This window comes from Paenibacillus sp. MCAF9 (genome assembly GCF_052114265.1).
In the GTDB taxonomy this organism is placed as follows: Bacteria; Bacillota; Bacilli; order Paenibacillales; family Paenibacillaceae; genus Pristimantibacillus.
In genome coordinates this window covers 1-54,909 of the sequence record NZ_JBFREL010000037.1, presented here as the reverse complement: position 1 = coordinate 54,909, position 54,909 = coordinate 1, and the positions used below count along the sequence as shown (strand labels likewise).

At 45.2% G+C, this 54,909-nt stretch carries 41 protein-coding genes and 1 pseudogene; 36 read left to right on the top strand and 6 right to left on the bottom strand.

Annotation, left to right across the window (positions count from 1 at the left end):
- The first annotated feature begins 1,010 nt into the window (after nucleotides 1–1,010).
- From AB4Z45_RS29665 to AB4Z45_RS29625, 9 genes are all read left to right on the top strand, one after another.
- The gene (locus AB4Z45_RS29665) at nucleotides 1,011–2,246 is read left to right on the top strand and encodes an MFS transporter (protein ID WP_441912914.1); all 1,236 of its coding nucleotides are present in this window, start codon (nucleotides 1,011–1,013) and stop codon (nucleotides 2,244–2,246) included.
- 154 nt (nucleotides 2,247–2,400) lie between these two features.
- The gene (locus AB4Z45_RS29660) at nucleotides 2,401–3,462 is read left to right on the top strand and encodes a LacI family DNA-binding transcriptional regulator (RefSeq protein WP_441912915.1); all 1,062 of its coding nucleotides are present in this window, start codon (nucleotides 2,401–2,403) and stop codon (nucleotides 3,460–3,462) included.
- 284 nt (nucleotides 3,463–3,746) lie between these two features.
- Nucleotides 3,747–6,554, top strand: a complete 2,808-nt coding sequence (locus AB4Z45_RS29655) for a beta-galactosidase (RefSeq protein ID WP_441912913.1) — start codon at nucleotides 3,747–3,749, stop codon at nucleotides 6,552–6,554.
- Nucleotides 6,555–6,626: 72 nt separating this feature from the next.
- The gene (locus AB4Z45_RS29650; protein ID WP_076270425.1) at nucleotides 6,627–7,547 is read left to right on the top strand and encodes an ABC transporter permease; all 921 of its coding nucleotides are present in this window, start codon (nucleotides 6,627–6,629) and stop codon (nucleotides 7,545–7,547) included.
- A 12-nt stretch (nucleotides 7,548–7,559) separates the two neighbouring features.
- Nucleotides 7,560–8,471, top strand: a complete 912-nt coding sequence (locus AB4Z45_RS29645) for a carbohydrate ABC transporter permease (protein ID WP_441912912.1) — start codon at nucleotides 7,560–7,562, stop codon at nucleotides 8,469–8,471.
- 75 nt (nucleotides 8,472–8,546) lie between these two features.
- Nucleotides 8,547–10,163: an ABC transporter substrate-binding protein gene (locus AB4Z45_RS29640; protein WP_441912911.1), complete on the top strand. Its 1,617-nt coding sequence runs from the start codon at nucleotides 8,547–8,549 to the stop codon at nucleotides 10,161–10,163.
- A 229-nt stretch (nucleotides 10,164–10,392) separates the two neighbouring features.
- Nucleotides 10,393–11,154, top strand: coding sequence for a sugar phosphate isomerase/epimerase family protein (locus tag AB4Z45_RS29635; RefSeq protein WP_441912910.1), 762 nt, complete (start codon nucleotides 10,393–10,395; stop codon nucleotides 11,152–11,154).
- A 36-nt stretch (nucleotides 11,155–11,190) separates the two neighbouring features.
- Nucleotides 11,191–11,829, top strand: coding sequence for a ThuA domain-containing protein (locus AB4Z45_RS29630; RefSeq protein ID WP_441912909.1), 639 nt, complete (start codon nucleotides 11,191–11,193; stop codon nucleotides 11,827–11,829).
- Nucleotides 11,830–11,881: 52 nt separating this feature from the next.
- The gene (locus AB4Z45_RS29625; protein WP_441912908.1) at nucleotides 11,882–12,871 is read left to right on the top strand and encodes a Gfo/Idh/MocA family protein; all 990 of its coding nucleotides are present in this window, start codon (nucleotides 11,882–11,884) and stop codon (nucleotides 12,869–12,871) included.
- An 87-nt stretch (nucleotides 12,872–12,958) separates the two neighbouring features.
- Here AB4Z45_RS29625 and AB4Z45_RS29620 read toward each other — a convergent pair whose 3' ends face one another.
- Nucleotides 12,959–13,585: an SGNH/GDSL hydrolase family protein gene (locus AB4Z45_RS29620; protein WP_441884424.1), complete on the bottom strand. Its 627-nt coding sequence runs from the start codon at nucleotides 13,583–13,585 to the stop codon at nucleotides 12,959–12,961.
- A gap of 411 nt (nucleotides 13,586–13,996) precedes the next feature.
- Between AB4Z45_RS29620 and AB4Z45_RS29615 the strand changes: the two genes are divergently transcribed.
- From AB4Z45_RS29615 to AB4Z45_RS29605, 3 genes and pseudogenes are all read left to right on the top strand, one after another.
- Entirely contained in the window at nucleotides 13,997–14,191 is a 195-nt protein-coding gene (locus AB4Z45_RS29615; RefSeq protein ID WP_441912907.1) for a hypothetical protein, read from the top strand.
- A gap of 176 nt (nucleotides 14,192–14,367) precedes the next feature.
- A pseudogene (locus tag AB4Z45_RS29610) lies at nucleotides 14,368–14,452 on the top strand (DUF3934 family protein); the annotation flags it as partial.
- 354 nt (nucleotides 14,453–14,806) lie between these two features.
- Nucleotides 14,807–17,173 carry an EAL domain-containing protein gene (locus tag AB4Z45_RS29605; RefSeq protein WP_441912906.1) on the top strand — a complete coding sequence of 789 codons (2,367 nt, stop codon included), beginning with the start codon at nucleotides 14,807–14,809 and terminating at the stop codon, nucleotides 17,171–17,173.
- A 769-nt stretch (nucleotides 17,174–17,942) separates the two neighbouring features.
- Here the strand turns inward: AB4Z45_RS29605 and AB4Z45_RS29600 are convergent.
- Nucleotides 17,943–18,587: a GntR family transcriptional regulator gene (locus tag AB4Z45_RS29600; RefSeq protein WP_076270364.1), complete on the bottom strand. Its 645-nt coding sequence runs from the start codon at nucleotides 18,585–18,587 to the stop codon at nucleotides 17,943–17,945.
- A gap of 352 nt (nucleotides 18,588–18,939) precedes the next feature.
- Between AB4Z45_RS29600 and AB4Z45_RS29595 the strand changes: the two genes are divergently transcribed.
- The 11 genes from AB4Z45_RS29595 to AB4Z45_RS29545 all read left to right on the top strand — a co-directional run bounded on the left by AB4Z45_RS29595 (nucleotide 18,940) and on the right by AB4Z45_RS29545 (nucleotide 33,055).
- A complete protein-coding gene (locus AB4Z45_RS29595) occupies nucleotides 18,940–19,764 on the top strand; it encodes a transporter substrate-binding domain-containing protein (protein ID WP_441912905.1) in 825 nt (274 codons plus the stop codon).
- A 22-nt stretch (nucleotides 19,765–19,786) separates the two neighbouring features.
- Nucleotides 19,787–20,440 carry an amino acid ABC transporter permease gene (locus AB4Z45_RS29590; RefSeq protein WP_441912904.1) on the top strand — a complete coding sequence of 218 codons (654 nt, stop codon included), beginning with the start codon at nucleotides 19,787–19,789 and terminating at the stop codon, nucleotides 20,438–20,440.
- Nucleotides 20,437–21,159, top strand: coding sequence for an amino acid ABC transporter ATP-binding protein (locus tag AB4Z45_RS29585; RefSeq protein ID WP_441884411.1), 723 nt, complete (start codon nucleotides 20,437–20,439; stop codon nucleotides 21,157–21,159). Before AB4Z45_RS29590 ends, AB4Z45_RS29585 begins: the two co-directional genes overlap by 4 nt.
- 110 nt (nucleotides 21,160–21,269) lie before the next feature.
- On the top strand, nucleotides 21,270–22,475 hold the full coding sequence (locus AB4Z45_RS29580; protein WP_441912903.1) for an ornithine--oxo-acid transaminase: 1,206 nt from the start codon (nucleotides 21,270–21,272) through the stop codon (nucleotides 22,473–22,475).
- A gap of 47 nt (nucleotides 22,476–22,522) precedes the next feature.
- A complete protein-coding gene (gene rocF / locus AB4Z45_RS29575) occupies nucleotides 22,523–23,476 on the top strand; it encodes an arginase (RefSeq protein WP_441912902.1) in 954 nt (317 codons plus the stop codon).
- 31 nt (nucleotides 23,477–23,507) lie between these two features.
- On the top strand, nucleotides 23,508–24,422 hold the full coding sequence (locus AB4Z45_RS29570) for a proline dehydrogenase family protein (protein ID WP_441912901.1): 915 nt from the start codon (nucleotides 23,508–23,510) through the stop codon (nucleotides 24,420–24,422).
- Between the two features lie 6 nt (nucleotides 24,423–24,428).
- Entirely contained in the window at nucleotides 24,429–26,000 is a 1,572-nt protein-coding gene (gene pruA / locus AB4Z45_RS29565) for an L-glutamate gamma-semialdehyde dehydrogenase (RefSeq protein WP_441912900.1), read from the top strand.
- Between the two features lie 317 nt (nucleotides 26,001–26,317).
- Nucleotides 26,318–30,694: a M20/M25/M40 family metallo-hydrolase gene (locus AB4Z45_RS29560; protein WP_441912899.1), complete on the top strand. Its 4,377-nt coding sequence runs from the start codon at nucleotides 26,318–26,320 to the stop codon at nucleotides 30,692–30,694.
- A gap of 103 nt (nucleotides 30,695–30,797) precedes the next feature.
- The gene (locus AB4Z45_RS29555) at nucleotides 30,798–32,504 is read left to right on the top strand and encodes a methyl-accepting chemotaxis protein (protein WP_441912898.1); all 1,707 of its coding nucleotides are present in this window, start codon (nucleotides 30,798–30,800) and stop codon (nucleotides 32,502–32,504) included.
- A gap of 143 nt (nucleotides 32,505–32,647) precedes the next feature.
- Entirely contained in the window at nucleotides 32,648–32,794 is a 147-nt protein-coding gene (locus tag AB4Z45_RS29550; RefSeq protein WP_179089894.1) for a hypothetical protein, read from the top strand.
- 72 nt (nucleotides 32,795–32,866) lie between these two features.
- Nucleotides 32,867–33,055 (top strand): hypothetical protein, encoded by a 189-nt coding sequence (locus AB4Z45_RS29545; protein WP_076270373.1) that lies wholly within the window; start codon nucleotides 32,867–32,869, stop codon nucleotides 33,053–33,055.
- Nucleotides 33,056–33,146: 91 nt separating this feature from the next.
- Here AB4Z45_RS29545 and AB4Z45_RS29540 read toward each other — a convergent pair whose 3' ends face one another.
- Nucleotides 33,147–34,139 carry a lipoate--protein ligase gene (locus AB4Z45_RS29540; RefSeq protein ID WP_441912897.1) on the bottom strand — a complete coding sequence of 331 codons (993 nt, stop codon included), beginning with the start codon at nucleotides 34,137–34,139 and terminating at the stop codon, nucleotides 33,147–33,149.
- Nucleotides 34,140–34,300: 161 nt separating this feature from the next.
- On the opposite strand from AB4Z45_RS29540, the gene AB4Z45_RS29535 reads away from it, so the two are divergent.
- Nucleotides 34,301–34,858 (top strand): NUDIX domain-containing protein, encoded by a 558-nt coding sequence (locus AB4Z45_RS29535; RefSeq protein WP_441912896.1) that lies wholly within the window; start codon nucleotides 34,301–34,303, stop codon nucleotides 34,856–34,858.
- An 83-nt stretch (nucleotides 34,859–34,941) separates the two neighbouring features.
- On the opposite strand, the gene AB4Z45_RS29530 is transcribed toward AB4Z45_RS29535, so the two are convergent.
- The gene (locus tag AB4Z45_RS29530; RefSeq protein ID WP_441912895.1) at nucleotides 34,942–36,273 is read right to left on the bottom strand and encodes an arsenic transporter; all 1,332 of its coding nucleotides are present in this window, start codon (nucleotides 36,271–36,273) and stop codon (nucleotides 34,942–34,944) included.
- A 307-nt stretch (nucleotides 36,274–36,580) separates the two neighbouring features.
- A complete protein-coding gene (locus tag AB4Z45_RS29525; protein ID WP_441912894.1) occupies nucleotides 36,581–37,495 on the bottom strand; it encodes a helix-turn-helix domain-containing protein in 915 nt (304 codons plus the stop codon).
- 132 nt (nucleotides 37,496–37,627) lie between these two features.
- Between AB4Z45_RS29525 and AB4Z45_RS29520 the strand changes: the two genes are divergently transcribed.
- The 10 genes from AB4Z45_RS29520 (at nucleotide 37,628) to AB4Z45_RS29475 (ending at nucleotide 49,481) form a co-directional block, all read left to right on the top strand.
- The gene (locus tag AB4Z45_RS29520) at nucleotides 37,628–38,689 is read left to right on the top strand and encodes a Gfo/Idh/MocA family protein (protein WP_441912893.1); all 1,062 of its coding nucleotides are present in this window, start codon (nucleotides 37,628–37,630) and stop codon (nucleotides 38,687–38,689) included.
- Entirely contained in the window at nucleotides 38,682–39,413 is a 732-nt protein-coding gene (locus AB4Z45_RS29515; protein WP_441912892.1) for a ThuA domain-containing protein, read from the top strand. The genes AB4Z45_RS29520 and AB4Z45_RS29515 overlap by 8 nt, the downstream gene beginning before the upstream one ends.
- Before the next feature lie 183 nt (nucleotides 39,414–39,596).
- Nucleotides 39,597–40,919, top strand: coding sequence for an extracellular solute-binding protein (locus AB4Z45_RS29510; RefSeq protein WP_441912891.1), 1,323 nt, complete (start codon nucleotides 39,597–39,599; stop codon nucleotides 40,917–40,919).
- A 79-nt stretch (nucleotides 40,920–40,998) separates the two neighbouring features.
- A complete protein-coding gene (locus AB4Z45_RS29505) occupies nucleotides 40,999–41,958 on the top strand; it encodes a carbohydrate ABC transporter permease (RefSeq protein WP_441912890.1) in 960 nt (319 codons plus the stop codon).
- 12 nt (nucleotides 41,959–41,970) lie between these two features.
- The gene (locus AB4Z45_RS29500) at nucleotides 41,971–42,804 is read left to right on the top strand and encodes a carbohydrate ABC transporter permease (RefSeq protein WP_441912889.1); all 834 of its coding nucleotides are present in this window, start codon (nucleotides 41,971–41,973) and stop codon (nucleotides 42,802–42,804) included.
- 22 nt (nucleotides 42,805–42,826) lie between these two features.
- Nucleotides 42,827–44,620 (top strand): glycoside hydrolase family 66 protein, encoded by a 1,794-nt coding sequence (locus tag AB4Z45_RS29495; protein ID WP_441912888.1) that lies wholly within the window; start codon nucleotides 42,827–42,829, stop codon nucleotides 44,618–44,620.
- 217 nt (nucleotides 44,621–44,837) lie between these two features.
- On the top strand, nucleotides 44,838–46,601 hold the full coding sequence (locus AB4Z45_RS29490) for a cache domain-containing sensor histidine kinase (protein ID WP_441912887.1): 1,764 nt from the start codon (nucleotides 44,838–44,840) through the stop codon (nucleotides 46,599–46,601).
- Nucleotides 46,602–46,656: 55 nt separating this feature from the next.
- On the top strand, nucleotides 46,657–48,204 hold the full coding sequence (locus tag AB4Z45_RS29485; protein ID WP_441912886.1) for a response regulator transcription factor: 1,548 nt from the start codon (nucleotides 46,657–46,659) through the stop codon (nucleotides 48,202–48,204).
- Between the two features lie 18 nt (nucleotides 48,205–48,222).
- Nucleotides 48,223–49,203, top strand: coding sequence for an extracellular solute-binding protein (locus AB4Z45_RS29480; protein ID WP_441912885.1), 981 nt, complete (start codon nucleotides 48,223–48,225; stop codon nucleotides 49,201–49,203).
- Complete coding sequence (locus tag AB4Z45_RS29475) at nucleotides 49,200–49,481, top strand: hypothetical protein (RefSeq protein WP_441912884.1); 282 nt, start codon at nucleotides 49,200–49,202, stop codon at nucleotides 49,479–49,481. The genes AB4Z45_RS29480 and AB4Z45_RS29475 overlap by 4 nt, the downstream gene beginning before the upstream one ends.
- A 143-nt stretch (nucleotides 49,482–49,624) precedes the next feature.
- Here the strand turns inward: AB4Z45_RS29475 and AB4Z45_RS29470 are convergent, their stop codons facing one another.
- Nucleotides 49,625–52,960: a DEAD/DEAH box helicase gene (locus AB4Z45_RS29470; RefSeq protein WP_441912883.1), complete on the bottom strand. Its 3,336-nt coding sequence runs from the start codon at nucleotides 52,958–52,960 to the stop codon at nucleotides 49,625–49,627.
- Nucleotides 52,961–53,217: 257 nt separating this feature from the next.
- Between AB4Z45_RS29470 and AB4Z45_RS29465 the strand changes: the two genes are divergently transcribed.
- Together AB4Z45_RS29465 and AB4Z45_RS29460 are read left to right on the top strand one after the other, a co-directional pair.
- Nucleotides 53,218–54,192 carry an aldo/keto reductase gene (locus AB4Z45_RS29465; protein WP_441912882.1) on the top strand — a complete coding sequence of 325 codons (975 nt, stop codon included), beginning with the start codon at nucleotides 53,218–53,220 and terminating at the stop codon, nucleotides 54,190–54,192.
- A gap of 182 nt (nucleotides 54,193–54,374) precedes the next feature.
- Nucleotides 54,375–54,725, top strand: a complete 351-nt coding sequence (locus tag AB4Z45_RS29460) for a hypothetical protein (protein WP_441912881.1) — start codon at nucleotides 54,375–54,377, stop codon at nucleotides 54,723–54,725.
- The last annotated feature ends 184 nt before the right edge of the window (nucleotides 54,726–54,909 follow it).

The following is a 54,909-nucleotide window of genomic DNA, read 5'->3' as shown; positions in this document are numbered from 1 at the left end:
TGCTTACAGAGTTGCGGCAGCGTTTGTTCGAGGTGGAAATGGAGCTGTAAGCACGCATAGGTTCTTACAGCGAGAGAAAAGGCTAGGTTTGTTGTCTGTAAGAACAAATATGCGCTTATAGAGTTGCGGCAGCGTTTGTTCGAGGTTGAAATGGAGCAGTAAGCACACATAGATTCTTAAAGCTGAAGATAAGGCTAGGTTTGTTATGTGTAAGAACAAATATGCGCTTACAGAGTTGCGGCAGCGTTTGTTCGAGGTGGAAATGGAGCTGTAAGCACGCATAGGTTCTTACAGCGAGAGAAAAGGCTAGGTTTGTTGTCTGTAAGAACAAATATGTGCTTACAGAGTTACGGCAGCATTTGTTCGAGGTGGAAATGTGGCTGTAAGCAAGCATTGGTTCTTACAGCGAGAGAAAAGGCTAGGTTTGTTGTCAGTAAGAACAAATATGCGCTTACAGAGTTACGACAGCGTTTGTTCGACGTGGAAATGGAGCTGTAAGCACGCATAGGTTCTTACAGCGAGAGAAAAGGCTAGGTTTGTTGTCTGTAAGAACAAATATGCGCTTACAGAGTTGCGGCAGCGTTTGTTCGACGTGGAAATGGAGCAATAAGCACGCATAGGTTCTTACAGCGAGAGAAAAGGCTAGGTTTGTTGTCTGTAAGAACAAATATGTGCTTACAGGGTTACGGCAGCGTTTGTTCGAGGTGGAAATGGAGCAGTAAGCACGCATAGGTTCTAACTTTTGGGACAGCCCCTTCTGTTATTTGGGGATAAAATGGCGGCAGCTGATTATAGAGAGGCTGCACTCTAGGAATTAAGATGCCATTTTCCAGACTGTCCCTCTAAGCGCAAATAACCTCGTTAACCATCATTTGACGTGGTTTGTCTCGGGTTTTCTTGTTTTTGCACCTTATAGTGGTTTTTGAACAAATGGTAAAGGAGGCGTATAGTGGTTAATAGTGTAAATGACACGGAAATTGCAAAGCAAGGCAGACTGGAGGTTGCCGAGTATGGAACCATGGAAGCGTACCATGTGGATTTTATGGTTCGGCGTTCTTTTTTGCAGCTCAAGCTATACGATGTCCGTACCGTTCCTGCCGCTATTTCTGTTCGATTTGGGGGTGCCGGAAAGCTCCGTCAACCTATGGGCTGGAATTGTGCATTCCTCAGCTTTCCTCGTCGGAGCAGTGATGGCTCCCTTATGGGGGATGCTTGCAGACAAGTATGGGAAGCGGAAAATGGTCATACGAGCAGGACTCAGCTTAGCTATTATTTATGCGCTGATCGCTTTTGTGCATACGCCATGGCAGCTCGTTGGCGTGAGAATGCTGCATGGCTTTGTGGGTGGATTTGTTCCAGCATCCATGTCGATCGTAGCATCAGTTGCACCGAAGGAGAAGCTTGGCTGGAGCCTTGGCATGATGCAAGCGGGTACGATGACTGGCGGTATTCTCGGACCATTATTCGGCGGGCTGCTGGCTGAAGCATTTGGACTTCGCAGATCCTTTGTTGTCGCTGCGTTTATTATTTTAGCTGCGACAGTGGCGGTTATTGTATGGGTGAGGGAAGGCAAAGCGGACACATCTGAAGGGGCAGCGGCCGGAAAGAAAAAAGAAAAGCCAATCACTTATCGGATGGCTTTTCGCAATCGTGCACTCATGAGTATGCTGCTGCTGCTCGTTATCGTTCAGCTATCGATTAATATGATACAGCCGCTCATTACCCTTCATATTGCCAAGCTGCAAGGGGGGCTGCAAGGAGCGGAGCTGTCAGCTGGTTTTGTGCTCTCGCTTATCGGAATAGCAGGCATTTTGGCATCGCCAGTTTGGGGAAGGCTTGGTGAGAAGAAGGGCTTCTACCGGATTCTCGTCGTATGCCTGCTCTGCGCGGGATCAATCATTAGCATGCAGTTTTTTGTCCAACAATTATGGCTTTTCGCTATCGTGCAATTCATATTCGGTTTGTTTATGGCTGGCATATCGCCTATCGTCAATACGCTGGTTGTCCAAAGCACAGATGAGCAGTTTAGAGGCAGATCATTTGGGTTAACGACAAGTGCGAATCAGTTCGGTGCGATGCTTGGTCCGCTCATCGGAGGTTTGTTAGGCCTAGCCTTAGGCATCCACTGGATCTTTGTCGCCACGGGGATGATTATGGCAGCAGCTGGCGTGAGTGTATGGATAAAGCGGAGGCATGAGATGGTGAAAACGAAGACAGCCTATCGAGCTTCACTCGGAGAAAAGTGAATAAATAGGCAGCACAAGCCAAGCGGAGTCTAGGGGAAAGCGCTCTAGTTCCTCTTGGCTTTCGTTGTAAATAATAGGAAATGTTCGTTTCTATTTAAACAAAAGTCTGTTATTCTACTGAAGAATAGAACTTTGGACTGAGGAGTGAGCTGCTATCAAGCCGGTTACTGTATATGATATTGCTAGGGAAGCGAACGTCTCAGTAGCCACTGTGTCGCGCGTCATTAATAATACGGCTCCGGTAAAAAAGTCAACCAGAGAGCGAGTTATGGAGTTAATTGCGAAACATCAGTTTCAGCCGAATGCCATTGCAAGAAGCCTGTTTAAGAAGGAAACGGGAATGATAGGCGTTATTTTGCCAGATATTACGAACCCTTTTTTTCCAGAGGTTTTGTCAGGCTTGGATCAAGAAGCGCGCAGCAAAGGCTACACTTTTTTTCTATGCGATACGGTATCAACGAACGGAGATTCAGCAGAGCAATATGTGCGAGAGTCCCAATATTTGAGTATTCTGATGGAGAAGCAAGTAGACGGGATTGTGATGATAGGCGGACGAATTAACCTTGCTAAGCCAAGCAAAGCTCTTGTAAGTGAAGTGGTTGAAGCTAGTAAACGCGTGCCGCTGCTGCTCATTAACGGCAATCTCCCCGGTGAAGGGATGACTCGTGTATATGCCGATGAGCTGGAGGGCGCAGAGCTTGCGACACAGCATTTGATTGACTTAGGACATACGGATATTGCATTTGTTGGCGGATACAAAAACATGTCCAATACGATTCAGCGTACTCGCGGTTTTGTGAAAACGATGGAAAAAAACGGAGTCCAGACTCGCAAGGAATGGATACGCGATGGCGGCTTTTCCGTTGAAGCGGGTAAGAAGCTAATGCATCAACTGCTGGAGCTGCCCGAGCGACCAACCGCTATATTTTGCGCGAACGATTTAGTAGCTATCGGCGTTATGAAGGTTGCTCACAAAGCAGGGCTTCGCGTGCCGCAGGACCTATCGCTGATTGGGTTTGACGATATTCCTTATGCCTCGAACAGCATTCCAGAATTAACGACGATTTCTCTAAAATGTTATGAGGTAGGCCGGAACGCAGCGGAGCTGCTCCACCTAATGATTACGAAAAACAAAGTGAATAAGAGCACCAAATTAAGGCCGGAGCTCGTTGTAAGAGAGTCTACAGCTCCACCTTCAAAGCAAAATAATGCTTAAAATTGCGTTTTCAAATAATTATTGACAACGCTTACAATGTTGAATACAATCAAAATGTGAAAAGATAACAAGGTGTCACCTACAATAATGTAACCCGTTACATTTACAGCGAGATCGCTTCTTTCCAGAAGCCAACACATAAATACACATCAGCGAACCGTACAGAATTGCGTTCTGTTTATCCCGGTCATGACGTGTATTTATTTTTATCTAAAAATGTAACGGGTTACATGAAACGGGTTACACATTTCGGTTTTTTAGTCTAATTCGTTGGAGGTTTTGACATGGTTATGGACATTGGAGCGAAAGCAGCCGTGCGATTTGATGCGGATGCCGTGAAGATTCAGGAAACCCCTCATATTTTGCTATGTGCCTCGCTGTTTTACTTCCGTATTCCAAGCGCGCTTTGGAAGGAGAGGATGGAGCAGCTGAAGGCATTTGGTTATAACAGCATCGATGTGTATTTTCCATGGAACTATCATGAAACAGCAGAAGGAGAATGGGATTTCAGCGGAGAGCATGACATCGCCGCATTCCTGACAACGGCTGCCGAAGTAGGACTATACGTCGTCGCAAGACCTGGCCCCTACATTTGCTCGGAGTGGGATGGCGGAGCACTTCCGGCTTATCTGCTTACGAAGGGACTGAAGCTTCGCGATAACGATGCTGAATTCCTCGGCTATGTTTCCAAATGGTTTGATCACATCCTGCCTTTGCTAAAGCAGAACCAAGCAGGTGAGGGCGGAACGGTAATCGGTGTTCAACTGGATAATGAGCTCGATTTCTATGATTGTCATGACCCCAAAGGATATATTAGTGCACTGCGCGATATGGTGCTTAATCACGGAATAACCGTGCCGCTGTTCGCTTGTGCTGGTCAGGGCGGCTTGCTGCAAGCATCGGGACTCGCAGAGGATGTGGTGCCAACCTGTAATTTCTATCCAGATAATCGGGAGGCTGATTTTGAAGACAAGGTGCTTCACTACAGTGGAACCTTGGCTAAACTAGGTTATCCGCTGCTCGTAACGGAGACGAACCGTGCACATTACCTCCTACGTAGATTGCTCTCCTGCGGCGCCAAGCTGCTCGGTCCGTATTTGCAGGTATCGGGAACGGATTTTGGCTTCACGAATGCGACGAACAATTGGGGCAAGCCGCTAGCGTTTATGACGTCGGACTATGATTTTGGCGGCATGATTTCTCCTGAAGGGCATATCCGCGAGGAAGCATATGAAGGCAGGCTGCTTGGACGGATGATTGCAGCTTACGGTACTCCGCTTGCTGAGGCAGAAAGCCAAGGCTTAAGCACGGATTGGAAGCTGATTGGACAAAGCGATAGAGTTGTTGGCCCCTATGCCCTGCAGTTAAAGGGCGGCGGAAAACTCCTATTTGTTACGAATTTAGATGATCAGGATAAAGAACTAGCCATCGTGATGGAGAATGATACGAATACAAAAGCTGCGAGCAGCTTTAAGCTCAAATCGGGCAGGTCGCTGGCGCTGCCTTCTCAAGTTCCTCTACAGCATTGGGGAGTAGAAGGATCACTAGAGAGCTCGACAGCGGAGCTATATATGGCAGAAACAAATGATACAGGTGCAAGTCTCGCTTTTCATACAGAAGGTTATGGTGAAATTGTATTGCTGCTAGATGCAGCGCCGGTGGATATGCAAGCTCTGAATGCAACTGTGGAAACGATAGAGGGAGGCAAGGTCAGGATCGCCTTTGAAGGTAAAGAAGATAGCGTCTGTTCCATTATTACTTCGGATGGGCATACGTTGAAGCTATTTATTACCGACAGAATGAAAGCGCTTTATTCAGAAGGGTTAAACGATGCTGATGACACCATTAATCATGGCAAGCCGCTCCATTATTCGGATCGCACTGAAATGGCAGCTGCTGAGTGGCGCCTAAATTATTTTGATGCGGCATCACCTATGAATAAAAAGGATAAGAGAGGCCCATCCGCTTCAAGAAAAGCAGATTACTTAGAACAGCATGAAATTTACCGAGGGTATGCTTGGTATGAAGCGACGGTTCGACTGCCTGAAGACAAAGCGGTAAAAGGTATTCTTATTCGCTCAGGCAGTGATGTTGTGTCGCTGTATGCGGGAGGAGAATACGCTGGAACGGCAGTGGCTGGGGGAGGCAGTACTTATCTTCATTTAAGCAATGGCCTACAAGATGGAAAGCTGCTTGCCAGAGTGGAGATATGGGGACATTCAAACTTTGACGATGCTAGGCTTCCCGGGCTTCGATTGCATGCGATGAAGGGGATTAAAGGATTGTCAGCCATTACAGAGGTTAGAGACCTTAGCCGTAACTGGAGTGTCTACCGGGCTGCGGATCGGATTTTGCGCAAGGAGCTGATCGAGTCGCCCGATTGCAGCATGTGGCCGATCGTTAACTTTGGCGGCTGGATGTCTCCTGATCATCCGGCTTTCGAATATTACCGAAAAACATTCCGTGCATCGGAAGCGGCAGACTCGTGGACGCTGCATTTCCAAGGCATTCAATCACTTGCTCGGCTCTTTGTAAACGGAAAGGAAATAGGCGAGGTGCATCCGTTTGATCCATACTTTAATATCTCTGAGCATGTGACGGCAGGGCAATCCGTAGAGCTTACTGTATTCGTTGAGAGAGTGCTTGGTTTACCATCCGGGCAGGTTTACTTGTATGAAGGCCAAGAGGCCGACAACTTTGCAGTTTATGCGGCAGAGGAGGAAGAGCTTCTGGAGCATGCGGAAAGCTTGCGGTCTCAAAGCGGAACAACTGAATTCCCCATCTCATTGGAGCCGGGTGAAACCGCATGGCTGTATGCGACTACCGTGAATTCAGAAGCATGCAAAGGGTGGAGAGCGAAGGTTTCCGGCACTAGCCTTAAAATGACAGTGTTTCTGGAAGGAAGAATCGTTGGACGACTATGGCTGCCAAGCCAAACGAGCAGGCCTGTCATGTCAGGCGGAAGCCCGGATTCCTTTTACTTGCCGGGAGCATGGTATGAGGGTGTAGAAGGAAGCTTAACGATACTGCTGGAAGCGGTTGATCAAGAGAAGCAAGGGTGTTTGGAAGCAATTCAATTCATATCCGTCTAGCAATGACGACAAGGGGGAAGAAGGATGGAAACGACCATAGTCGAGCGGGCTCCCCAAAGGAAGCAGAAGCGAATGAGCAGCGGCAAGCTTAGACGATTTTGGAACAACAAAACGTTATTAATCATGTGTTTGCCGGCCATCGCTTTCTTTCTTATATTTGCTTACTTGCCGATGCCCGGCTTGTATCTAGCTTTTATTAACTACAACTATTCCGATGGCATCTTCAAAAGCCCGTTTGTTGCATTTGACAACTTTCGCTTTCTCGTCATGAATGGTGATTTATGGCGGCTCTCATTTAATACGGTAGCTTACAATTTGGTATTCATTGTGCTCGGAAATGTCATGCAAATTTTTGTAGCTATTCTACTGAATGAGATTCGGCGCAAATGGTTCAAGAAGATCACGCAAACGCTTATGTTTTTACCTCACTTTATATCTGCCGTTCTAATCGGGCTTATCGCGTACAACATCTTGAGCTATGACTACGGCTTATTGAACAGCTTGCTGGAATCGTTAGGCATGGAGCCCGTCAAAACCTATTCTGATCCGAAAATATGGCCGTTTATCATCGTACTCACCTACCTATGGCAGTCCACTGGATACGGTTCGATCATTTATTTTGCAGCCATCATGGGGCTGGACAATGAAATTATCGAAGCATCCGAAATTGACGGCGCCAACGCCTTCCAACGCATTATTTACATCGTGCTTCCTTGGCTAAAGCCAACCTTCATCATCTTGATGCTGTTCTCGCTCGGCGGCATTCTTAAAGGCAACTTCGGTTTGTTTTTCAACTTAGTAGGCGCAAACAACACAGCCCTATATCCAACAACGGATATTATCGAGACTTACGTATTCCGTGCCCTGATGACAAACTTCAACTTCTCACTTGGCAGCGCAGTAAGCTTATATCAATCCTTGTTCGGTTTTGTAGTCGTCTTAACAGCCAACTGGCTTGTGAAGAAGGCCTCGCCTGAAAACTCGTTATTTTAGGAGGTGTCACATATGGAAAATAGGGATGAATCACGCAGCATTCGGACAGACATAAGTGGCATCATCGTCAAAGGTTTTGGTTATCTTTTCATTACATGTTTTTCGATATGCTGTTTATTGCCCTTCTTGCTCGTGCTTGGCACCTCATTGACAGCAGAAGGCACAATCAAGAAATACGGCTTCAACCTGTGGCCGCGCGACTTCAGCACCTTTGCTTACAAAATCGTATTTGAAAACCCCGATCTCATTATTGGCTCCTACCTTGTCACGATGGGAATCACCATTGTTGGAACGATCTTTGGTCTCTTCCTCGTGGCGATGACGGGTTATGCGCTGCAGCGCCCAGACTTCGGCTATCGAAATGGCATTTCGTTTTTCATTTATTTCACGACGCTGTTCTCCGGCGGCCTTGTGCCCTTTTACTTGCTGATGACGCAATATTTGACGCTGAAGGACAATTATCTTGCCATCCTTCTTCCGGGACTGCTTAGTCCATTTCTCATCATCATGATGAAAAGCTTCGTTCGCTCGATCCCGCATGCCATTACCGAATCAGCGAAGATCGATGGAGCAGGCGACTTTACCATTTTTCTAAAGCTGATTTTGCCGATGACTACGCCGGCGTTAGCAACCATCGGGCTGTTTATCGCTCTTGGCTACTGGAATGAGTGGTACAACTCGATGCTGTTCCTTTCGGCGGATATGAAGTACAGGCCGCTACAGCTGTTTTTGTACAATGTCGTAACCAGCGCTGACTTTATCCGCAATTCGTCCGCTGCATCCAATGTGCAGCTTCGTGATATGCCGCTGGAATCGATGAAGATGGCTACCGCGGTGGTTGCGACCGGCCCTGTCATCTTGTTCTACCCATTCGTGCAACGGTATTTCATTAAGGGAATTACAGTAGGTGCTGTAAAAGGCTGATGTGCCGCAGGCCTGCAAGGGTCTCTTCACATAAAGGGCGAAGCCCGAATCATGAAAACAAAGGGGAGAAGTGAGATGTCGAACGTCAAGAAGATTTCCGCTCTGCTAATCGCTGTAATGATGATCATCAGCCTTGCGGCCTGTTCCGGCAGCAACGGAGATAAAAAGGGAAGCGGCAATAAAGGGAGTACGAACACGGAAAACGGCAATAAGGGGAGCACGAACACGGATGATGGCAATAAAGCAGCTGATACGTCCAAATTCGTAAAAATCAGCTATGTCGTACTTGGCGATAAGCCGAAAAACGGTCAGTTCGAGAAGGTGCTGGCTGAGGTTAATAAGCTGATGAAGGAAAAAATCAACGCTGAGCTGGAGTGGAAATGGGTCGAGTGGGCAGATTGGCAGACGAAATATAATCTGCTGCTGGCATCCGGCGAAGCGGTGGATTTGATTACGATTGGTACGGACTGGCTTGATACATGGGGCAATGCACAGCGTGGTGCGTTTATGAATTTGAATGATTTATTGCCGCAATATGCGCCGCAAACCTGGAATTCAATTCCTGAAGAGGACTGGTCGGAGAGCAAATATAAAGGGAATATCGTTTTGATTCCAGAAAATGATTACACACAGTGGGTTAACCATGGCTTCTTCTACCGTGGAGATTGGGCGAAGGAAGCAGGCATAACGGATCCAATTAAAGACTGGGAAGGCATTGGTAAATACCTGCAATATATTAAAGATAACAAAGAAGGCGTCATTCCTTGGGATGCTGTTGCAGCAACAAGCACATTTGGCGGATATGCAGCGTCCTATACGGATCAATTAGAGCTTCCAATTTCAACGGGCTATTTGCCAGTGTACACGACCAAATCATTTGAAGAGAAGTATACGGTAGTGAGCCCTGTATTCGAAGACACATTCCTTAATTTCGCAACATTAATGAAGGAATGGGCAGATAAAGGCTACTGGCGTGAGGATGTGCTGAACAACAAAAACGACAACCGCTCCGCACTGCGCGCTGGATTGTCGGGACTAGATCAGCATCATACACAAACGTTTGGCGGGCTGCGCGTTAATATGGATAAGGATCAACCAGGCTCTGAGCTGCAAATGTTCCCATTTGCTCGTACAGGCGGCAATAACTTGACGGAGCTCTCCATCACGCACGGAGGAACATCGCTTGGAGCACACAGCAAAAACCCTGAGCGCGCTCTAATGGCTTATGATTTAATTCGCAATGACGAGCAAATTTATCATTTGATCAACTACGGTTTGGAAGGCGTTCAATACGAAGTGAAAGACGGCAAACGCCAACAGCCAGCAGCCTACAACGAAGCAAAGGATTCCTTTTATTCGGATTTCTGGGGCGGTCGTGTCGACAAATTCGAAATTCCGAGCGTAACTACTTGGGATCAGCTGGAAGAAACATTGTACGCGGAATATGAAAAAATTAAAAAACCTTACCCTTACGGACAATTTGTATTTGATAAAACGCCGGTAGAAGCTGAATTAACGGCGATTACACAGGTATCGGGCGAGATGGGGCCTGCGATTACGTATGGTAAAGCAGGAGACCCGGCTCAAGCCGTAGAGCAATTCCGCAGCAAGCTGAAAACAGCTGGCTACGACAAGGTGCTTGCAGAATTGCAGCGCCAAATGGATGCTTACAAGAAGCTGATCGAAGGTTAACGAATAGATAGTTTGCGAAGCGCAATAGGGGTTTCCAAGCACTAAAGTGCGGGGCTCCTGTTGCGCTTTTTTCAACACCCTTAAGAGAAAGGCGTCCTTTTGGTCAATTATAATCAATTGGCGGGGTATGCTTGGTTAACCTCAGTAAAGTAGCGCTTTCATTAATAATGCTACAATGAATCTATAACCATGTAAGCTAACCCAAATCTATGATAAAGGCGGCGAAGAAATGAACTTATCAAATATTGCAGTACAGTTGTACACGTTGCGTGACTATTGCCAGAATGAAGCGGATTTGGAGCAGACGCTGCGCAAGGTAAGGGAAATCGGTTATGAAGCGGTTCAAGTATCGGGAATAGGCCCTATTGCTCCAGAAAAAGTGAAGCAATTAGCAGATGCCGAAGGGCTTCGTATTTGTGCAACGCATGTAAGTCTTGATTCTATGGTCAATGACTTTGACAATACCGTGCAAATGCATAAGCTGTGGAACTGTAAGTATGTTGGGTTAGGCTCTATTCCGGATGAATACCGCACTAGCGGGGAGGGCTATTCCACCTTTGCAAAGCAAGCGACAGAAATCGGAAGAAAGCTGCAGGAGCATGACTTGCAGTTTATTTATCATAATCATCAGTTTGAGTACCAGAAGTTTGCAGGCAGAACAGGAATGGATATTTTGCAGCAAGAAAGCGACCCGGCTGCAGTTGGATTCGAGCTCGACACCTATTGGGTACATGTTGGCGGAGTAAATCCGGTGGATGCGATTCATCAGGTTAAAGGCCGTATGGGCGTTGTTCATCTCAAAGATTTGGAAATCGTTGATTATAAGCAAGTATTCGCCGAAATTGGCGAAGGAAACTTGAATTTCAAAGCGATTATTGAAGCATGCAGAGAGATTGGAGTAGAGTGGTATGTAGTCGAGCAGGATGTATGCAGACGTGATCCGTTTGAGAGCTTGGCTATTAGTTTCAACAATTTAAAACAATTTCTATAGGAGCAATGCTAATATAGAAGCGAGAGGATGATAGAGATGAAAATCGGCATTATTTGCGACGATTATTGGCACCCGGGCAAGCTGATCAAGGAAGGCTTGGAGCCGCTCGGCAAGCAAGGTTTTCAGCTCGATTATACCCAGCATGCATCAGAATGGTCGCGCGCGTGGATGGATCAGCAGGATGTGGTTGTGCTTGCCAAGTCGAACCAAGTGTCGGCAACAGATACAACGCCTTGGCTCACTGAGGAGATTCAGCTGCAATTCCAGAGCTATGTCGAGCAAGGAAAAGGATTGCTGGTGCTGCATGCAGGAACGGTGGGCTATCGTGATGAGCCTGTTTTCTTTGAGCTTGTAGGCGGGGTATTCCAGCATCATCCGGCCGCTTGTTCTGTTACGATCGTTCATAAGGACGAAACGCCATGGGACAAGGCGCATGCACAGGACTTTACGGTACATGACGAGCATTATTTTATGGAGGTTATCGACGATCGCATTCAAGTGTTGATGACTTCGGAGTCAGAGCACGGCACGCAGCCTGCGGGCTGGATAAGGGAGCAAGGTGAAGGAAGAGTTTGCGTGCTTACACCAGGGCATCTCTTATCCGTGCTGCAGATGGAAGAGTATCAAGCAACGATAAAACAGGCTTTGGAATGGTGCGGTGGAAGCGACCGATAATAGGGAGCTAACAACAAATGTATATTTTTTATTCAGAGGAGTGAATAAGGATATGTCGGTACAAACAATGAAATGGGGCATCTTGGGTCCAGGCTGGATTTCCTCAAAGTTTGTTAAAGATTTAGCATTTGCAGAGGGCGCAGAGCTAGTCGCAGTTGGTGGGAGAAACCTAGAGAAGGCAGAGCGTTTTGCCAAAGAGTATAATATTCCACGCGCTTATGGCAGCATTGAAGAGCTGACGCAAGATTCCGAGATCGATATTGTTTATGTAGGCACGCTGCATCCCGTCCATAAAGAAAATGTGCTCGCCCTATTGCGTGCAGGCAAAGCTGTCATTTGCGAGAAGCCATTCACTATGAATGCAGCGGAAGCAAGAGAAATCATAACATTAGCCAGAGAAAAACAAGTATTTCTTATGGAAGCGATGTGGACACGGTTTTTACCTCCTATCCTTAAAGTTATGGAATGGATTGCAGATGGTAAAATCGGAGAAGTGCGAATGCTTAAAGCTGACTTTGGCTTTGATATCGGCTGGGCGCCGGAAAGCCGTTTGCTGGATCCTGCGCTTGGCGGAGGTGCGCTGCTGGATGCTGGTATTTATCCCGTTTCCTTCGCATCATTAATTTTCGGAGGAGCGCCATCCAAAATTATGAGCAGTGCTCGTCTTGGCGAGACAGGCGTAGACGAGCAGTTTTCATTGTTGTTTGAATATGAAGGTGGACGTACTGCATCGCTGAATGGCGCGGTACAGCTGGAAATGGTTAATGATGCTTATATTTATGGAACGAAGGGGCATATTCATGTGCCAAACTTCTTGTTCGGTAAATCAGCATATTTGCACCCAAAAAATGGTGCTCCAGAGTCGATCGAGGACGACCGTGAAGCAGAGGGTTATTCATTCGAAGCTGAGGAAGCGATGAATGCGCTCCGTGAGGGCAGGCTCGAAAGTTCAATCATTCCGCTGGATGAGACGCTAGCAATCATGGAGACGCTGGATACGATCAGGAAGCAGTGGGGTCTTCGTTATCCTGCTGATGAATAATTAGTAAAAGAAAGGAGTAGGCTGCGTATGCGCCTACTCCTTTCTTTATAAGTATCGCTGCCTCTAAGCAGCTGTTTTCTAAATCGCTTATGCTTTTACCGCTTGAAGCCATGCTTCAGCAATGAGTGCGGCGCCCGCAGGAGACGGGTGAACACCGTCGGGAGCCCAATAAGCCGGGCCTGTCTGCGTTGCAGCCTGTGCGAACAAACCATCAAGCGGAACATAAATGGCTTTAAATTCTCCAGCGAGCTCTCGGACAGCTTGAATTTTTGGATCCAGATCTTCACGCCATTGCTTCTGGCTATCATTTACTGGAAGCACGAAAGGCTCGACTAGAACAAGCTTAGCGTTCAACTGCTCCTTTGCTCTGCTCAGCAAGCGGCGGTAAGTGGTATAGTATTCCTCCGTGCTAAGTGGATCGTTATTGTCATAGCGGCGCCAAGTATCATTAATGCCCACATAAACAGACAACAGGCTTGGTTTCAAATCAAGGCAATCCACTTCCCATCTCCGCTCCAAATCAATGACACGGTCACCCGATATCCCGCGGTTCAGAAACGTAGCTTGTTTCTCAGGATATTTACTCGTAAACAAAGACGTTACAAGATTTGCATAACCCGATCCTAGATTTGCCCAGTCATTTCGGTTGCGGCCAGCATCCGTGATGCTGTCGCCTTGAAATAGAACAATTGCGTTTTGATCGATTAATGTCATTTTTTAGACCTCCAATGAGTTCAAATACTAGTCTTCATAAGATAAAACATGTCTTGCAGCGGGATAGCTGTGAGCGCTTTCTATTTGTCAGCAAATTCATAATACAAAGGATTCCATTCTCTGGTCAATAAGCAGCTGTTTTTTTCTTCCATAAAATAAGAAACAATTATAACTGAAGTTTCTATTTAACTTTTCTGTTATTTCCTATTTAATAGTATAGAGAAGGATAAATAGATTGGGGCAGCATTTGTTAATGGTGCGTAAACATTTTTGGGAATATTCAGAAAACTTTAAAATATACTATAAAAGATAAGAACAGAAACAGCTAGAATGATTTTATGTTTTTCCTCCTATTTTTTTCATAAAATCTTAATGTTCTTGCTCTATAATCGAATTAAGGGAGTGATGGGTATGATCTCTTCTTACTTCAATGAATGGCTGGATGAATATAATGATTATATGAGACTATACACGCTTTTTGGCGACGAGTATTACCTCGAACAAGCTGGTGAAGCGTTAGCTGGGCTAAAGGCTTTGGTCCTTAGAGCTGAGCGTCATAAAAATATTCTTCGGAAAATCATGAGCGATAAGGTTCATGTTTATTAAGAATAACAAACGAAGAGCATAACGAAATTTAAAATTTAAAAGCCATCATAAGAATCCAAGTGCAGGATTAATGGTATACTGATAAGTAATGATAACGAGGAACAAGATTCTGATAGATGCTTTAGCTGCATTTTATGAGGTTTAACTCGGCATAGAAGACATGATGGAGTGATAATATGAGTAGTACAAAGGGTAAAGGCGGAACCGGCAGAGGAACGGACAAAAAAGGCTGGAATCGCTGGCAAGCAGGGGAAAAAAAGAAGTTAGCGAAAAAGGTATTTGGCAGAAACCAAGGTGCTAAAGGCGCTGAAGGCGAAAAAGGTAAAACGGACGATAAAAATACGCCTAATGCTAAAAGCGCTAACATGACTAAAGGCAGTACCGCATTTAAAGGTGGAAGCGCGGCTAAGGGCAGAAAATAGAAATAACAAAGAGCAGCCTGTGCGTGAGCCATGGCGCTCTTATGAAACGAAAGACGGTTAGACAGGGAAGCTCTCTGTTTAACCGTCTTTTTCTCGTTGTCCTGCCGATATTTAAGTTTTATAATGGTACTATTGCTTGGATAAAAATGTGAATTGCATTTTTGAATAATGTTCAGCGAGGTGGCTTCATCATATGAGTGACTATCAATCCATAATGCTTCTTCTCTTCTTTATCTTTCCCGTCATGTATATGATTGACACCGCTTTAGTTATTATAAGACGAAACGCTAAGCATATTGAGAATCGTCTTGCCTTCCTTACCATTTGTTTGCTGGCGAGTATGATTTTTTTTCAATACCTCGAGCAGCTGTTGTCTGCCGAATATGCGCTGAATATTTCTGCTTATATGGTTTACCCGGCTTCTATAGCCGCGGTAAGCATGAGCGTTTTGCTTCATCTTACGGCAACAAACAGTTATCATCGGCTTTCTCGATGGAGCACCATAGGCATAGCTTTTATACCATTTATAATGTATTTTCTGCTTCTAGCCATAAGAGGAAGAGAATATTTGCTTGAAGGGGTTCGGGTAGAAGGTTTTTGGAAACAAATCGAAGCTGCTCCGGCCATGACTGTTATTTATGGTTTTTTGGTCATGTATTCATTGCTTAATATAGCTATTTGTCTAATAGCCCATTATAAAGCGAATAATAACGTTGATCGCAAACGATTTATGATACTGCTAAAAGCCAATTTATTTTACCAGTTGGCGACGATCGGGGTCTTGATTGTATATACTGCTTTCTCGCCCTATGTCTATATTTCAGATTCAGTCATTTTTTTGACAACAATAATATGGAGTATTTCCCTTCGTGTTTATATGAAAAATGATTTCTTGCCGTCTACATCCAAAAAATATGAGCTGCTTTATCATTTTTCCCCAACCGCCATCATTATGATCGACAAAAATATGATTATGAAGGAAGTAAATCCAGGCGCGCTTCGTATACTTGGATTTGAGAAGGAAGAGGAGCTGGAAAATCGTTCTTTATCTGAATTCATCGTTATGAACGAACGCAAAGACATGGAGGAAGCCTTTGCTTCTTCCTTTCCGAAGGATGCATGGAGAAACCGTGAGCTGACCATAGTGAATCGAAAAGGCCAGAAACGTGCGATTTTGGCTGATACGGAAATGATGGCTGAGGGTAAGGATTGGTTTTTGTTAATGGTCATTCGGGATATTACGCAGCAGCAGGAAGAGTCGCGTCTCATTCATTTTTTGGCACATCACGATACATTGACTAAGCTGCCTAACCGCTATCACTTTAATCGAGAACTGGAAGCTTCGTTGAAAGCTGTGAAATCATCAAAAGCGCTGCTCGGAGTCATGCTTATCGATTTGGATCGCTTTAAGCTGATAAACGATACGCTTGGACATCAGTTTGGTGATCAGGCTTTAATTGACGTTGCTCAGCGCCTGCGCCAAAATGTGGACCATCGGCATTTGCTGGCCCGTCTGGGCGGAGATGAATTTATTATTTTAATTAAAGAAGCGGAAGAATATGATGAGATCGTGTCGCTTGCCGAAAACATTCATCTAGCCTTTCAGCTGCCGATTACGCTTCAAGGGCAAGATTTCTACCTAGGCGGCAGCATTGGAATTAGTGTCCATCCATTTGATGATGACAGCTCTGATGGGCTTATCAAGAGGGCAGACATTGCCATGTACAATGCGAAACATAGCGGAGGCAATCAGTATCGTTTGTATACGAATGAGATGATTGCTCTAGTACAGCGAGATGTCAAGCTGGAGAAGCATCTTCGCAAAGCGCTTAAACGCAAGGAATTTGTTCTCCATTATCAGCCGCAGATTAATTTGGCAAGCGGACAGCTGATAGGGGCGGAGGCGCTTATTCGCTGGCAATCGGTAGAGCTTGGCATGGTGCACCCAGGAGAATTTATCACGCTGGCAGAGCAAACGGGATTAATTAATGAAATTGGGCAATGGGTTATTGCGGAAGCTTGTCAGCAGGGTAAACTGTGGCAGGAGCAAGGCTGGAATGATTTTATGCTGTCGGTGAACGTTTCGTCGAGACAATTCATGCAGCCGGATTTCGTGAACAAGGTTCAGGAGATTTTGCGCAGCAGCGGTCTTGAGCCTGATCGGTTATGCTTGGAGATTACGGAGAGCATGGTCGTTAATAATTTAAATGTAGCTAGAAAGATGCTCGATGAGCTTGTAGCTTTAGGTATACATATTGCCATTGATGATTTTGGTACAGGTTATTCCTCATTAAGTGTGCTAAGGCAGCTGCCGATTGCTATTATCAAAATTGACCGCTCCTTTATTACTGATATGGATGCCTATCAAGGCGGCTTATCCATCGTGAAGACGATTGTGTCGATGGGGCATGACCTGCAGAAGCAGGTGGTTGCGGAGGGCGTAGAAACATTGGATCAATATGAACAGCTAAAGCAGCTTGGCTGCGACAAAGCGCAGGGTTATTACTATCATAAGCCGCTCCCATTGCTAGAGTTTAATAAACTGCTAGTCGCAAGGTGAGGTTATGCGCTTACCGCGCCTCTATAATTATTCTAACTTATAGCTGCTTGTTTAAGCCGATTAGGGACATGCCAAAGCTACCAGAACTTATCCGTAGTAACCGCAGCCGATACCCAACCTACAATTAAGAGCTGCCCAAGTTTGTCGGACATCAGTTCCGCTATTTTAGAAACTGCGAGGTTTTTGAGCATGTTACGGACATAGGTTCCGTTATTCGTGCTGAAATATCCCCAATGCGCTTGTTTTCAAGCCAATAGCGGAACCTATGTCCGTTAAAATCTAAAAAAGAGCAAAATGACATAAATAGCGGAACCTATGTCCGTAACCCCAGAAGCCACCCAAGCTATCATCGTGAGCAGTTCTAATTAATCTTTTAAAATAAGATGTGGATATAATTGGCGATGATACAGAATATTGTGCTGAAGTTGAACATTTTATAAAAGGTAACGAGGATATTTATTATCAGTATATATACCCAAGAAACTTAGAAGATGTTTCTCGTCCATAGCTGACGTTGTTAAACAGTTGGGACATGTCTACTACATTATTTTCTTTCTATATCTAGGCATACCCTAAGGAAACCCGGAGGGCGGCGCCTCTCGCATACTCATAACCTGCTAAAAAAGCAACGTTGGAGATCCATAATAAAGGAGCTAAGCAGACTGAAGTCGCTAAGCTCCTTTTGCATTTCATTAGTCACTTTTTCTCATGATTTGGAGTGTTCCGCTAACCGAGGCTTGATGCTTCTGAAAGTCCCAATTGTGCTGAACTAGAGCATCTCGGTATCAATAATGCGCCAGTGATGCTTAAGTGTAGCTTCCAAGGCTTCTTTATCCTTCGCTTTGAACAAGTTGAGAATTTTTCGATGCTCCGCATTCACTTCCTTTAGCACGTTTGCGAGCTTTGGTTTGTCTTCGCTTGCATAGGATTGACGAATAAAGCTGTTTTTTAATGAATTCAACGTTTCAATTAATACAGGGTTGTCGCATTTTTTTATATAAATATCATGGAAATTGTATTGGTCCATATGATAATCGGAAAAATACAGCTTGCTAATATCAAGATCGATTTTGTCGACAAGCCTTTCCATTTCGGTGAAGTCGGGCTGTTGAAGTAAATCAATGCACAAGGTAGCAGCGAGTGCATCCAACACTCCAATAATTCGGGAAAAATCGAGTTTTTTCTTGGAATCGAAGGCTTTGACAGTGAAGCCGCGTCTAGGTAAATAATCTAGGAGATTGTCGGAGGATAGTTGAAATAATGCTTCTCTGGTAGGCGTACGGCTTATATCTAGTTTTTTGCAAATTTCAGCTTCATTAACTTTTTGATTCGGCAGTAATGTGCCATCTTGGATTTTTTGAGCGATATACTCGTAAACATGGTCTTTTAACGATTGGTATTTAGGTGATTGCATGTAGGTTCCCCTGTTCTAACTTACTTTAATAAGGTGAAGTTGTTTGCTGTTTAACTTTTATATGGAATAGAGAAATGTCTTAGGTGATTGAACATGCATTCGTACAGTAGATGATTTCACTATTTTATCATCTGATCCAGATATTAGACAAGCATATGAATATGTCGAAAGGTGTCATAATAACTCACATTGAAATAACAATTTTTAATAGATTCATAAAAAAACATTGTAGATAGTGGAAACCGATGTTATAATTACTACCATCATATATGTATATTGTATACAGATTTAACTCCGTATTCAATTCGGGGGATTTTAGACTAAATCAGATAATGAATTGGGAGAGATGGAAATGAAAAAGAAATTATCATTGCTGCTTATTTCGGTTATGGTCGTCCTTTCGGCATGTGGTCAAAACAATAAGGAAAATACGCCAGCTGCAACGAACAATAACGCGGCAACAGATCCTCCAGCAGTAGAGAAAACAACGCTTACCCTGGGTACAAGTGCAGATTACGCACCCTTTGAGTTCCATAAGTTAATAGACGGTAAAGATACGATCGTAGGTTTTGATATTGAAATTGCTAGAGAGATTGCAAAAGATATGAATGCTGAGCTCAAAATTCAAGATATGGACTTTGATGGTTTGCTGCTCGCACTCGATACAGGAAAAGTAGATATGGTTATTTCGGGTCTGACGCCTACGGAAGAACGCAAAAAGAACGTTGATTTCTCTGAAATCTATTACTTGACTAGCCAAGGCGTTTTGGTGAAAAAGGACCAAACTGAGCAATTCAAGTCATTGGATGATTTGAAAGGCAAAAAAATCGGTATTCAAAAAGGTTCGATTCAAGAAGGCATTGCACAGGAAATCGCCGATGCGAAGCTAACGGCTTTGGCTAAAATTCCTGAATTGATTTTGGAGCTGAAGAGCGGTCGTGTAGATGCCATTATTCTAGAAAAACCGGTTGCGGATCAATACGCAGTGGCCCAAACGGATATTGCAGTGTCTGAAGTAAAGATTGAGCAGCCCGTAGAAGAAGCTGGCGTATCCATAGCTGTTAAGAAGGGCAACCAAGATTTGCTTAATAAAATTGATGGAACGATTGCTCGTTTGAAGGAAAGCGGCGAAATTGATCGTTATGTCGTTGAGGCAAATGAGCTGGTTGGAGAATAAAGAGCGGACGGAGTAGTTGGATATGGATTTAAACTTCGGTTTCATGGCTGAGTATTGGCCGATTTTTTTGAGAGGAGCCTTGGTCACGCTGGAGCTGTCTTTCTTCGGCGTGGCACTAGGCACAGTGCTTGGGGTTGTCTTTGCATTATTGCGAATCTCGCGCATCTGGCCGGTTAAGTTTTTGGCCTCTACCTATATCGAGATCATACGAGGAACCCCGATGCTCGTGCAAATCTTTATTATTCATTATGGACTGACTGGATTTGGCATAAATCTTCCGCCTTTTATATCCGGAGTGGTTGCTCTTACGATTAATAGTTCTGCCTATATGGCTGAGGTGTTCCGTGCGGGAATCGAAGCAATCGACAAGGGTCAGACGGAGGCGGCTCGATCATTGGGGCTGAGCAGAGGTATGGCGCTTCGGTACATCGTGCTGCCGCAAGCTTTCCGCAACATGCTGCCGGCAATCGGCAATGAATTCATTATTATTATAAAAGATTCCTCGCTTATATCCGTCATAGGCATTGCGGAGCTGATGTTCAATGCTCGGACGGTTCAGAGCGTCACCTTCTCGCCGATGGAGCCGTTGTTAATCGCCTGCGCTTTATATTTTATCATGACATTTACATTATCCAGGCTGCTTGCTGTGCTAGAGAGGAAGTTGAGAAGCAGATGATAGTCGTAAAAGGGCTGCGCAAATCTTATGGAAAAAACGAAATATTGAAAGGGATAGACACGGTGATTCGCAAAGGCGAGGTCGTCGTTGTTATTGGGCCAAGCGGCTCTGGAAAAAGCACCTTTCTTCGTTGTTTGAATCGATTGGAGGAGCCTTCGGCTGGTCATATTCAGCTGAATGATCGTGAAATTATAAATAAACAATCGGAGTTAAATCGGATTCGTCAAGAAATGGGCATGGTGTTTCAGCATTTTAATTTATTTCCGCATATGACCGTCTTGGAAAATTTGACCCTTGCTCCGCGTAAGCTAAAGAAGCTGAGCAAAGAGCAGGCAAATGTAGAAGCTGTGGAGCTGCTGCGCTTAGTGGGGCTCGAAGACAAGAAAGATGCCTATCCAGATCGTCTCTCAGGCGGACAAAAGCAGCGTGTTGCGATAGCGAGAGCGCTTGCCATGCAGCCTAGCGTGATGCTGTTTGATGAACCAACGTCAGCACTCGATCCTGAGATGGTTGGAGAGGTGCTTGAAGTCATGCGGAAGCTTGCTCAAAACGGAATGACGATGGTTATTGTAACGCATGAAATGGGTTTTGCCCGCGAGGTTGGCGATAGGCTGCTGTTTATGGATGGCGGCTGCATTGTTGAAGAGGGAGTGCCGCTGAAGGTATTCCAAAATCCTCAGCACCCGCGAACGCAAGATTTTTTGGCAAAGGTTTTATAGCAGCAAGGTCGTTTAGTTTGTAAATTCCTGGTGGTTAATAATCAATCCAGGTTTTTTTATAACAGTAATTGAATATTGTATACAAATTTACAGGGAGTGATTTCATCGATATGACATCTACCAAATCTACAGCGGTTGTCATGGAGCAGTCGGATCGATACGGCGCACACAATTACCATCCGCTGCCTATCGTTATTTCGGAGGCTGAAGGTGTCTGGGTGAACGACCCTGAAGGCAATCGGTATATGGATATGCTCAGTGCGTACAGCGCTCTTAATCATGGTCATAGGCATCCAAAGATAATTCAAGCGCTTAAGGATCAAGCGGATAAAGTAACGCTCACTTCACGTGCTTTTCACAATGATAAGCTAGGCGAGTTTTATGAAAAGCTCGTTAATTACACGGGTAAAAATAAAATTTTGGCAATGAACACGGGAGCAGAAGCAGTGGAAACCGCCATTAAGGCGGTTCGTCGCTGGGCATATCGCGAGAAAGGCGTGGAGCACGACCAAGCGGAAATTATCGTTTGTATGGGCAATTTTCATGGTCGGACGATAACGGTCACTTCCTTCTCATCAACGGAGGAATACAAAAAGGATTTTGGGCCATTTACGCCAGGCTTCAAGCTTGTTCCTTATGGCGATTTGGCTGCTCTTGAACAGGCGATTACACTAAATACAGCAGCCTTTCTCGTTGAGCCGATTCAAGGGGAGGCGGGCATCATTATTCCGCCGGAAGGATATTTGTCAGGAGCTTATGCATTGTGCAAACAAAATGATGTGCTGTTCGTGGCTGATGAAATTCAAACCGGTTTTGGGCGTACAGGCAGACGCTTTGCGTGCGATTGGGAAAATGTAACGCCAGATGTTTATATTATGGGCAAAGCGCTGGGCGGCGGGGTAATGCCCATTTCGGCAATCGCCGCAAACGATACGATTTTAAATGTTTTTGAGCCTGGTTCGCATGGATCTACGTTTGGCGGCAACCCGCTGGCATGTGCCGTCTCTTCAGCAGCGATTGTTGTCATTGAGGAGGAGAAGCTGGCAGAGCGTTCGGATGAACTGGGGAAATATTTTCGAGAACAATTAGCTGAAATTAGTTCACCGCATATTGTGGAAATTCGCGGTAAGGGCTTGTTTATCGGTTTGGAGCTTGATACAGCAGCGAGGCCATGCTGTGAACGTCTGATGGCGAAAGGGCTATTGTGCAAAGAAACACATGACACGACCATTCGGTTCGCGCCGCCGCTCATTATAACGAAAGAAGAGATCGATTGGGCGATAGAAAGGATTGCACTTGTGCTTCAATCCGAATAAGGGATGAATTTGCGGACGGAGACAGCTTAAGGAAGGGGATGTTCACTATGGGAAGCATTGGGGAAGCGAATCTTAACAAGACGGGGAGGACGGATTTTATGGCGAGCAAAAAAGTGAGGCTCATAAGCGTTCCGTTCTGGATGGGCGGAAGCCGCGCAGGATCGGAGCTTGGACCGGAAAGCATTATTCAATCAGGGCTAGCGCGTCAAATCAGAAGTATGGGATTTGATTTAGTTGGCAATTACGAGGTCAGCTGCCCGAGGCATGGCGTGCTTGATCCGAAGCAGCCCAAGATGAAATATTTTCCTGAAGTGAAAGAGATGAGCGGGCTAGTAGGTGAACAGGTCTATCGCGCAGTGCTTGCGGACTCTTTTCCTCTCGTATTAGGGGGGGACCATAGTGTTGCGATTGGCTCGTTAGCTGGTTTGACTGGTCATTACAATAATTTGGGCATTATCTGGTTTGATGCGCATGGCGACTTGAATACGGAGGAGACCACTCCTTCCGGAAATATGCACGGTATGCCGCTTGCGGTAGCGATGGGTCTAGGGAAATTTAAGCTATCCGATATACCGGGAGCTGGACCGCTCATTAAGAAAGAAAATGTAGTAATTATCGGAGCGCGTGATTTGGATCATTACGAGAAGGAGCTTATTCGCTCGGAAGGAATCGCTTGCTTCACAATGCATGACATTGACCGAATGGGAATGAAGGCAGTCATGGAGAAGGCGATTGAGATTGTGAGCAGCGGTACGGATGGCGTGCATGTAAGCTTTGATATGGATTGTATGGACCCGGCGGAAGCTATGGGTGTAGGAACGCCGGTTCCAGGCGGAATAAGCTATCGCGAAGCGCATTTAGCACTGGAGCTGCTAGCTGAAACAGGCCGCGTGACATCTATGGATATTGTGGAAGTAAATCCTTTGCTGGATGTAGGCATGCGTACCTCTCGGCTTGCCGTTGAGATGGCAACCTCTCTGCTTGGCAAACGAATCATATAGAATCTAGGCGGTTAGGGGACGTAGGTTTGCTATGGAAAAAATGATGAGGAGCTTTTTTCTGACTCTCGGCAAAAGCAGTCGGATTGGGAGTTTGGCGCGTAAATATGGCCTCAAGCTGGGAGCTAGCCGATTTGTAGCTGGGGTTGAGATAAGCAGCGCCATTGAAGCGGTCAAGAAGCTTAATAAACAAGGGAAAATGGCAACTTTAGATCATTTAGGTGAATTTATTCGAGGCAAGGAAGAAGCAGCCCATTCCGCAAATATGTGCTTGCGTACGCTTAAGGCAATTGCTGCTTCTAATGCAAATGCGAACCTATCCTTAAAGCTTACAAGCTTAGGACTGGATCTGGACAGCAAGCTGTGTGAGGAGCATATGAGAACGATATTGGATGCCGCTGCAAAAATGAACATTTTTGTTCGAATCGATATGGAAGATTACTCTCACTGCCAGCCTGCTCTTGATCTATATAAGAGGCTGCGAGAGTCATACGACCATGTAGGTATCGTTATTCAAGCTTATTTGTTTCGTTCGGAGCAGGATGTTCATGAGCTAGGACTTAATCGTGCCAACCTAAGATTGGTGAAGGGCGCTTATAAAGAAGCTGAAGAGGTTGCCTATCCGCAGAAAACGGATGTTGATCAATCATTTGAGAGATTAATTAAGATGCATTTGCAGAGCGGCAGCTACACGGGGATAGCGACCCATGATCGCGCCATCATTGAGACCGCAAAAAGATTCATCAAAGAGCAGGGGATTCGAGTGGAGCAATTCGAGTTCCAAATGCTTTATGGCATTTGCGAGGAGCTGCAGGATGAACTCGTTCGCGATGGTTATAGAGTAAGAATCTATGTTCCTTACGGTGAAGATTGGTTTGGTTATTTCATGCGCAGACTGGCTGAACGACCTGATAACGTTTGGTTTGTACTGAAAAATATGTGGAAGTAGAGGGGAATGACAATGAGAGAATGGAATGTAACGCCATTTGTTACTGAACCGATGACTGATTTTGGCAATGATGAGAACCGTGCCGCCTTTCTGGAAGCAATTGCTCATGTGAGAACGGAATTAGGCAAGCAATACCCGCTGCATATTGGAGGTCATGCCGTCCATACCGCTGATTATATCGTATCGCGCAACCCGGCAAAGTCGGATGAAGTAGTAGGTGAAGTGGCAAAAGCGAGCCAAGAATTAGCTGAACAGGCGATGAAATCAGCGCTTGCTGCTTTTGAAACGTGGAAATATACATCGGTATGGACACGGGCGAGGTGCTTGATGAAAGCCGCGGCGCTCATGCGGGAGCGGAAGCATTATTTTTCGGCGTGGCTCGTAATTGAGTCGGGTAAAAACTGGGCAGAAGCCGATGCGGATACGGCAGAAGCGATTGATTTTATGGATTATTATGCACGTGAAATGTTGAAATTAGCGGAAACCAATGAGCTAAAACCGCTGGTTAAGCTAGCAGGTGAAGACAATCGGCTGACTTATATTCCGCTGGGCGTCGGGATTGTTATTCCGCCTTGGAATTTCCCGCTGGCAATATGCGCTGGAATGGCTAGTGCCTCTATTGTTGCAGGCAACACGATTATTATGAAACCTGCATCTACAACTCCGATTATTGCTTACAAGTTTTATGAGCTGATGGTGGAGGCGGGGATGCCTGCTGATGTTATTCAGTATTTGCCGGGAAGCGGTGCAGAAATCGGCGACTACTTGACTAGCCATCCAAAGACCAGATTCATTAGCTTCACAGGCTCGAAGGAAATAGGGCTGCGTATTAATAGGCTCGCTGCTGAACAAGCGCCGGGACAAATATGGATGAAGCGAGTTGTTGCGGAAATGGGCGGGAAAGACGGTATTGTCGTAGATGAAACGGCCAATATCGATGCTGCTGCTGATGCTATTGTAGCTTCTGCTTTTGGGTTTCAAGGACAGAAATGTTCGGCAGGCTCAAGGGCCATTGTTGTAGCGGATGTGTATGATGAGCTAATTGAAAAAGTGAAAGAAAGAACGAGCAAGCTTGTTATGGGTTCCCCGGAAGAGAACGCGGCAATCGGGCCTGTCATTGACAAAGCATCTTTTGAAAAGATTTTGAATGCCATTGAGAGAGGCAAGAGTGAAGGTAGATTGATAGCAGGCGGCGGAAAAGGAATAGAGAGCGGCTATTTCATAGAGCCAACGGTATTTGCTGATGTTGCTCCAAAAGATTCGTTAATGCAAGAAGAGATATTCGGGCCTGTACTAGCCATTGCTAAGGCGAGGGATTGGCAGGAGGCTATTCGTATATACAATGATACGGAATTTGGGCTGACAGGAGCTTTTTTCTCGGCAGAAGAGGATCGTATCCAAGCAGCGCTGCAGGAAATGCATTGCGGCAATCTGTATATTAACCGTAAATGTACGGGAGCGTTAGTAGGCGTTCATCCCTTTGGGGGATTTAATATGTCAGGTACAGATTCAAAGGCTGGCGGACATGATTATATGCTATTGTTCACGCAAGCTAAACTCACGTCTATTAAACTATGAATGAATAATGGTCGGTACTTCATGAATTTAATGTTATATAAAATAACATAAAAGATTGATTTTTATCGAATATTGATCGAATATCTAAAAATATCATTGTTTATATGGAATGTTGATGTTACACTATCTCACGTATAGAAGTATATTGTATACAAATTTTGACGCTTTACCCACATATACATAAAGGCACATCCTAGATTAAGTCAAAATTGATTAACGCAAAGGCGGAATGGGAGTGATGAGTATAGCATTGTTAATTTGTCGATTGCTGCACTCTGTTTATTGGATTAATTGCTAGACAAAAAAGGAGGAAGAACATGCCTAAGAAGATTATCTCTCAAAAGCTTCTCGCACTCATGCTTTCCTTAATGCTTATTTTCTCTATCATTGCTCCTGGTGCTGCATATGCGCGGGAAGGTGCCGGTACAGGTTCGGTTCCTGCTGAGGAGACTGTAGTCGCTCCAGGAACAACGGGGCTGGATGAAACTTCCGATACGGAGCCACTGATTGTCTCTGCACTTGCTGAGCCGGAAGATTCGGTTGGCAAAAGTGCTTATGATTATCTTAATTATATGGCGACCACAATCGGTGCTCGTGTTGCGGGTACAGCGAAAGAGGTTGAAGCCGGAAATTATGTAAAGGCTGAGTTTGAAAAACTAGGACTTAATACTGTGGTTCAGCCGTTCAGCTATACTCGCGGTGGGACAACGGTTAATTCAAATAACATCGTCGCAACTAAAGTAGGAACCTCGCCGAAGGTTGTAATTGTAGGCGCGCATTATGACTCCGTCAGCGCAGGCAAAGGCGCTGATGATAATGCTTCAGGTGTAGCGGTTATGCTGGAATCAGCGAAAGCAGTATCCAAAGTAGCTACGCCGTATACGATTAAATTCATTGCGTTTGGCGCAGAAGAGCAAGGACTTAGAGGTTCTCAATATTATGTGTCTCAAATGACGGCAGAAGATAAGAAAAACACAGTTGCGATGATTAACCTCGATAGTGTGGCTGTCGGCGACAATATGTACATTTATGGCAGCAAAGGCTCAAAAGGTTTCGTTCGTGACCTCGGCCTTAGCATTGCTGATCGCCTTGATCTTTCCGTCATAACTAATCCAGGTGAAAATCCTCAGTACCCAGCTGGTACAACCGGAGACTGGAGCGATCATGCGCCATTCTCGAAAGCAGGCATTCCTTACGCCTACTTGGAAGCGACAAACTGGAGCCTTGGCGACAAGGATGGTTATACGCAAACTACACTGGATGGAGAGATATGGCACACAGCAAAAGATACTCTTGATTACATCGAATCTGCTTATCCGGGAAGAATCCAAGAGCATTTAACCACATTTACAAAATTGCTGACAGGCATTCTTCTAGAAGTAGAAGAGCTTGCACCTGAGAAGCTTAAATTAAGTACAGATAAAGCATCCATTACGGAAAAAAGAACGATTGACGTTTCATTCGAATTGCCAGCAGGCGTAGCGCTTGCAGATCTAAAATGGAGCTATGGCGACAAGCCTCTGACCGAATGGAAGAAGTGGGGCACGAACTCGTATTCGGGAGACCCATTCATCTATTTGGAAGGGACGCCAGTGCTGGATGGAACGACGGTTAAAGCGCAAATTACGTTTGACCTTATTTACAACACAACCAACTTGTCAGGTTCTCACCGCTCCAGATACCCGGCAATGCTTGGTACACGTGATTTTGCTGTTCTAGATCAGAATGGCCGCACCATTGCGACAGCGCCAATTAAGCTTAATGTGTATGACAGCTATCATTCGTATGATGAAATTAAACCAGAGATTGACGCCATTACAGCAGAAATTAATGTGAAAAATAATCGCTATGTCGAAACGCAGGTTCTTGGCCAATCCGTGCAGGGCAGAAACATTTACTTTACGATTTTGGCAAAGGACAAAGCTTCTGTAGACAAATATTTAAATGAAACGATGCCTGCTATGATGAATGATCCGAAGGGCTTGCAGGATAAAATCAAAAATGGCACGTTCACAGACTATAAAGTTCCAGTATGGCTTAACAACATCCATCCGGATGAAGCGCCTGGCGTAGACGTTATTCTTAACTTCTTCCGAGAAATGGGGATGAAGGATAATATTACGTTTAATACGAACGAGGATGCTGCAAATCCGCTGCCCGTTACATTAAACGTAAATGATGCGCTTGAAAATGCTATTTTCCTAATGAATTTTACGGAAAATCCAGATGGTCGCTCATTGAATACGCGGGCAAATGCCAACTCGTTTGACTTGAACCGCGATAATTCCTATCAAACACAGCCCGAAACAAAAATCGTAACGAAAGAAATTGCCAAATGGTCGCCGCTTTCCTTCTTGGATATGCACGGTTTCGTAGGCAGCTTCCTGATCGAGCCGTGTACGCCGCCGCATGATCCGAACTTCGAGTACGATCTATTGATTGGAAGCATGCTCGAGCAAGCGAATGCGATGGGTAAAGCAGGTATTGCTAATACCAAATATACAAGCTACGAAATTCCGTATGAATCTCATCAAAACAACAGCGGACCTAATAAATCAGGTTGGGACGATGCATCTCCTGCGTACACAGCTGTTTATGCGATGCACCATGGTGCATTAGGTCACACGCTGGAAATACCAGAGCTTAACGAGGATTCAACGACTGCACTCTTCTATGCGAGCGTTGCTGCAACAAAATATGTAGTAGAAAACAAAGAAAAATTGTTTTTGAACCAGCTTGAAGTTTATAAACGCGGAGTTGAGAATACAGACAGCCGTACCGTTGATAAATATTTGACGAATGCTGCTGATCAAGTCATTGGCAGACCGCGCGGCGCAGAAACTAATTTCTTCCCAGACTATTATGTTCTTCCTGTAGCAAGCGATTTGCAAAAAAACCGCCTAGCAACGTATGAAATGGTTCAGTACTTGCTGAGCAATGGCGTGAAAGTCGAACAAACCACGACACCCGTGACGATTGGCGAGGTCGTTTATCCAATTGGCTCTTACGTTGTCAACATGAAGCAAGCGAAGAGGGGTTACGCTAATCTCGTCTTATATGACGGCTTTGATGTATCGGATTTCTCTGAAATGTATGCCGAAATCGTTCAAAGCTTTGCTGATATGAGAGGTTTTGATCGTTATGTGGTTCGTCAAGATGGAGCCTTCTCCGGTAAAACGACGAGTGTTACTGGAGTCGTGATCCCAGAGACGACCATTCCAGGCGACGCAGAACAGTATGTCATTAGAAACACGAGCAATGCGGCAATTAAAGCAGTGAATGAATTGCTTGCAGCTAAGAAAGCAGTAACGATGCTGAGCAAAGGCGCTGCAGGTTATGAGTTAGGAGATTTCCTCGTTTCCAAAGCGGATCTCCAGTCTATTTCCAAAAAGTATTTGCTCGATGTTATTGCTTTTGACAGTAAGAACAGCAAGGAAGGCCCACTGTTGAAATTGACGACGGTATCCGCAACAGGAGTCCCTGCTTTTGTTCTAAAAGATTTGGGTTTCCCAGTTACTACAGATATGGCAGCAAGCGATGTACTTATTAACACAAGCGGACAAGCAAGCACGAACCTGATCGGTGAAGGCAAGCCTTATGTTGGATTCGGAAGATCAGCAATGAACACGATGAAGGGTTCGACGCTGTTGCCAGGTTTCGATTTCGCAACGACAGGAAGCTCCCATGAAGGCTTGTTCAAAACAGAGCTGGATCAAACGCATTTGATTACAGCTGCGTACGATGCAAAAGAATTCTTCTACACCGCATCGGGTTCATGGATCACTTCTACTCCTGCAAATGCGAAGGTGTTGGCAACGGCAAGCACAGATGCTGACTTCTTTAAAGCAGGCTGGTGGCCTGGAAATGATAAAGTAAAAGGTAAAACGATTGGCTTCACTTACAAGAAAGGCAAAATTAATGTCACCTTGTTTGCGAATGATTTGCTGAACAGAGCACACCCGCAAAAGCAATTCAGAGTAGTAGCCAATGCAATATTCGCTGCGGCATCTGCTGAGGAGACGGGACCTGTTGCAACACCAACACCAACACCGGACCCAGGCACTGGCGGACCAGATCCAGTTGTAACGCCAACGCCAACACCGACTCCGAAACCGACGCCAACGCCAGTTGACGTTCCTGAGTTTAAAGATTTAGGAGCTGTCGAGGCTTGGGCTGGAGACGCAATTAAGGAGTTGGCTGGAAAAGGCATTATTACAGGTATTAGCAGCACATCATTTGCACCGCTTAAACAAGTAACGCGAGCTGAGTTTTTGACCATGCTTGTTCGCGCTTATCAACTAGCGGATGAGAGTGCTACGGCAAACTTCAGTGATGTGAAAACGTCTGATTGGTACTACGCTTCAGTAGCTGCAGCGGTGAAAGCAGGACTGGCTCAAGGTGTAGGAGAGGGCAAATTCGATCCTAACCGACCAATTACACGTGAAGAAATGGCTATTATGGCTGCGAACGCCTTGAAGCTCATCAATAAGGATGCAGCAGCAAGTGACGTAGAGGGTGCCTTAAGTAAATTTAGCGACCAAGCTAAAATGGCATCGTATGCGAAAGAAGCGATTGCCCTTCTGACAGAGCAAGGTGTGATCAACGGCATGACGGACGGCTCCTATGCTCCAAAAGGCATAGCTAACAGAGCGCAAGCAGCCGTTATCATTAGCAAGCTCCTTAAGAAAAATTAAATTATAGCAATAAATAAAAGGGCTGCCAGCGGCAGCCCTTTTATTTAAAGCTTGTTCATGAAGTACATATTGTCTCACAGAAAACGTAAGGAGGACGGCATAGATGAAATTGAATATTGGGAGCAAACGTAAATTAACGATAGCCAATAAGATTTACGGCAGTTTTTTTGCTGCAATTGTTTTTATTATGCTTCTATTATGCTTTATTTTTTATAATCTCAATAACCTTAATAGATCCTATAATGAGCTTATTAACAATAATGTAGCCGTCCTTATGAATATGGAGTCTATTCAAAGAAATGCCGTTCAGCTCAATAGCAGCTTTAGCGATTACTTATTGAATAAAAATAAAGACATTTTAAAAGAAATGGATGCGGTAAGTGCGGATATTGTTATTCAAGCAAAGGCAGCACAAGCTTTGATACAAAATGAGGAAGATATTAAAGCGCTTGAAGCCCTTCTGGGCTGGAACAATCAATACATGGAACGGATAGCAGCGTTTAACGATGTGGAGCAGCTAAAAGCCACTTCTTATGCCAACACACGCGTTTTCCCTTTGGCCAAGCTAATTCGCACCAATGCGATTAAACTCGCTCAAAAACAAGAAAGCGTTATGGCGGAAAAGGTACTGGCAAACGATAGGGAAGTTAATCAGTCAAATATTTCTATGCTTATCGGAAGTATCCTCCTTATTGTGGTGACGCTGCTGCTGGGTACGCTGCTTTCTAGAAATATTTCCATTCCCATTAGACGGTTGTCGGGATTAGCTGTGGCCGTAGCCAGCGGTGATTTGCGCAGCACGCCTCTTCACATTCGAAATAAAGATGAAATCGGTTCATTAGCAGACTCGTTTGACAGTATGAGAAGCGGTTTGCAGGAGATGATAGAGCAGGTCAATCAGGCAGCGAAGCAGCTGGCAGCAAGCTCGGAGGAGATGCGTGAAGGAGCCAAACAAACCTCAGCAGCTACGTATTACATCGTTGAATCGACGCAGCTGGTTGCTGCATCAGCGGAGGAGCAGCTGCAAGGCTCAGAAGCAATTTCAGCAGCGATGGAGGACATTGTCGAAGCAATTAGAAGCATAACATCCGCGGTAACGGTGATTTCGGAAACGTCAGAGCAAGCCATTCTTATCGTAGATGGCGGACATTCCTACATGGAGCTTGCCACCCAAGACATGAGCAGCATTGATCAGATCGTGGATGAAACTGCGAATTCGATGGAAAATGTGAAGGAAAGCGTGCAGCACATCGAGAACATCGTAGCATTAATTGCATCCATTTCGGGTCAAACTCGGCTGCTTGCATTAAATGCAACCATTGAAGCAGCAAGAGCAGGGGAACATGGCCTAGGGTTTGCTGTAGTAGCGGAAGAGGTTAGAAACTTAGCGAAACAATCGGAAGAAGCGTCAAAAAAAGCATCTAAGCTGCTCGGCACTGTACGCAACAATACAATGCAGGCTGTTTCTATGATGGATAAAGGGAAAAATGAAGTGAAAAAGGGAAAGCGTTCATTGATCGAGACAAGCAGCCAATTCCAGCTTATCCGCAGCTCAGTGAGTGAGGTAGCAAGCCAAATTCAAGAGATCGCTGCGTCATCCATACAAATATCTACAGGCTCGCAAAACATTGCTGCTTCCACTTCAGCCAGCACGAAGCAGGCTAATGAATCATCAGCATTAACGCAAAGCGTATCTGCAGCAACCGAAGAGCAGCTAGCGTACATGGAAGAAATTACAGCATCTGCAACAACGCTTCATGCGGCAGCAGGTGATTTGCAAAGCCATGTCTCTAAATTCAGAATGGTATAACTGGTTGAAAGCCCCGAGCGAACCGCTTGGGGTTTCTTGCTGTCGTCCTTTTTATTTCTGGACACAGCGGCATACGCCCAAACCCAAATCAGCTCCTTGGCATAGGCTGTTATCATCACATGAAATCAAGGAGCTTAATCCGAATGCCAAAAACGACAACAAAACCGGAGATAACTGAATTATCGTCTGATGACCTTGCTATATGGGCTGCAGTTATATTAGTCATTGGCGATTTATTTGGATTGTTTGCCGTCATAAAAGCAAAAGAGGAAAAGGAAGAGCTGCTTTAAACCTTTGACCATGATGATTCAGCTTATCACATAAAAGTTTTCTCAAAATTTCAATATAAAGGAGAAAAGTTGATGGCAGATAAAAAAGAGATTAAGTCTGAAGAACTGGCCAAGCTTTCAGCATCGCTTTCAGCCGTTGGTTATGGATTAATCCTGCTTTCGCTTGAGAGGGCAGATCAGGAAAACCTGGAGCGCAAGGGGAAGGAAAATGAGAAGATGTCAGCAGCAGTAAATCGGTTATATCGACGTTTCAATGGATAAAGAGAGCGGGGATGAAGGGTGAACATAATCTCTCCTTCAATGATTACGTAAACAGCCCCTCACATATTGCAAGGGGCTGTTTGCATGCTGCTTACAAAATTAACTCAAGCCATTGTTCTTTCGTTACCGGACCGAAATAGAAGGGCAGATCAATATCAGCTGTAAGCTGCTTTAGAGCGGAAGCTTCATAACGAATGCCGATCAGTTTCTGCGCAACTTCATTGCTGTCGCCACGGCCAAAAAAGTCTCCGTAAATAGCAGCGTTCACAATCAATCCTTCTTCAACCTGTAGACGAATATCAAAGGTGCCGACTCCTTCGATTCGTTTCTTCTGCTGCACATTAAAGGATGGAGAACGGCCATAGTTCCATTCCCAGCTGCGGTAGCGCTCTTCCGCCAGTTTGTGTACATTTTGCCAGTCCTGTTCAGATAACTCGTAGAACGGAATTTCGGCTGATTGCTCAAAGATGGACTGAAGCAGTCTTTGCTTAAACTGCTCTATCGTCATAGGCTCTTTCAAAAACTCTGTAATATTCGCCACGCGGCTGCGGATCGACTTCGTTGATTTCGATACATATTTCTCAGCATTTGCCTTCAGCGCAGATACAACATTTTCGATTTCAGAATTAAACAGCAGCGTTCCATGACTGAACATTTTGCCCTTCGTCGAAAATTGCGCATTGCCAGATATTTTTCGCTCGCCAACCTGTAGATCATTTCGGCCAGTCATTTCGGCGTCTACACCCAGCTCTTGAAGCGCGCGTACAACGGGCTCGGTGAACTTCTTGAAATTGTGGAAGGACTTACCGTCATCCTTCATAATAAAGCTGAAATTCAAATTGCCGAGATCGTGGTAGACGGCTCCCCCTCCAGAGAGTCTGCGGACGACGTGAAGCCCGCTGCTCTCCACGTAATCTGCATTAACTTCCTCGACGGTATTTTGGTTTTTGCCAATGATGATGGATGGCTCATTTATGTAGAAAAGCAAGTAGTCATCGTTGTCAGGCAATGAACGCAATATATATTCCTCTAATGCCAAATTAAGCGTTGGGTCGGTGATGCCATTATTGCTTACAAAACGCATGATCTTTGTCCTCCTATGCTGTAGCTCATATTGGCATTATACCTGTACGTCCTGTTCCTTATCAAATGAAAGGTTCGTACTTAATGGGTACAACCTATGCATAAGCTGAAATAATTCGTATAATCAAATGAGAAAAAAAGCTTGATGCAGAGGTGAAGCAAATGGAAGCGAAATTTTGTATGTCATGCGGTCATGAGCTCGAAACCCGTGACGTTGACGGTACGATGAGGCGGGCTTGTACGAGCTGCAGCTTCGTTCATTGGGGAAATTATAGCATTGGTGTCGGAGCACTGGTCGTTAAGGATGAGAAAATTTTGCTCGTTCGCCGAGCGCAAGAGCCTGGAAAAGGAAAATGGACGAATCCTGGCGGCTATATCGAGCAGCTGGAAGCCATTCAAGACACGATTGAGCGAGAGGTTATGGAGGAGTGCGGCGTGCAAGCAATCGTTAAAAACGTCGTAGCACTGCGTGATCAGCCGAGAAATATACATAATCTGTACGTCGCATTTGAAATGGAATATGTGAGCGGAGAGCCTGCCCCGGATTTTGTGGAGGTTGACGCTGCCGGTTTCTTCACCTTGCAGGAGCTGGAATCAATGGATGTTGCCGGCTTTACACAGTGGCTGGTTGATGTTGCTTTCCATGGACAATCACAAGGACTTAAGATAGATAGGTCGCCTGTCGTGCCTTTGGACGGTTATGGATTATTTCGAGTATAAAATACAGCTATTAACCAGATGAAATGTTTATCCTATTATTTATAGTAGAGACCTTCCTTGCGGAAGGTCTCTTTTTTTGCAAATTAGAACACCCAGTATACCCAATACGATAATAGAATCAACGTGAATACAACGGTAATCGGAATGACGATTGAAGTTACCTTCAAATACTGAACCCAGCTAATTGGAACCCCGCCTTTACGTACGATATGCATCCACATAAGAGTTGCCAATGTACCAATTGGCAATAGGAGCGAACCAATGTCACTGCCGATGACACTAGCGAGATAAGCAATTTTTAACGTCAGAGGATCGAGGCCCATATTCATTAGTGTAATCGTACCGACCATAAGTGCGGGATGGTTGTTGAATAAATTGGAGAGTACGCTTAAAAGTCCGCCCATGAGAACGCTGGCGTGAAGCAGGCTTCCTGAGATGAGAGGCTGCATAAGATGAATAAGCCAATCCGTTAAACCAATGTTGTTAAGGCCATAAATGATTACATACATGCTGAAAGCGAATATGAGTATATACCAAGGTGTTTTTTTGAGCATGTCCGTCGGTGAAATTTTCAAGTGGTACCAACGCCAGCCTAGCAGAAGAGCAGACCCGATAACAGCCATTGCAGAGACGGGGAAGTGGATGTAGGAAGCTACAAAGAGGCTGATACGAACACAAAATACAAAAATAAGAATATTGCGCATGAAGCGGTTGCGGTTCTCTTTAGGCAAGGTTTCCTTTAGCGGATGGCTGCCGGGCATAAGATTCCACCTGGAAGCGGGAGGAAGTGTTTTTGGAAGTGTGCGATAGAAGACGGCAAACAGCAGGAGCGACAAGAGGACAAGTCCAAGCGAAGCGGGTACGAACATCATGGCGGTATGCATGTAGAGATCCATATGAACGATTTTTAACGCAATTAAATTGACGATATTGCTTACGCCGATAGGGGCACTAGATGCCGTTGCGATTAATGCGCCAGATAAGAGATAAGGTATTTTTTGATGTTTTTTTAATCCCATATTTTGCAGCAAGAGCAGTAATATGGGCGTTGTAATTAAGATGCTTCCGTCGTTGTTTACAAAAAGCGTCATGAGAAAGCAAAATAAGTTTGTTAGCCAAAACAAACGAATGCCGGAGCCGCGTGCTTTTTTGGTGAGCAGCTCGGCTGCCCAGTAGAAAAAACCGAAGCTTTCTAAAACAATGGCCATAACGATAGTAGCAATAATGGTGACCGCAGCCCCGCTTATCGTTTCGGTTATTTGACCGAGATCGGAAAGCGAGACGCTTCCGCTAAGAAGAACGACTGCAGCTCCGATTGTTGCGGGTATCGCTTCATTGACCTGCGGTCGCCAGAAGATGAAGCTGATTGTTAGAAGGAACGCGGAAATGGTCATAATGATCATTAAGTCATGCATGCTTTAACCTCTTTTCAGTTTTGAACCCTTTTTTTGCTTTATTGCGCAGCACTCCTTTTCTAGATTGAACCTTAGGCTACTTGGAAAACTAGCATTCTAGCAAAACTAGAGATCCTCCTTTCTCTTATTTATTTTGTATCTATGTAGTGTAAGTATACGTACATGATAGAGTGTTCGTACTGGTCAATATCCCTATCTCTATCAAAATCTGCTAGTATCAATTGAAGATATTTGCCCCATAATGATAGATAGCTTCTATGGATTAAAGCCCAAAAAACCCTCCTAACGATGGTCGTTTGGAGGGTTTTTAGTCGCTCTTCCATACTTGCTTAAAATATTGAGTAGGAGAGAGGCCGACATATTTTTTGAATACTTTGCTGAAATGATAGGGATCGTTGATCCCGACGAGATAACCGATTTCTCCTATGCTGAGCGGCGTCGTTTCAATTAATTGTTTCGCTTGGTTTACTCGAACCGCGTTGATGTACCGAATGATCGATTGGCCGGTAACGAGCTTAAAGGCACGGTTTAAGTAATCATAGTTGCCTTCAAATGCAAGCTCAATGTCTTTGCCGGTTATTTTGCTCTGATAGTTTTGATGAATATAATCGAGTAGCGCGTTAACCTTAACAACCGACTTCGAATGAATTCGGTCGTTGCGCTTCAGCTCATCCATAAAATATTCGCGTGAGAGCTCAACGAGCCATTGCATAAATCGAAAAGCAGTTAGGCTTCTATTGTAATACCTGCACATATAAAGCTTTTGCATTTCATTTAATGCATGCAGGATGAGATTAAATCTTGTTTTATCAGAAATCGTATGGTATTTGGGGAAGTAGCAGTGATTTGGATGGATTCCATTAACGGAAGGCTTATGCTCAATAAACGGAGACTGGTCATGCTCAACAATAAAGTAATTGGCTAAAGCCAGCATATCATCCCTATACACAGCTTTAATATCTGAATGCTCAAAGTGAATGTAATAGTAATCGCAAACATGCTTTGCCGTTCCTTCATGATTCAAATTGGGCTCAAGAATAAGCAAGTCACCTTTACGCAGAACATAATGATTTTTTTCCTCTTTAATATGGAGTTCTCCACTTCTGATGAAATAGAGCACATACTCATTTATATTTCGTTTGAAATGAATCCAAGGGCTTTTGTAAGCAATAAACCCCATAATTTTTATTCGAGGCACTAAATCCATGTTTATGGACAGCAATAGTTATGACCTCCTTCACTTCGCAAAAGTCGCTTTTGTACAAAAAGAGTCTAGATCGGACATTCCCGTTCATTCTAACACAAACTATACTGGGTTTGTAATTGAAGCCACTATAAGGATGGGATGAGGCATATGAAGAAGCTGAAAATAGGCGTTATTGGGCTTGGCGGCATTGCTAACTTTCATATTGAAGGCATCTTGGAAAGTGAACATGCTGAAATATGGTCGATATGTGATTGTAATGAGGAAGCGCTTTTGGCTAAAGGCAATGAACTGGGGATTCCGCTTGAGCGGCAGTATGTAAATCATTTGGATATGTTAAAGCAATCAGAGCTGGACGCTGTGACCATAGGCACACCAAACAGCAATCATTTTCAGATTGCGTATGACGCCATTATTCATCGCAAGCCATTTGCGCTTGAGAAGCCAATTGCCCTTGATGCAAGGGAAGCAGCAATTCTTAGACAGGAATTAGCGAATCATCCCATCCCTCATATGGTGTGTTTCACGTATCGTTATAAAACCGCGATTCGATATGCGAAGCAGCTGCTTGAGCAAGGCACGCTTGGCAAGATCAATCACGTATACAGCCAGTATTTGCAAAGCTGGGGTATTAATGAGGAAATTCCACTGCTCTGGCGATTCCGCAAGGATCTGTCAGGATCGGGTGCGCTCGGTGATTTAGGTTCTCATATTCTCGATCTTAAGCGCTTCCTTATCGGAGAAACCGTGAAGGTTATTGCTGATGCAGGAACGATTGTAAAAGAGCGGGACAACCTAAATGGAGAGGGCAAAGGCGAGGTGGATGTTGATGATTTCTGTCATGTGCTTGCCCGTTTCGAAGATGGCGGCTCCTCTACGATGAACATATCCCGTTTCGCTTTTGGCCGTGGCAATTACCAACGGATCGAGATTTACGGTACGCAAGGAGCGCTCATCTACAACCTTGAAGAAGAGGATAGCCTTGAAATCAAGCTTGGAGAGGATAAGCAATTCCGTAAAATCGATATTCCAAATTCGTTAGCAGCAAATCAAATGCAGTCCTTCTTTAATTTGCTGAACGGCAAGCAAGATGGTCTCGACGCAACAATTGAGGATGGTTATATCAATCAGCTGACTCTGGATTCTATTCTCCTATCCACCCAGGAAGAGCGCTGGATTACGATAACACAGGAGGCTTCTAACAATGGCTAATATAAAAGTAACTGTCTGGAATGAATATCGGCATGAGAAGCAAAATGAACAGGTAGCAAGCATCTATCCCGAAGGGATTCATAACGCAATTGGCGGCTACTTGAAAACAGTGGATGGCTTTGAAGTAAAGACAGCGGTTCTCGATGAGCCTGAACATGGGCTAAGCGATGATGTGCTGTATCATACGGATGTGCTCATCTGGTGGGGACATCTCGCTCATGCTGAGGTGCGGGATGATATTGTCGAGAAGGTGCGCGCACGCGTCATGGAGGGCATGGGGTTAATCGTTCTTCATTCTGGCCATGGCTCCAAAATATTTGAGCGTTTGTTAGGCACTAAAACAGGAGATCTCAAATGGCGCGATGATGGCGAGAAAGAGCGGGTTTGGGTTATCGAGCACGGCCATCCGATTGCGGACGGCTTAAATGATTATATTGAAATTCCGAAGGAAGAAATGTACGGGGAGCGCTTTGACATACCCGCACCGGATGAGCTCGTATTTATTTCCTGGTTCGAGGGGGGAGAGGTATTTCGAAGCGGCTGCTGCTACCGAAGAGGAAAAGGCAAGTTGTTTTATTTCCAGCCTGGACATGAAACATTCCCGATCTACCATCATCCAGATGTGCTGAGAGTCATTGCGAATGGCGTACGATGGGCGGCTCCTGTTCAAGGCGCAAGCATATCGTTAGGACGTGTTGCTCCGCTCGAGCCAATTGGAAAGTAAATGGTGAAGGTGTCTTATCTTTCTGTTTAGACAGAAAGATAAGACACCTTCTTTATTTTTCTAAAAAAGAGGCATTTAAAACGGAGTGAAATACGACACCTTTTCCGCAATGAAAACGGTTTCTAGCGAAGAATGATCTAAGCATAATGAAGGAGAAGCATAAATATGAGGAGGGTCAATCCTATGAAATGGTACAAAACAATTTCGTACGGGGTACTAGCGGCGGTAATGGCTTTTACGATTACGGCGTGTGGAAACGGAAATAACGCACCTGCCAATAGCGGAGGAAATGCTCCGAAAAATGAAAGCGGTAACGCTCCGGCAGCGGGTGGCAAAAAAGTTACTATTGAATACTGGCATACCTATAGCGATCAAGAAGAGAAGGTGCTCACGGAAAATATTAAGCCGCTCTTTGAGAAAGAAAACCCGGGTATCGAGCTCAAGCTGACAAGAATGCCATACGAGGGCTTGAAAGAGCAGGTTATTGCCGGAGTAGCGGGCGATGCAGCACCTGACCTCATGCGAATGGATATTATTTGGGTTCCTGAATTTGCCAAGATGGGAGCGCTGCAAGATATAAGCAAGAACGAGGGTTTTGATGCATTAAAAGCAAATACGTTCGAAGCGCCTATGGAAACGAATGCCTATAACGGCGGCTACTATGGCGTTCCAGTAAACACAAATACAAAAATTGCTATCTACAATAAAGCGGTTTTGGATGAAATCGGCGTAAAAGAAGCTCCTGCGACAATGGATGAGTTCGTTGCAGCAGCCAAGCTTGCGGTCGCAAAAGGCAAACCGGGCGGTATTGCCATCGGCGGAGCGAACGTATGGGCAGCATCGCCTTACTTCTGGAGCCTTGGCGGTTCATTGACGAACGAGGACTATACAAAGGTTGAAGGCTACTTGAATAGCCCGGAGAGCGTAAAAGCGCTCGAAACGATTGTACAGTGGAATAAAGACGGGCTCGTAACGCCTACGATTCTTGGCGGCGAGCCAGGCGCATGGGACGGTATGAAAAACAATGATTATATGATGATTGATGACGGCCCTTGGTTTTACAGCATTCTGATGAACGAAGCAGAATCGAAATTCAAACCGCTGGAGCAAACGGTTCGCGGCTTGATTCCTGCTGGTGCAGGCGGCAGCCGATCTGTTGTAGGCGGCGAGGATCTTGTTATCTTTGCAAACTCAAAGCATCCGCAAGAGGCGTGGACATTTGCAAAATGGATGCTTGGCGACGAGCCGCAAAAGATCATGAGCAAGCTTGGTCTTATCCCTACAAACAAAACGGCAGCAAACGATCCGGCATTTCTTGAGCAGCCATTCGTTACAGAATACGTGAAGCAGCTTGAAACTGCACTGCCGCGCACACCGATTCCACAATACGGCGAAATGGAAGGAATCGTTAATCTTGCTTTTGAGAAAGCGGTCCGTGGAGAGCTTAAACCAAAAGAAGCGCTCGATGAGGCAGCGAAAAACATTGAAGCTATTTTGAAGAAATAAGTGAAATGCTAGAGCCTTCATCTACTGCAAAGGTAGATGAAGGCTCTAGTGAGATGAAGGATAGGGAAGGAGCATCAATATGTCTATACCAGTGATGGGGCAGCCGAAACAAGAGCAGCGAATTCCGGCAGGCGTAAAGTTAAAAAAGGGCATTCAGCAGTGGATAAAGGTTATGCCTTATATCTTTCTTGGTGTTTTAGGAACAGCCGTATTTGTTATTTATCCGATGATCAAAAACATAATTATAAGCTTCCAGGAATACAGCATTATGCCTAATGCAGAAAATCCATTCATTGGCTTTGCAAACTACGTATCCGCATTTACGGATCCGAACAATAAAGTGTTAATGGCAATCCGAAATACGTTTCTGAACGTCGCGGTAACGGTACCCATTAACTGGTTTCTTGCCATCGTGTTTGCGGTCTTAATTAATATCCACTTCGTTAGGCATAAGATTGTGTTCCGTACGATTTATTATTTGCCCATCATCACGTCTTGGATCGTGGTCGCGTTCTTGTTCCGCTTCTTGTTCGCTGGCGGTGAATATGGCTTGATCAACTATATCTTTTATAAGCAGCTTGGCATATTCCATGAACCAATTAATTTTTTATCAAATTATTGGACGGCTATGATTGTCATCTGGTTGTTTCATATTTGGAAAACGGTTGGTTGGGGCGTAGTTATTTATTTGGCGGCCTTGCAGGGCATTTCGAAGGAATATTATGAAGCGGCGCAAATTGACGGCGCTAACGGAATGAAGCAGTTCTGGAGCATTACGGTCCCGATGTTAGGTCCTGTCACCGCATTCGTTCTTATTAACCTAATTAATGGCGCATTCAACTTCTTTCCACAAGTGTACTTTATTACGCGCGGCGGTCCGATGGATCAGACACAGACGCTGCCAAGCCTTATGTACATGCAAGCATTTAAGAACTTTAACTTTGGTTATGCATCTGCGGTAGCCGTCATGATGGGGATTGCAGTGTTTTTACTCACCTATTCTCAGATGAAAAAATTCGGCAATCAGCGGTTTTTGTAGGAGGGAGAAGAAATGAAAAGTAAATGGCATATTCAGCTTCTAGTTTACAGCATTATCGTGCTTGGAGCTTTGGCTTTTCTATTTCCCTTCGTATATATGATTATGACGAGCTTCATAAAAGGGGCATACTCGCTGCCGCGGCCTAAGGAAGTATTCTCTGTCATCCCAAACCTATATAACTATCAGCTAGTATGGAGCAAAAATAATTTTGCAAGGTATTTCCTGAACAGCTCGCTCGTTACCATCGTGTCTATGACAGGAAGTTTGTTTCTCGGCTGTTTAACCGCCTACGGGTTTGCGAGATTTACGTTTCCGGGCAAAGAGTTTCTATTCCGAATGTTTCTTCTGACCATGATGATTCCCGGAGTGATCAACATTATTCCACAGTTTCTAATTATCAAATCATTTGGTTTGGTTAACACTTACTGGGGGCTATGGTTAATTTATATCGGCGGCGGTGTTGTTGGCAGCACGTTCTTCTTGCGCGGATTCTTTCAAAGCATTCCGAAGGAGTACGAGGAGTCCGTGTTGATCGATGGCGGTGGCAGCTGGCGCATTTTCTGGAATATTTACCTGCCTCAGTCGATGCCGGCGATTGCGACGCTTGCAGTTCTTTCCTTTCAAGGCACATGGGAGGAGTATTTCACGGCTCTAGTCATTATTAAGGATGAAGCGCTTCGGACGCTGCCAATTGCACTGCTGATGTTCAACGATAAATATGCGACAAACTATTCATGGGTATTTGCTGCTTCCATTATAGCGCTCATTCCTACGATAATCCTTTATATTATTTTCCAAAAAAGATTCGTACAGGGTGGATTTAACGAAGGCGGAGTGAAGGGTTAAATCTAAAAACAGGAGCTATCAAATGAAACGGAAAAGAAATCGAAATAGAATAAGTTCATCAGTCATTGTTGTCATTACCTCTTTTATGATCCTTGCTTCCGGCTGCAGCGAGCAGAAGGAAATAAAGGCGGAGCTTGTGAATAGCCAAGGTATAATAAGTCGCTTGTCGACCGACAAATCGGTTTATCGTCCCGGCGACAACGTTCATTTTACGTTGGATTTGGCTAAAACGGAGTCAAAAGCGAAGGTGATTGTCCAGTATCGTCATCTAGGGGAGAAGACCGCTGAGCAAGAAGTCAAGGTGGACGGCAATTCATTGGAATGGGATTGGACGCCTCCAAAGGAAGATGGCCGAGGTTATATGGCTGAGGTTTTCTTTGTAACGAAGGAAGAAGTGAAGGATCATCAGAACATCGCAGTTGACGTGTCCACAGACTGGAGCAAATTTCCTCGTTATGGTTATTTGGCGGACTTCCACAGCATGAATGGGGAAGAGATGGCAACAGTAATCGAACGTCTGAATCGGTTCCATATTAACGGCGTTCAGTTTTATGATTGGCAGTATAAACATCATCAGCCTATGAAGCTGGAAGGCAATCAACCGGCGTCGGAATGGCCGGATATTGCAAACAGGCCTGTCGCCTTGGATACAATTAAAGGCTATATTGACCTTGCGCACAGCAAAAATATGAAGGCGATGAACTACAATTTATTGTTCGGGGCATATGAGGGGGCAGATGAGGACGGCGTTAAAAAAGCGTGGGCGCTGTACAAAGATCCTTCGCAAGCGAATCAGGATAAGCATCCATTGCCAGACAGCTGGGCCAGCGACATTATGCTCTATGACCCAAACAACGTGGAGTGGCAAAACTATCTGATCGATAAAGAAATTGAAGTATTTAACCAATTGAAATTCGATGGCTGGCATGTTGATCAGTTAGGCGATCGTGGAGCGCTTTGGAATGCCAAAGGAGAAAGTGTAAAGCTGGCGCTTGGCTATGTATCATTCCTAAAAGCAGCTAAGGAGAAGCTGGATGTCGACTATGTAATGAACGCTGTCGGACAGTATGGGCAAGCCTTTATGGCTCCTCAAGCACCTCTCTCATTCCTATATACCGAAGTATGGGACGGGCATCCGAAGTATGGCAACCTGAAGGGGATTATCGATCAAAACAACCAGTTTAGCAAAAATAAGCTAAACACGGTGCTTGCTGCTTATATGAACTATGATTTGGCAAACGCGAGCGGGGAATTTAATACGCCAGGCGTTCTGCTTACAGATGCAGTCATCTTCGCATCCGGCGGATCCCATCTGGAGCTTGGGGAAAATATGCTGGCCAAAGAGTATTTCCCTAATCGAAATCTCTCCATTCCAGCTGAGCTGGAAGAGCAGCTTATTCGCTATTACGATTTCCTTGTCGCTTATCAGAACATTTTGCGAGATGGAGTAGAGGAATCTGAACTAATCGTATCAAGTACAGGGGACACAAGTGTTTCCGCTGCTCCAGAGCAAGGCAAAATATGGTCCTTTGGGAAGCAGAAAAGCGGAAGCGACATCGTTCACTTCATTAACTTCACTGATGCTAAAACCATGGTGTGGAATGACAGCAAGGGCGAGCAAGCTGTGCCTATTGAGCGTAAAGAAATAGACATTTCCATTGAGACAGAGCGTGAAGTTGCAAGTATCCTATTCGCCTCACCAGACTATTATCAAGGATCACCTATTAAGCTGAGCTTCAAGCAGCAAGAAGGCAAGGTTACACTTAAGCTTCCAGTCCTGAAATACTGGGATCTACTAACCATTAATTACAAGTGAGGTTGCAATAGCAGGCATAAACAAGCGATACGAAAGATAGTTTTCGTGCGCTTTGTTTTGTTCACTGGTATGAAAGCGCTTGCCGATATAAAAGTAATGCATGGGAATGAATGGAGCGAAGCCAGCATAGCTGCGCTCCTCTACTATAAAACCTTCTATTTTAATCGTGTTGAATTAGGTAAACTAGGAGTATCTTCTTTAACAAGGTGGGCAGCTTATGGCGCGCTTCGAGAAAATAACGAACCGATTTGCTTCAAAAATGATTTTAGCGTTTTTACTCATTATTTTGATTCCGACCACTTTATCGGGTTTCTCTTTCTATTTGGAATCTTCCGCGCTTGTAAAACGAAATGTTAGAGCATCTACCGTCCAGGTTACCAAGCAAACCGCAGATGCCTTGTCTTCTATTTTCAACGCGGGAAGCGACACATCCGATTTAATATACAGTGATTTGAAGGTGCAAAAATCAGCGATGCAATATACCTTGAGTCCGCTTAGCGAGCAGATCGAGATGACGCAATCATTAAATACGCTGCTTAATAACGTCGTTTATTCAAGCTCATTTGTAAGAATTGTTTATATCATTAAAAGTGGGGGCATCGGTTGGGGGAGCGGCACATTTTCTACACCCAAACTGCGAAAGGTTGACTTGAATCATCAAGAGTGGGTAGCGGAGTCGAAAAAGCAGGATGGCGGGTTCGTATGGCAGCCGATGCGGAAGGATCCTTTTAGCGGCGGCGGGGAAAATACTGATCTTGTTCTCCCGATCAGCCGTGCGTTAAAAGACTTTGAATCGCTTCAGCAAATCGGCCTGCTGGTCGTTAATTTAAATGGCGAGGCCATTATTAATACGATTAAGCAAGTGAAGCTGGGGGAAACCGGACGTTATATGGTCGTTAACCCCAAAGGTGAAATTATGATCGATGCGGATCTTTCACGAATTGGTCAGATTGTGGAGGATGCCAAACTGCATGAGTTGATTGTACATAATGATGCAGTTGAATTCGAGTACGCCAATAAGGGCGTCCATTATTATGGCGTAAAACAGCTGCTAAGCAATGGTTGGCTGCTGGTTGGCACAGTTCCTACGCTTGAAATAACGGGGGCGCTGGATAAGCTGCATACACGTATTTTAATAACCTCAGCATGCTTCGCTTTGCTTGCGGTGCTCGTTGGTCTTCTCATCGCGAAGAAGGTTACGAAACCTATCAAGCAATTAACGTTAGAGATGAGGAGAGTTCAGCAGGGAGATCTATCTGTTCGAACAGTGTTAACGTCTACAGACGAGATTGGGCTCATGAGTAGGCATTTTAATAAAATGCTGGATGAAATTGAACAGCTGATGCTACGAGTGGAGCAGGAGCAAAACGAGAAGCTTGAGGCCGAGGTGCGTGCGGTCACTTACCGGATTCATCCGCATTTTCTCTACAATACGCTTAGTACGCTCAGATGGCTGATTCGAGCAGGAGAGATGGAGCGAGCCGATCAAGGGCTAGCGGCTCTAACTAGACTGCTTCAAGCGAATATGGGCAAGAACGGGCAAATGATTACACTTGCGGAAGAGCTGGAGATCATTCAGAAATATATCGTTATTTTAGAAATGCGGTATGAGCAAAAATATGCTTTGGCTATAGAGGTACAGCCTGGGGCGGATCAAGTGAAAATTCCAAGGATGCTGCTTCAGCCGCTCGTTGAGAATGCGATCTTCCACGGCTTCGTGCCGCTTAATCGCGGAGGAGATATTACGATTAAGGTGACAGAGCAGCAGGGAGAGCTGCGGATTGTGATCCATGATGATGGCTCAGGAATATCAGAAGAGAAGCTGAAACAATTGAATGCAAAGGAAGGTATGACGAAAGCAGGCATAGGAATGAAGCATGTTTATGATTCCTTAAGGCTTTATTATGGCGCAGGCTCGGGCATATCTGTTACGAGTGATATTGGACTCGGTACTCATATTCATATCGTCATCCGTTTATAAAGCTAAAGCTTCCGAGTTCAGATATTGCTGCCTACAACTTCGAGGAGGAAATGACGTGAACGATTATGTTTTGATTGTGGACGACGAGCCGATTATTCGAAACGGGCTTAAAAACTTCATAAGTTGGGATGAGCAAGGGCTGACCTTAGTAGGAGATTGTGCAAATGGCCTTGAAGCATTTGAACGGCTTCGATCTCAGCCTATTGATATTTTGATAACGGATATTAAGATGCCAGTTATGGATGGCCTGGAGCTAACGCGAAAGGCGCTGGAGGTTAATCCGCTAACCAAGGTTATCCTAATTAGCAGCTACAATGAATTCGAATATGTGCGTGAGGGGATGAAGCAGGGTGCTGTCGATTACTTGCTTAAGCCGTCACTGGAAGCGGAGGAACTCATTGCTGTACTCGTGCGATGTAAAGAAATGCTGCAGCAAAACCGCAGACAAGTCGTGCAAAATCAACAGTTCGATGAGCAATTGGTTTTCCTTGCAAGAAGACGCTCTGAGCAGGAAATCATACGCTTGCTCGCAACCAGCGAGTCTGAATTTAAATTAGTTGATCTTTTTGATCAGCCAAATGACCGCTACGTTTGTGCTTTTATTGTATCGGATGGTCTAAACGAGTGGCGGGAACGATATGGGGATTTGCATATTAGCATCATGTATGAGGATATGCAGGCTTTATTTTATGAGCAATTCCAGTATGGCAGTGCGCCGATTTTGACGGGAGAAGGTCTCTTTATGATCTTACCTCTTGTGGGGAATGCAGAAGGTGAGCTTGAAAGCTTCAAGAACCGGGTTGCTGCTGAACTATCGACCTCAATTTCTATTGGTTACTGTGTGGAGCAGGAAACAGAGCGGGTGGAAACAGGACTCAGAAAAAGCCGAGCTGCAGGGGAACGAAGATTTTTTGAAGGTACGGGCAAACTTTTTGCCTATAAACAAATACCGGATGAGAGCGAAGCGGGGTCTAATTATGAGGGAATGAACATGCAGGTTATGGTTGAGCAATTTCGCACCGAGGACCATACAAAAACAGTCATCGATCGCTTCGTTTCAAGCTGGACGAAGGGTGCTCAAACACCAGAGCACGTAAGAAAAGAAGCATATGAGCTGCTCTCCGCCTATGCTTTTGTGAACGGAGGCTCAAAAACGCTATCAGATTTCCGAGAACACATTTGGCGCTGTGAGACGGTTGTTCAGCTCGAATCGACTATCCGTCAATTGTTTGAGGAAATGGAGCATCCCAATCAGCTGAGGTTGGCTGATAAAGGCCATAGCGGACAGTTAATCACTAAAGCCATCGCCTACATTAAGCTCCATTACCGAGAAGATTTAACACTGCAACAAGTAGCGGATAACATACATGTAAGCAAAAGCTATTTTTCGAATTTGTTCAAAAAACAGGCAGGTCAAAATTTCATCGATTATTTAATCGATTTGAGGCTGCATGAAGCAAAACGGATGCTGGTTAAAAACGAGTACAAGATTTATGAGGTAGCTGAAAAATCCGGTTTTAACGATGTGAAATATTTTAGCAAGCTGTTTAAAAAGATGACTCAGATGACACCTGTAGAGTATCGAGATAAGCATCAACAATAGTTGATGGAGGAGATTGCCATGCTTATAAATAGGCTGATAATAATAGTGTGTTTACTTGCAATCAGCTCAGGCTGCAGCCAGCAGTCTATTCTTACAAATGACAGCAAGGTCGAGAAGTTAACAAATACTGAGAATACGGAAATCGAGTTCTGGCATACGTACAGTGATCAAGAGACTCGAATTTTGGAGGATATACTTATTCCTGCGTTTGAGGAGGCGTACCCCGCTATTCACGTCGTTCCTGTTCGGCAAAGCAACAATATGGAAATGAAATATACGCTCATCTCCAAGGCATCTTCCAATAGAGCGCCTGATGTAGTGCGTATGGATTTTGTATGGGTGCCTGAGTTTTCCCAAAGCGGATTGTTGCTCCCCCTGAGCGAATACGATGATTTTGGCAAAATAACGCAATCGCTGCAGAGCAATACAGGCTCAGCAGGTTATTATAAGGGTTCCTATTATTCTCTCCCCGTTAATATGAACACGAAAATTGCTATATTTAATCGGGCATTGCTGGAACAGGCTGGATTGTCGAAGCCGCCTGGAACTTTCCAGGAAGTGATTGATCTTGCTAAAAAACATCGATTCATGATTGGTATAGGGGGGCTTGAGTCGTGGAAGAGCTTGCCTTATATTTATGCGCTGGGCGGACGTATGACAGATGATTCATATTCGAAGGCATCCGGCTATTTGAATGGAGAAGCGACAATCAAGGCGGTTGAGCAGCTTTTATTGCTATATAAGGAGCAGTTGATTGATCGTACGGTTATTAACGGCGGCGGAGATAATTGGGAGGGGGTAAAGTCAGGGAAAATATTGGTCACAGATGATGGACCTTGGTTTTACAGCGTTTTTCAAGGCGAAGAGCTGGAGAGGGCGATCAACACAACAATAGCAGTTCCGTTTCCGCCGGTTTTTGGTCCTGCCTCCATATTGGGAGGAGAAGATTTAGTCATTATGAAGGGCTCGAAAATCCATTGCAGGCCTGGACATTTATGAAATGGATGGTCAATACGCAATCACAAATTGCAATGTCGCAAACAGGCATAATTCCGATTAACTTGAAGGCCAAAGAGATAAAGGCGCAGGGTGAATCCTTTATTCATCCGTACACGGAGGCGCTTGATCATACATTTCTTCGTCCGCCAGTGAAAAGGTATAGTCGAATTGACGCTACTTATATAAAATATATGACCAAAATTTTTCAAGAGGAACTTTCGGTTAAACAGGGATTAACGGAAGCAGCCGCTGAGATTGATCGTTTGTTAAAGCAGTAAAATAGATTGATCCTCTAGACGAGACATGTTGTATGCAAAAAAAGTAGGAATCTATTTGTGATTCCTACTTTTTTTATTTCGAAGCGGCAGCCTGCTCCTTAACGGAGCTGAGCCATGCACCTTTAATATGAATTGAATTCACATCACTCAATCATCAGAATTTCACGAATATCCTTTTCCGATAGAGAGGATAGAGCCTCCTGACCAGGCTGGATAACCTCGTCAATCAGGTTCATTTTCTTTTGCTGAAGCTCATACATTTTGTCCTCGACCGTGCCTTGCGTTACGAGCCGGATGACCTGTACGACGTTTTTCTGTCCAATGCGATGTGCACGATCGGCTGCTTGCTGCTCGACGGCGGGGTTCCACCAAAGGTCGTAGAGAATAACAGTGTCGGCACCCGTTAGGTTTAGTCCAGTGCCCCCTGCTTTTAACGAGAGCAGGAAGAGGTCGCGCTCACCGTCGTTGAATCGATTACAAAGCTCGACGCGCTCGGAGGCTTTAGTTTGCCCGTCCAAATAAAAATGAGTAATGCCTCGGTAACCCAGCTCCCGTGCGATTAGGCCGAGCATCTCTGTAAATTGTGAGAAGATGAGCAGCCGCTTGCCAGCACCCTGGCATTCCTCGATAATTTCGAGGAGCTGCTCAAATTTGGCGGAGCTTCCTCGGTAATCTTCTACGAATAAGGCAGGATGGCAGCAGAGCTGGCGAAGCCTTGTTATTCCAGCCAAAATTCGAATTCGATTTTGCTGGAAACTTTCATCGTTCAAATGCTTCACTGTCTCCTGCTGCAGCTTGGCTAGGAAGCCGACATACAGCTGTTTCTGCTCAGGCAGCAGCTCCGATGCTTGAATCGACTCGATTTTGTCAGGCAGCTCCTTCAGTACATCACTTTTCAGCCTGCGCAGCAAGAACGGACGAACCCGCTTGGCGACAGCTTCTCGCGATAGCTCATTGAAAGCTTGCTTGCTAGGAAATAACGCAGGGAAAACGGCTCCGAAAATAGACCATAGCTCCTCCAGCGTATTTTCCACGGGCGTGCCGGTCAATGCGAAGCGATACCCGGCATCAATAGCCTTAACGGCTTGCGCGGTTTGAGTCGTATGGTTTTTGAAATATTGCGCCTCGTCCAAAATCAACGTGTGGAAGCTTTGCTTCATATAATCTTTAATATCTTTGCGCAGCAAGGGATATGAAGTTATGATCACATCCGCCGAAGAATCGCCTGTCAGCACGCCGCTGCGCTCTGACTTGGTGCCATCGGCAATAACGGCGCGAACCTCTGGAGCGAATTTCTTCAGCTCATTCAGCCAGTTGTAGGCGAGCGAGGCGGGAGCGACGATTAACGCTGGCTGCTTTCGCCTCCGAATCTCAGGAAGTACGGAAACGACAAATGCGATGGCCTGCACTGTTTTTCCGAGTCCCATATCATCGGCAAGAATGCCGCCGAAATGATAATGGGCAAGCGTCTTCATCCATTGATAGCCATACTGTTGATAATCCCGCAGCACGTTCGCGAGATTGTCCGGTACAGGGAAATCCAAATTGTCGGGGTTACGCATGTTTTCCAGCAGCCGGCGGAACGATTTGCCAAATCTTACTGCATTTCCGTTCTCATGTGAACCAATGAGATGCAGGCCGCGGGCTGTAGGTATCCGAAATTCGGTTCCTTGAATATCGCTCTGGCGCAGGCCGACCTCATTTAAGAAATGGATGATTTCTTGAAACTCGGCGCCATCAAGCGGCAATAATGAGCCGTTTGGCAAGCGGTGGTATTTGCGCTGCACTTCAAGCGACTTCAGCAGGTTCCGAATTTCCGATTCAGGAATGCCGTCCATATCGAACTTGAATTCCAGCCAGTCTGTACGCTCATCTACATTAATCGTTACTTTTGGCGCTGCATGCTTAGTCACAATTCGCACTTTAACAGCAGAGGTAGCGTACACCGTCAGCAGCTTCTCAAGCCGCGGGATGATATGGTGCAGAAATTCGAATTCCGAATCTTCGTCCTCCATGAAATAGCCGCCCTCTGTTTTGGCAAAGGGAACCAGCTCCATCAGCTCGAGAATGAGCCGCTCTTGTTCTCCGTCCCGCATGAGAATGCGATCAGTACCGCGTGATTTCTCGCTTCCTTCTAAAGGATTAATAATAATGTCGCCATATTGGAACTCAAGCCCTGCGACCAGCCGATCTCTTACCCGGTCCAAGTAAAGCTTCGCTTTAAGCTGCGTTTGCAGCACGCGGTCAGATATTGATTCCGCAATTCCGACACTGCCCAGCTTCATTAGTCCCGGGATGACCCTTTCCATAAACGGCTCCATTTGCGCAGGGGCAATATGAATCTTTGGCTTGCGCGAAGTGTCGAGCAGCTGCTTCATCTCCATAAGCCGTGTGCAAGATTCCGGTTTCAGCTCAATCAGCTTGCCGTTTGTAATGACCAGCTCATAATCTTCCATAATGATGATCTGATCAAGTCCCTGAATATCCAATTGATAGCCGTCGCTTGTCGCTTGATCAAACGCAAAATGGAGCGGGAGCGCTTCGTCACTCCGTTCAATGCCATGAAACGTTTGATTGTTATAGAGCAGCTGTACGGTCGGTGCAGCAGTTAGCAGAGGAAGCGTCTTATCCCATGAGGAGGGAGGCACAAGCAGCATACGGTCTCCGCCGGCCGGAGCCTCTCTTAGAAATGAGCGGGACAGCGACTCCCTGAATATCTTCTCATTTCGGTAGATTTGAATAAGCCTCGCAAGCACCGCATCATTCTCCTGCTGAAAGCTGTGAACGGCTGGATCATAGGTGAAATGTTTCGAGAAGACGTAAGGCTCCCGCCGATCGACCTTTTCCAGAAATTCTCGTATTTGCTGTACGATATATAACCGTTTTGGGCCAACCTTAAGCTCAATGCCGAACATATGCTTTCGGAAGCCGTAGGGGAAAAGCTTAACAGAAATCTCTACTTCCAGAGTGGTGCGCATGTCCAAAAGCGACCGGCTTCCGCTTGTGCGAATCGGACGGTGGCTGAACAAGCCTAACATGCCGTTAGCCAGCCGAGTATCGGCTGCTTCTAACCCCGCATGCGCCGCATATCGATTACGGAGATGGGTTGTATCTGCTTCGTCATCATCGTAGTAAGGCCTATCCTCTGGATGAAGGAGTGAGGGGTAGATACGGGCAGGAGTATCATACTCATTTTGAAAATGATGAATTTGCAGCAGCGCCGCAGCTACATGCTGGCAATACTTATCGTAGGTGCTGAAAGCGAGACAGGAGCACTCCGCTTCGACGTCTCCATCCAGGTCAATATCAATCGTAACCTCATAGCGATGGTTGCCCATTACGATAGCTTTAAAGCTGCTTGCCTCAGGACCTTGGTCCGCAAGCGTAACTTTTCCATCTTTATAGTAGGCTTCGCCGCGTTCGTAGAAGATATCGCCGCATAGCAGCTTAATAACTCGCTCGGACAATCGTACGCTCATGGTATGGTTCCTTTCCGCTAGCGGAACGCTTGTTCCGATGTGTAAGTTAATTCTTATCATATCAGAATATGTACAGCAGGTCACAATTCAAAATGTGGGCATTGCGTTTCTGAAATACAAACCTAGCATGAAACAAGGTTAATGCTAGCTCTATTTTTAATGTGGTCTAGGCAGCTCTTACTGAAATCGAATGCAATCAACGGTATAATGTAGGAAGAGAAGCTAAGCTTGATTATGGGAAAAGGAGCTGGACAACCATGCATTACCGACGACTTGGAAATAGCGGCCTCAAAGTATCCGCGCTCGGTTTAGGTACCAACGCTTTTGGCAAACGCGCAGATTATGAGGCTTCAAAACAAATCATTCATAGCGCGATAGACAATGGAATCAACTTTATCGATACAGCCAACATCTATGCAGCCACCGAATCCGAAAAAATTATTGGGCAGGTGCTTGAGGGACAGCGTCAACATGTTGTTTTAGCTACAAAAGCAGGGCTAGTCCGGGGAGCAGGCGTAAATGAGCGCGGCTCGTCCAGATTTCATTTGCAGACGGAACTGGAACAGAGCTTAAAACGTCTAAAAACCGACTATATCGATCTATATCAAATTCATACGTTTGATCCTGAAACACCGCTTGAGGAAACACTTCGAGCACTAGAGGATATGGTAAGCTCTGGCAAGGTGCGCTACATTGGAGCTTCCAATTACTTTGCGTGGGAGCTGATGAAGGCGCTCGGAATCAGTGATCGACTTGGGATAAACCGCTTCGTATCGACACAAGTAAGCTACTCTTTAGCGGATCGAACGCCGGAAAACGAGCTGGTTCCGATGTGTCTAGACCAAGGCGTGGGCATCATTCCGTATTTCCCACTGGCTGGCGGCATTTTGTCAGGAAAATACAGCGCAGCGCAGCAAGCGCCAGAGGGCTCTCGCGCTCAGACCGACCCGAATTTCCAGCGCTTTATTGATACTAAAACCATTGCATTAGGCGAAAATGTAGCGGAGCTTGCGGGACAACTGGACTGTACGCCAAGCGTATTATCACTTGCGTGGCTTATGCATCAGCCTGTCGTATCTACAGTCATTGTGGGAGCGACAAAGGTGGAGCAGCTCAAAGAAAACTTGAAGAGTGTATCCTTGCAGCTGACCGCAGATACAGAAGAGGAATTGCAGAAGATTAGCCGCCCATTCCGTACGGGTGAACCTTTTGCATGGTATCGCTTGCCGTAGAGATAGACACAACGGGTACCCACACGCAAAACACTTTGAAAAAGGTGCATAGCTTGTGGGTGCTTTTTTGTATAGAAGCCTTGTTATTGTTGCATTCGTGGGCAAATTGTAGATGCGGCCTTGTTTCATCTCTAGCCGATTTGTTTTATAAGTTATTATCAAATAGGAGGAGAGTGAGAGGCATGACGGAGAAGCAAACCTATTATGTATCGATTTCTGGAAAGCGGGTCGAGCCTGAACCTTCCATCAATGATCAGTTAACGGTAACCGCAACGCAGGCGGAGATCAGTGAGCTTCAGCAGCTGCTCGACCAAATTCAGCGGGATGATGAGAAAACACAATTTCGCGCACCGATTCCTTATAAATCAGCTGATAATGACAAAGCAACCGACAAGTTTAATGAGGATATCATCAAGGTTTACGAAACCGTATATGTGTTAGGCACGGCAGAAACTAGAGATCATATTCGCCAAATGAATATTTTAAACAAGCTGCAAGACTCTGATTACGACTATCCCGGATACGAGCGATAAAACGGTAAGCGGTATACAGATAAGAGGCTGTCACTATGATATGCTCCCCAAATAGTAGACAGGTGAAATAATAAAAAACCTGTTGCTATGAGGGGAGCATTTTCATTTCTAAAATTAAATATTCCGCATCAGAGAAACGTACCATTATCGAAGAGATCAAAAGTGGCGAGCYTGGCTTTATGGC

What these genes read in the sequence shown, in the direction of transcription:
- AB4Z45_RS29560 (WP_441912899.1), top strand. Translation starts at nt 26,318, where the DNA reads ATGCCTAAGAAGATTATCTCTCAAAAGCTTCTCGCACTCATGCTTTCC.
- AB4Z45_RS29530 (WP_441912895.1), bottom strand. Translation starts at nt 36,273, where the DNA reads ATGCATGACTTAATGATCATTATGACCATTTCCGCGTTCCTTCTAACA.
- AB4Z45_RS29650 (WP_076270425.1), top strand. Translation starts at nt 6,627, where the DNA reads ATGAGCAGCGGCAAGCTTAGACGATTTTGGAACAACAAAACGTTATTA.
- AB4Z45_RS29580 (WP_441912903.1), top strand. Translation starts at nt 21,270, where the DNA reads ATGACATCTACCAAATCTACAGCGGTTGTCATGGAGCAGTCGGATCGA.
- AB4Z45_RS29515 (WP_441912892.1), top strand. Translation starts at nt 38,682, where the DNA reads ATGGCTAATATAAAAGTAACTGTCTGGAATGAATATCGGCATGAGAAG.
- AB4Z45_RS29545 (WP_076270373.1), top strand. Translation starts at nt 32,867, where the DNA reads ATGGCAGATAAAAAAGAGATTAAGTCTGAAGAACTGGCCAAGCTTTCA.
- AB4Z45_RS29555 (WP_441912898.1), top strand. Translation starts at nt 30,798, where the DNA reads ATGAAATTGAATATTGGGAGCAAACGTAAATTAACGATAGCCAATAAG.
- AB4Z45_RS29655 (WP_441912913.1), top strand. Translation starts at nt 3,747, where the DNA reads ATGGTTATGGACATTGGAGCGAAAGCAGCCGTGCGATTTGATGCGGAT.
- AB4Z45_RS29600 (WP_076270364.1), bottom strand. Translation starts at nt 18,587, where the DNA reads ATGCAATCACCTAAATACCAATCGTTAAAAGACCATGTTTACGAGTAT.
- AB4Z45_RS29500 (WP_441912889.1), top strand. Translation starts at nt 41,971, where the DNA reads ATGAAAAGTAAATGGCATATTCAGCTTCTAGTTTACAGCATTATCGTG.
- AB4Z45_RS29535 (WP_441912896.1), top strand. Translation starts at nt 34,301, where the DNA reads ATGGAAGCGAAATTTTGTATGTCATGCGGTCATGAGCTCGAAACCCGT.
- AB4Z45_RS29520 (WP_441912893.1), top strand. Translation starts at nt 37,628, where the DNA reads ATGAAGAAGCTGAAAATAGGCGTTATTGGGCTTGGCGGCATTGCTAAC.
- rocF (WP_441912902.1), top strand. Translation starts at nt 22,523, where the DNA reads ATGGGAAGCATTGGGGAAGCGAATCTTAACAAGACGGGGAGGACGGAT.
- pruA (WP_441912900.1), top strand. Translation starts at nt 24,429, where the DNA reads ATGACAATGAGAGAATGGAATGTAACGCCATTTGTTACTGAACCGATG.
- AB4Z45_RS29585 (WP_441884411.1), top strand. Translation starts at nt 20,437, where the DNA reads ATGATAGTCGTAAAAGGGCTGCGCAAATCTTATGGAAAAAACGAAATA.
- AB4Z45_RS29620 (WP_441884424.1), bottom strand. Translation starts at nt 13,585, where the DNA reads ATGACATTAATCGATCAAAACGCAATTGTTCTATTTCAAGGCGACAGC.
- AB4Z45_RS29635 (WP_441912910.1), top strand. Translation starts at nt 10,393, where the DNA reads ATGAACTTATCAAATATTGCAGTACAGTTGTACACGTTGCGTGACTAT.
- AB4Z45_RS29475 (WP_441912884.1), top strand. Translation starts at nt 49,200, where the DNA reads ATGAAATGGATGGTCAATACGCAATCACAAATTGCAATGTCGCAAACA.
- AB4Z45_RS29645 (WP_441912912.1), top strand. Translation starts at nt 7,560, where the DNA reads ATGGAAAATAGGGATGAATCACGCAGCATTCGGACAGACATAAGTGGC.
- AB4Z45_RS29490 (WP_441912887.1), top strand. Translation starts at nt 44,838, where the DNA reads ATGGCGCGCTTCGAGAAAATAACGAACCGATTTGCTTCAAAAATGATT.
- AB4Z45_RS29625 (WP_441912908.1), top strand. Translation starts at nt 11,882, where the DNA reads ATGTCGGTACAAACAATGAAATGGGGCATCTTGGGTCCAGGCTGGATT.
- AB4Z45_RS29630 (WP_441912909.1), top strand. Translation starts at nt 11,191, where the DNA reads ATGAAAATCGGCATTATTTGCGACGATTATTGGCACCCGGGCAAGCTG.
- AB4Z45_RS29605 (WP_441912906.1), top strand. Translation starts at nt 14,807, where the DNA reads ATGAGTGACTATCAATCCATAATGCTTCTTCTCTTCTTTATCTTTCCC.
- AB4Z45_RS29495 (WP_441912888.1), top strand. Translation starts at nt 42,827, where the DNA reads ATGAAACGGAAAAGAAATCGAAATAGAATAAGTTCATCAGTCATTGTT.
- AB4Z45_RS29550 (WP_179089894.1), top strand. Translation starts at nt 32,648, where the DNA reads ATGCCAAAAACGACAACAAAACCGGAGATAACTGAATTATCGTCTGAT.
- AB4Z45_RS29505 (WP_441912890.1), top strand. Translation starts at nt 40,999, where the DNA reads ATGTCTATACCAGTGATGGGGCAGCCGAAACAAGAGCAGCGAATTCCG.
- AB4Z45_RS29665 (WP_441912914.1), top strand. Translation starts at nt 1,011, where the DNA reads ATGGAACCATGGAAGCGTACCATGTGGATTTTATGGTTCGGCGTTCTT.
- AB4Z45_RS29570 (WP_441912901.1), top strand. Translation starts at nt 23,508, where the DNA reads ATGGAAAAAATGATGAGGAGCTTTTTTCTGACTCTCGGCAAAAGCAGT.
- AB4Z45_RS29590 (WP_441912904.1), top strand. Translation starts at nt 19,787, where the DNA reads ATGGATTTAAACTTCGGTTTCATGGCTGAGTATTGGCCGATTTTTTTG.
- AB4Z45_RS29470 (WP_441912883.1), bottom strand. Translation starts at nt 52,960, where the DNA reads ATGAGCGTACGATTGTCCGAGCGAGTTATTAAGCTGCTATGCGGCGAT.
- AB4Z45_RS29510 (WP_441912891.1), top strand. Translation starts at nt 39,597, where the DNA reads ATGAAATGGTACAAAACAATTTCGTACGGGGTACTAGCGGCGGTAATG.
- AB4Z45_RS29540 (WP_441912897.1), bottom strand. Translation starts at nt 34,139, where the DNA reads ATGCGTTTTGTAAGCAATAATGGCATCACCGACCCAACGCTTAATTTG.
- AB4Z45_RS29460 (WP_441912881.1), top strand. Translation starts at nt 54,375, where the DNA reads ATGACGGAGAAGCAAACCTATTATGTATCGATTTCTGGAAAGCGGGTC.
- AB4Z45_RS29640 (WP_441912911.1), top strand. Translation starts at nt 8,547, where the DNA reads ATGTCGAACGTCAAGAAGATTTCCGCTCTGCTAATCGCTGTAATGATG.
- AB4Z45_RS29465 (WP_441912882.1), top strand. Translation starts at nt 53,218, where the DNA reads ATGCATTACCGACGACTTGGAAATAGCGGCCTCAAAGTATCCGCGCTC.
- AB4Z45_RS29595 (WP_441912905.1), top strand. Translation starts at nt 18,940, where the DNA reads ATGAAAAAGAAATTATCATTGCTGCTTATTTCGGTTATGGTCGTCCTT.
- AB4Z45_RS29615 (WP_441912907.1), top strand. Translation starts at nt 13,997, where the DNA reads ATGATCTCTTCTTACTTCAATGAATGGCTGGATGAATATAATGATTAT.
- AB4Z45_RS29480 (WP_441912885.1), top strand. Translation starts at nt 48,223, where the DNA reads ATGCTTATAAATAGGCTGATAATAATAGTGTGTTTACTTGCAATCAGC.